Origin of the sequence: Tabrizicola sp., from assembly GCF_041913445.1 — a bacterium.
Taxonomy (GTDB): Bacteria; Pseudomonadota; Alphaproteobacteria; order Rhodobacterales; family Rhodobacteraceae; genus Tabrizicola.
Genome location: NZ_JAYSFG010000021.1, coordinates 1 through 54685 on the forward strand (window position 1 = coordinate 1; position 54685 = coordinate 54685).

56 protein-coding genes and 1 tRNA gene (1 of these 57 cut by a window edge) are annotated in these 54685 nt (G+C 66.6%); 32 read left to right on the top strand and 25 right to left on the bottom strand.

From position 1 onward, the window contains the following. Positions 1 to 155: 155 nt before the first annotated feature. The 3 genes from ACE3Q6_RS18240 to ACE3Q6_RS18250 form a co-directional block, all read right to left on the bottom strand. Positions 156 to 476 (bottom strand): H-NS family nucleoid-associated regulatory protein, encoded by a 321-nt coding sequence (locus ACE3Q6_RS18240; RefSeq protein ID WP_374435577.1) that lies wholly within the window; start codon positions 474 to 476, stop codon positions 156 to 158. A gap of 138 nt (positions 477 to 614) precedes the next feature. After that, entirely contained in the window at positions 615 to 1355 is a 741-nt protein-coding gene (locus ACE3Q6_RS18245) for a DUF5681 domain-containing protein (protein WP_374435579.1), read from the bottom strand. Continuing rightward, positions 1352 to 2671 (bottom strand): site-specific DNA-methyltransferase, encoded by a 1320-nt coding sequence (locus ACE3Q6_RS18250; RefSeq protein WP_374435581.1) that lies wholly within the window; start codon positions 2669 to 2671, stop codon positions 1352 to 1354. Before ACE3Q6_RS18250 ends, ACE3Q6_RS18245 begins: the two co-directional genes overlap by 4 nt. Before the next feature lie 464 nt (positions 2672 to 3135). Between ACE3Q6_RS18250 and ACE3Q6_RS18255 the strand changes: the two genes are divergently transcribed. Genes ACE3Q6_RS18255 through ACE3Q6_RS18265 form a run of 3 tightly spaced genes read left to right on the top strand, consistent with a single transcriptional unit; the run spans position 3136 to position 5581 of the window. Then, on the top strand, positions 3136 to 3453 hold the full coding sequence (locus ACE3Q6_RS18255; RefSeq protein WP_374435583.1) for a DUF3489 domain-containing protein: 318 nt from the start codon (positions 3136 to 3138) through the stop codon (positions 3451 to 3453). Then, positions 3450 to 3923, top strand: coding sequence for a DUF2924 domain-containing protein (locus tag ACE3Q6_RS18260; protein WP_374435584.1), 474 nt, complete (start codon positions 3450 to 3452; stop codon positions 3921 to 3923). The genes ACE3Q6_RS18255 and ACE3Q6_RS18260 overlap by 4 nt, the downstream gene beginning before the upstream one ends. Next, positions 3920 to 5581 (top strand): recombinase family protein, encoded by a 1662-nt coding sequence (locus ACE3Q6_RS18265; RefSeq protein WP_374435587.1) that lies wholly within the window; start codon positions 3920 to 3922, stop codon positions 5579 to 5581. The genes ACE3Q6_RS18260 and ACE3Q6_RS18265 overlap by 4 nt, the downstream gene beginning before the upstream one ends. Before the next feature lie 402 nt (positions 5582 to 5983). On the opposite strand, the gene ACE3Q6_RS18270 is transcribed toward ACE3Q6_RS18265, so the two are convergent. Next, positions 5984 to 6074, bottom strand: a tRNA-Ser gene (locus ACE3Q6_RS18270). Between the two features lie 170 nt (positions 6075 to 6244). Here ACE3Q6_RS18270 and ACE3Q6_RS18275 point away from each other — a divergent pair. Then, positions 6245 to 8677, top strand: a complete 2433-nt coding sequence (locus tag ACE3Q6_RS18275) for an FAD-dependent oxidoreductase (RefSeq protein ID WP_374435589.1) — start codon at positions 6245 to 6247, stop codon at positions 8675 to 8677. 55 nt (positions 8678 to 8732) lie between these two features. Here ACE3Q6_RS18275 and ACE3Q6_RS18280 read toward each other — a convergent pair whose 3' ends face one another. Then, positions 8733 to 9461 (bottom strand): hypothetical protein, encoded by a 729-nt coding sequence (locus tag ACE3Q6_RS18280; RefSeq protein WP_374435591.1) that lies wholly within the window; start codon positions 9459 to 9461, stop codon positions 8733 to 8735. 182 nt (positions 9462 to 9643) lie between these two features. Between ACE3Q6_RS18280 and ACE3Q6_RS18285 the strand changes: the two genes are divergently transcribed. The 5 genes from ACE3Q6_RS18285 to ACE3Q6_RS18305 all read left to right on the top strand — a co-directional run bounded on the left by ACE3Q6_RS18285 (position 9644) and on the right by ACE3Q6_RS18305 (position 12343). Then, positions 9644 to 10303 (top strand): Crp/Fnr family transcriptional regulator, encoded by a 660-nt coding sequence (locus tag ACE3Q6_RS18285; protein ID WP_374435593.1) that lies wholly within the window; start codon positions 9644 to 9646, stop codon positions 10301 to 10303. 63 nt (positions 10304 to 10366) lie between these two features. Beyond that, complete coding sequence (locus ACE3Q6_RS18290) at positions 10367 to 10570, top strand: DUF2892 domain-containing protein (RefSeq protein WP_374435595.1); 204 nt, start codon at positions 10367 to 10369, stop codon at positions 10568 to 10570. Positions 10571 to 10577: 7 nt separating this feature from the next. Next, complete coding sequence (locus ACE3Q6_RS18295; RefSeq protein WP_374435597.1) at positions 10578 to 11012, top strand: YeeE/YedE family protein; 435 nt, start codon at positions 10578 to 10580, stop codon at positions 11010 to 11012. After that, on the top strand, positions 11012 to 11443 hold the full coding sequence (locus ACE3Q6_RS18300; RefSeq protein ID WP_374435599.1) for a DUF6691 family protein: 432 nt from the start codon (positions 11012 to 11014) through the stop codon (positions 11441 to 11443). Before ACE3Q6_RS18295 ends, ACE3Q6_RS18300 begins: the two co-directional genes overlap by 1 nt. 15 nt (positions 11444 to 11458) lie before the next feature. Next, positions 11459 to 12343: an MBL fold metallo-hydrolase gene (locus ACE3Q6_RS18305; RefSeq protein WP_374435602.1), complete on the top strand. Its 885-nt coding sequence runs from the start codon at positions 11459 to 11461 to the stop codon at positions 12341 to 12343. 66 nt (positions 12344 to 12409) lie between these two features. On the opposite strand, the gene ACE3Q6_RS18310 is transcribed toward ACE3Q6_RS18305, so the two are convergent. From ACE3Q6_RS18310 to ACE3Q6_RS18325, 4 genes are all read right to left on the bottom strand, one after another. Continuing rightward, complete coding sequence (locus ACE3Q6_RS18310; RefSeq protein WP_374435604.1) at positions 12410 to 12640, bottom strand: hypothetical protein; 231 nt, start codon at positions 12638 to 12640, stop codon at positions 12410 to 12412. Between the two features lie 217 nt (positions 12641 to 12857). Beyond that, positions 12858 to 13046, bottom strand: a complete 189-nt coding sequence (locus tag ACE3Q6_RS18315; protein ID WP_374435607.1) for a hypothetical protein — start codon at positions 13044 to 13046, stop codon at positions 12858 to 12860. Positions 13047 to 13233: 187 nt separating this feature from the next. Continuing rightward, positions 13234 to 13494, bottom strand: a complete 261-nt coding sequence (locus ACE3Q6_RS18320; protein ID WP_374435609.1) for a hypothetical protein — start codon at positions 13492 to 13494, stop codon at positions 13234 to 13236. A 141-nt stretch (positions 13495 to 13635) separates the two neighbouring features. Continuing rightward, positions 13636 to 14622 (bottom strand): 2-hydroxyacid dehydrogenase, encoded by a 987-nt coding sequence (locus ACE3Q6_RS18325; RefSeq protein WP_374435611.1) that lies wholly within the window; start codon positions 14620 to 14622, stop codon positions 13636 to 13638. Between the two features lie 128 nt (positions 14623 to 14750). On the opposite strand from ACE3Q6_RS18325, the gene ACE3Q6_RS18330 reads away from it, so the two are divergent. The 5 genes from ACE3Q6_RS18330 to ACE3Q6_RS18350 are packed head-to-tail and all read left to right on the top strand — an operon-like array spanning position 14751 to position 19682. Further along, on the top strand, positions 14751 to 15323 hold the full coding sequence (locus ACE3Q6_RS18330; protein WP_374435613.1) for an SH3 domain-containing protein: 573 nt from the start codon (positions 14751 to 14753) through the stop codon (positions 15321 to 15323). After that, positions 15313 to 16203: a cation diffusion facilitator family transporter gene (locus tag ACE3Q6_RS18335; RefSeq protein WP_374435616.1), complete on the top strand. Its 891-nt coding sequence runs from the start codon at positions 15313 to 15315 to the stop codon at positions 16201 to 16203. The genes ACE3Q6_RS18330 and ACE3Q6_RS18335 overlap by 11 nt, the downstream gene beginning before the upstream one ends. 58 nt (positions 16204 to 16261) lie before the next feature. Beyond that, on the top strand, positions 16262 to 16918 hold the full coding sequence (locus ACE3Q6_RS18340) for a TetR/AcrR family transcriptional regulator (RefSeq protein ID WP_374435618.1): 657 nt from the start codon (positions 16262 to 16264) through the stop codon (positions 16916 to 16918). Beyond that, positions 16915 to 18102, top strand: coding sequence for a pyridoxal phosphate-dependent aminotransferase (locus ACE3Q6_RS18345; RefSeq protein WP_374435620.1), 1188 nt, complete (start codon positions 16915 to 16917; stop codon positions 18100 to 18102). Before ACE3Q6_RS18340 ends, ACE3Q6_RS18345 begins: the two co-directional genes overlap by 4 nt. Next, positions 18099 to 19682, top strand: coding sequence for a 5-guanidino-2-oxopentanoate decarboxylase (locus ACE3Q6_RS18350; RefSeq protein ID WP_374435622.1), 1584 nt, complete (start codon positions 18099 to 18101; stop codon positions 19680 to 19682). Before ACE3Q6_RS18345 ends, ACE3Q6_RS18350 begins: the two co-directional genes overlap by 4 nt. On the opposite strand, the gene ACE3Q6_RS18355 is transcribed toward ACE3Q6_RS18350, so the two are convergent. Then, entirely contained in the window at positions 19670 to 20815 is a 1146-nt protein-coding gene (locus tag ACE3Q6_RS18355) for an MFS transporter (protein ID WP_374435625.1), read from the bottom strand. The genes ACE3Q6_RS18350 and ACE3Q6_RS18355 overlap by 13 nt on opposite strands. Positions 20816 to 20974: 159 nt before the next feature. On the opposite strand from ACE3Q6_RS18355, the gene ACE3Q6_RS18360 reads away from it, so the two are divergent. Then, entirely contained in the window at positions 20975 to 21337 is a 363-nt protein-coding gene (locus ACE3Q6_RS18360) for a DUF6404 family protein (RefSeq protein ID WP_374435626.1), read from the top strand. Between the two features lie 103 nt (positions 21338 to 21440). Beyond that, complete coding sequence (locus tag ACE3Q6_RS18365) at positions 21441 to 22046, top strand: 50S ribosomal protein L25/general stress protein Ctc (protein ID WP_374435629.1); 606 nt, start codon at positions 21441 to 21443, stop codon at positions 22044 to 22046. A gap of 360 nt (positions 22047 to 22406) precedes the next feature. Here the strand turns inward: ACE3Q6_RS18365 and ACE3Q6_RS18370 are convergent, their stop codons facing one another. After that, positions 22407 to 23069: an FkbM family methyltransferase gene (locus ACE3Q6_RS18370; RefSeq protein WP_374435631.1), complete on the bottom strand. Its 663-nt coding sequence runs from the start codon at positions 23067 to 23069 to the stop codon at positions 22407 to 22409. A gap of 70 nt (positions 23070 to 23139) precedes the next feature. On the opposite strand from ACE3Q6_RS18370, the gene pth reads away from it, so the two are divergent. Together pth and ACE3Q6_RS18380 are read left to right on the top strand one after the other, a co-directional pair. Beyond that, positions 23140 to 23814: an aminoacyl-tRNA hydrolase gene (gene pth / locus ACE3Q6_RS18375; RefSeq protein ID WP_374435633.1), complete on the top strand. Its 675-nt coding sequence runs from the start codon at positions 23140 to 23142 to the stop codon at positions 23812 to 23814. Beyond that, the gene (locus ACE3Q6_RS18380) at positions 23811 to 24824 is read left to right on the top strand and encodes a DUF2332 domain-containing protein (protein WP_374435635.1); all 1014 of its coding nucleotides are present in this window, start codon (positions 23811 to 23813) and stop codon (positions 24822 to 24824) included. The genes pth and ACE3Q6_RS18380 overlap by 4 nt, the downstream gene beginning before the upstream one ends. Before the next feature lie 152 nt (positions 24825 to 24976). Here the strand turns inward: ACE3Q6_RS18380 and ACE3Q6_RS18385 are convergent, their stop codons facing one another. After that, entirely contained in the window at positions 24977 to 25927 is a 951-nt protein-coding gene (locus tag ACE3Q6_RS18385; RefSeq protein ID WP_374435708.1) for a YcjF family protein, read from the bottom strand. 29 nt (positions 25928 to 25956) lie between these two features. Further along, positions 25957 to 27372: a YcjX family protein gene (locus ACE3Q6_RS18390; protein WP_374435637.1), complete on the bottom strand. Its 1416-nt coding sequence runs from the start codon at positions 27370 to 27372 to the stop codon at positions 25957 to 25959. Between the two features lie 211 nt (positions 27373 to 27583). Here ACE3Q6_RS18390 and truA point away from each other — a divergent pair, with 211 nt between their 5' ends. After that, complete coding sequence (truA, locus tag ACE3Q6_RS18395) at positions 27584 to 28357, top strand: tRNA pseudouridine(38-40) synthase TruA (protein ID WP_374435639.1); 774 nt, start codon at positions 27584 to 27586, stop codon at positions 28355 to 28357. A gap of 108 nt (positions 28358 to 28465) precedes the next feature. On the opposite strand, the gene ACE3Q6_RS18400 is transcribed toward truA, so the two are convergent. Next, positions 28466 to 28864 (bottom strand): response regulator transcription factor, encoded by a 399-nt coding sequence (locus ACE3Q6_RS18400; RefSeq protein ID WP_374435642.1) that lies wholly within the window; start codon positions 28862 to 28864, stop codon positions 28466 to 28468. Positions 28865 to 28933: 69 nt separating this feature from the next. Here ACE3Q6_RS18400 and ACE3Q6_RS18405 point away from each other — a divergent pair, with 69 nt between their 5' ends. Further along, on the top strand, positions 28934 to 29206 hold the full coding sequence (locus ACE3Q6_RS18405; protein ID WP_374435644.1) for a hypothetical protein: 273 nt from the start codon (positions 28934 to 28936) through the stop codon (positions 29204 to 29206). A gap of 162 nt (positions 29207 to 29368) precedes the next feature. On the opposite strand, the gene ACE3Q6_RS18410 is transcribed toward ACE3Q6_RS18405, so the two are convergent. The 4 genes from ACE3Q6_RS18410 to ACE3Q6_RS18425 all read right to left on the bottom strand — a co-directional run bounded on the left by ACE3Q6_RS18410 (position 29369) and on the right by ACE3Q6_RS18425 (position 35995). Then, positions 29369 to 31249, bottom strand: coding sequence for an MFS transporter (locus tag ACE3Q6_RS18410; protein ID WP_374435646.1), 1881 nt, complete (start codon positions 31247 to 31249; stop codon positions 29369 to 29371). A 185-nt stretch (positions 31250 to 31434) separates the two neighbouring features. Beyond that, positions 31435 to 32097: an adenylate kinase gene (locus tag ACE3Q6_RS18415; RefSeq protein WP_374435648.1), complete on the bottom strand. Its 663-nt coding sequence runs from the start codon at positions 32095 to 32097 to the stop codon at positions 31435 to 31437. Position 32098: 1 nt separating this feature from the next. Then, on the bottom strand, positions 32099 to 34057 hold the full coding sequence (acs, locus tag ACE3Q6_RS18420; RefSeq protein ID WP_374435650.1) for an acetate--CoA ligase: 1959 nt from the start codon (positions 34055 to 34057) through the stop codon (positions 32099 to 32101). Between the two features lie 288 nt (positions 34058 to 34345). Next, positions 34346 to 35995 (bottom strand): SulP family inorganic anion transporter, encoded by a 1650-nt coding sequence (locus ACE3Q6_RS18425; RefSeq protein ID WP_374435652.1) that lies wholly within the window; start codon positions 35993 to 35995, stop codon positions 34346 to 34348. Positions 35996 to 36096: 101 nt separating this feature from the next. Between ACE3Q6_RS18425 and ACE3Q6_RS18430 the strand changes: the two genes are divergently transcribed. Further along, positions 36097 to 36579, top strand: coding sequence for a HugZ family protein (locus ACE3Q6_RS18430; RefSeq protein ID WP_374435655.1), 483 nt, complete (start codon positions 36097 to 36099; stop codon positions 36577 to 36579). A 52-nt stretch (positions 36580 to 36631) separates the two neighbouring features. Here the strand turns inward: ACE3Q6_RS18430 and ACE3Q6_RS18435 are convergent, their stop codons facing one another. Together ACE3Q6_RS18435 and ACE3Q6_RS18440 are read right to left on the bottom strand one after the other, a co-directional pair. Continuing rightward, positions 36632 to 38920, bottom strand: coding sequence for a right-handed parallel beta-helix repeat-containing protein (locus tag ACE3Q6_RS18435; RefSeq protein ID WP_374435657.1), 2289 nt, complete (start codon positions 38918 to 38920; stop codon positions 36632 to 36634). Positions 38921 to 39185: 265 nt separating this feature from the next. Beyond that, positions 39186 to 39587 (bottom strand): DUF4864 domain-containing protein, encoded by a 402-nt coding sequence (locus ACE3Q6_RS18440; protein ID WP_374435659.1) that lies wholly within the window; start codon positions 39585 to 39587, stop codon positions 39186 to 39188. A gap of 131 nt (positions 39588 to 39718) precedes the next feature. Here ACE3Q6_RS18440 and ACE3Q6_RS18445 point away from each other — a divergent pair, with 131 nt between their 5' ends. Further along, positions 39719 to 40576, top strand: coding sequence for an alpha/beta hydrolase family protein (locus tag ACE3Q6_RS18445; RefSeq protein WP_374435661.1), 858 nt, complete (start codon positions 39719 to 39721; stop codon positions 40574 to 40576). 75 nt (positions 40577 to 40651) lie between these two features. On the opposite strand, the gene ACE3Q6_RS18450 is transcribed toward ACE3Q6_RS18445, so the two are convergent. Then, the gene (locus ACE3Q6_RS18450) at positions 40652 to 41242 is read right to left on the bottom strand and encodes a hypothetical protein (RefSeq protein ID WP_374435663.1); all 591 of its coding nucleotides are present in this window, start codon (positions 41240 to 41242) and stop codon (positions 40652 to 40654) included. Between the two features lie 48 nt (positions 41243 to 41290). Next, positions 41291 to 42916 carry a lysine--tRNA ligase gene (locus tag ACE3Q6_RS18455; protein WP_374435665.1) on the bottom strand — a complete coding sequence of 542 codons (1626 nt, stop codon included), beginning with the start codon at positions 42914 to 42916 and terminating at the stop codon, positions 41291 to 41293. A 106-nt stretch (positions 42917 to 43022) separates the two neighbouring features. Between ACE3Q6_RS18455 and ACE3Q6_RS18460 the strand changes: the two genes are divergently transcribed. The 4 genes from ACE3Q6_RS18460 to ACE3Q6_RS18475 all read left to right on the top strand — a co-directional run bounded on the left by ACE3Q6_RS18460 (position 43023) and on the right by ACE3Q6_RS18475 (position 47084). Continuing rightward, a complete protein-coding gene (locus ACE3Q6_RS18460) occupies positions 43023 to 43439 on the top strand; it encodes a tellurite resistance TerB family protein (protein WP_374435667.1) in 417 nt (138 codons plus the stop codon). 119 nt (positions 43440 to 43558) lie between these two features. Continuing rightward, positions 43559 to 44485, top strand: a complete 927-nt coding sequence (locus tag ACE3Q6_RS18465) for a hypothetical protein (RefSeq protein WP_374435670.1) — start codon at positions 43559 to 43561, stop codon at positions 44483 to 44485. A 323-nt stretch (positions 44486 to 44808) separates the two neighbouring features. Then, positions 44809 to 46371, top strand: a complete 1563-nt coding sequence (locus ACE3Q6_RS18470; protein WP_374435672.1) for a 2-isopropylmalate synthase — start codon at positions 44809 to 44811, stop codon at positions 46369 to 46371. Between the two features lie 158 nt (positions 46372 to 46529). Then, positions 46530 to 47084 (top strand): DUF305 domain-containing protein, encoded by a 555-nt coding sequence (locus tag ACE3Q6_RS18475; RefSeq protein WP_374435674.1) that lies wholly within the window; start codon positions 46530 to 46532, stop codon positions 47082 to 47084. Here ACE3Q6_RS18475 and ACE3Q6_RS18480 read toward each other — a convergent pair. Beyond that, positions 47081 to 47968 carry a LysR family transcriptional regulator gene (locus ACE3Q6_RS18480; protein WP_374435677.1) on the bottom strand — a complete coding sequence of 296 codons (888 nt, stop codon included), beginning with the start codon at positions 47966 to 47968 and terminating at the stop codon, positions 47081 to 47083. The two genes, ACE3Q6_RS18475 and ACE3Q6_RS18480, sit on opposite strands and share 4 nt — an antisense overlap. Positions 47969 to 48061: 93 nt before the next feature. Here ACE3Q6_RS18480 and ACE3Q6_RS18485 point away from each other — a divergent pair, with 93 nt between their 5' ends. After that, positions 48062 to 48250, top strand: a complete 189-nt coding sequence (locus tag ACE3Q6_RS18485) for a DUF1127 domain-containing protein (protein WP_374435680.1) — start codon at positions 48062 to 48064, stop codon at positions 48248 to 48250. Here the strand turns inward: ACE3Q6_RS18485 and ACE3Q6_RS18490 are convergent. Both ACE3Q6_RS18490 and ACE3Q6_RS18495 read right to left on the bottom strand, forming a co-directional pair. Further along, positions 48247 to 48996 (bottom strand): hypothetical protein, encoded by a 750-nt coding sequence (locus tag ACE3Q6_RS18490; protein WP_374435682.1) that lies wholly within the window; start codon positions 48994 to 48996, stop codon positions 48247 to 48249. The two genes, ACE3Q6_RS18485 and ACE3Q6_RS18490, sit on opposite strands and share 4 nt — an antisense overlap. Continuing rightward, positions 48993 to 49745, bottom strand: coding sequence for an SDR family NAD(P)-dependent oxidoreductase (locus ACE3Q6_RS18495; RefSeq protein WP_374435684.1), 753 nt, complete (start codon positions 49743 to 49745; stop codon positions 48993 to 48995). The genes ACE3Q6_RS18490 and ACE3Q6_RS18495 overlap by 4 nt, the downstream gene beginning before the upstream one ends. A 226-nt stretch (positions 49746 to 49971) precedes the next feature. Here ACE3Q6_RS18495 and ACE3Q6_RS18500 point away from each other — a divergent pair, with 226 nt between their 5' ends. The 5 genes in view from ACE3Q6_RS18500 to rodA are tightly spaced (at most 36 nt apart) and all read left to right on the top strand, a layout consistent with a single transcriptional unit that may run on beyond the window. Then, on the top strand, positions 49972 to 51009 hold the full coding sequence (locus ACE3Q6_RS18500; RefSeq protein ID WP_374435687.1) for a rod shape-determining protein: 1038 nt from the start codon (positions 49972 to 49974) through the stop codon (positions 51007 to 51009). A 36-nt stretch (positions 51010 to 51045) separates the two neighbouring features. Then, entirely contained in the window at positions 51046 to 52047 is a 1002-nt protein-coding gene (gene mreC / locus ACE3Q6_RS18505) for a rod shape-determining protein MreC (protein ID WP_374435689.1), read from the top strand. Next, positions 52040 to 52579 (top strand): rod shape-determining protein MreD, encoded by a 540-nt coding sequence (locus ACE3Q6_RS18510; RefSeq protein WP_374435691.1) that lies wholly within the window; start codon positions 52040 to 52042, stop codon positions 52577 to 52579. The genes mreC and ACE3Q6_RS18510 overlap by 8 nt, the downstream gene beginning before the upstream one ends. Then, entirely contained in the window at positions 52576 to 54522 is a 1947-nt protein-coding gene (gene mrdA, locus ACE3Q6_RS18515; protein WP_374435693.1) for a penicillin-binding protein 2, read from the top strand. Before ACE3Q6_RS18510 ends, mrdA begins: the two co-directional genes overlap by 4 nt. Positions 54523 to 54534: 12 nt before the next feature. After that, positions 54535 to 54685, top strand: the beginning of a protein-coding gene (gene rodA / locus ACE3Q6_RS18520) for a rod shape-determining protein RodA (RefSeq protein WP_374435696.1). Its footprint extends 989 nt past the window's final position; the window shows 151 of its 1140 coding nt (coding positions 1-151); the start codon lies at positions 54535 to 54537; the stop codon falls past the right edge of the window.

Consider the following 54685-nt stretch of genomic DNA (forward strand, 5'->3'; position numbering starts at 1 on the left):
CGGTTTCAGAAGCGCGAGGGTCCGCTTTCCCCGAGTCGCTGCAGTTGCCATGCCTCGCTGCTGTCAGGCGGCTCTCCGCCCATAGCGGCCGTCCGTGACAAGCGCAGAATCGCCATCACCGGCAAAATGCATATGCCGTCACGCCACGGCCGCCGTCAGACCGCCATCGACTCTGGAGCCTTCCCCGCTTCGATCGCCGCGGTGAACCAGCCAGGCTTCCGCCCGCGTCCCGACCAGGTAACGTCCGGGTTTTCCGGATGACGATACTTGGCGCCTCCTGGGCCGGAACTCTTGCGGGTCTTCTTCGCGCCGGTCAGTTCAGCAAGACTGAAGCCTAGCTCCTTCGCGTGGGCCTCGAGGGCAGCCATCGCTTCCGTCTTCTTGCGGTCCGAGAACTCGGCGATGGCCTTGGCCACGTCCTTTTGGAGTGACTTCAATTCGGACAGCGAGAGGTCGTTCAGATTGATGTTGGCCATGTACTGGATCCCTGTTTGATTTTGGCGGACAGTAGCCAGATCGTTTGGGCGACGCAATCAGCAGCGAATGCGATGTCTGACATGGCGAATAATCTTGTTAGTGAGGATCACGTTCAGAGAATTCGACCTCAATGGTCCCTATTCGGTCTCGCCCAACGCTTGTCGAATGATCCTGAGGATCTTCTCAGTTTGCGCGATCTCGGCCTTCAAGAATGCAATCTCGGTGTCCTCCGTCGCGTCCTCCAGCATCTGCTGGTAATCCTCCAATTCCTCCTCGAAGATCTTCCGGCGCTCGATCCACTTTTCCCACTCGGCCAGTTCTTCTCTTGTGGCTGGGCCAACAATCTTGGCCGTTCCCGCCCGGATGTCGATCACGACGTGGTCGGGGTGGGGTAGCGGGGCGGGCGCGTCGATGATGCCCAACCGCTTGCGACGGTCGAGTTCGCGGTCCCATTCGATCTTGTAGTCGATAGCGGTCTTAAGCCACTCGTCATAGGTCGTTCGGTTCGAGGTCTCGACACTGGCGAGAAGCTCGGAGAACAGACGCTGCGACCGGTGCTGCCCTTTCACCGCGTTGACGGCCAGAGACCGCAGCACCGCCCGCGCGATCGGCACGGTCACATTCTTCGTGCCGTCCCGCACCGTGATGGTCCGATAGGCCTCTTCCAGGATGATGGCCTTCATTCGCTCTTCGTTGAGTGCCGGGAGTTTGTTCTTTGTCCCCTTCGGCCGACCGCGGGGATTGCCGGAGACTCCCTTGCGGAATTTGGAATGGTCGGGCGGCTTGGCATACCCAACTTCGTAGCCGGGTCGGGCGACGAGCGACCCTGGACGTGACGGCCCGGGTGCGGCCGGTCCTGGTTTGCGCGGCCCGTTCATTCGGCGGCCTCCAGATCACCCGCGCCGGTCACCACTCCGGCCCGAGGCCAGCCGCAGACCAGCTGTTCCGCCATGTCCTTGGCCATGCGTTCCCAGCGGGCCAGGATCCGGTCGCAGTAGATCACGTCGAGTTCGACCAGCCGTGCCCGACGGCCGGTCTTCTCTGCAGCAATCAGCGTCGAACCCGATCCCCCGAAGCTATCGAGGATGATCTCGCCCCGGCCGGAGACATCCTTGATCGCGTCCGCAATCATCTGCACCGGCTTTACCGTCGGATGGAGCTGCAGCTCATCCATGCGACCGGCCCGGATGGTGTTCACGCCGCGGTAGTTCCAGACGTTGGTGCGGTAGCGGCCGTGCTGGCCGAGCTCGAAGCTGTTCACATGCGGAGCCGTGCCGTTCTTGAAGGCGAAGATCAGTTCATGGCTGGAGCGGTAGAAGGTTCCCATACCGCCATTGTCCTTGGCCCAGACGATCAGGTTCTTCAGCTCGTCGTAGACCGCGTGGCCTGCCTCCAGCATTTCCCGCATGTGGCGCCAGTCCATGCACTGGTAGTGAATGGAGCCGTCAAGGCTGTGATCTGCCATGTTCTGCAGCGCCTTCGTCAGGAACTGGGTGAACTCAGCCTCGGTCATCTCGCCCGAGGCCATGGCAAACTCGCGATGCTTGGTCTTCCCCGAACCGCCGACGTGGCCGTCGATCTTCACGTTGTAGGGCGCATCCGCGAACACCATCCGCGCGAGTTCGCCCTCCATCAGGTCGTCCAGCACCCTGGGATCCAGCGCATCACCGCAGATCAGACGATGGGCACCCAACTGCCAGATGTCGCCGGGATTGACCCGCCGCGGTGCGATGTCGGGAAGGATGTCATCCTCCGGGTTGTTCGGCTCTTCCGGGCTCAGGCCTTCGACGAGGCTGTCGATCTCGGCGACCTCAAACCCGATCACCCCGATGTCGAAGCCTAGGTTCTCGGTGGCGAGGAGGCCCTGCAACTCCTGCGCCAGGATTTCTTCATCCCAGCCAGCGTTCAGGGCGAGCTTGTTGTCGGCGATGACATAGGCCCGTTTTTCGTCTTCGGTCATGTGCTCGATCCGGAGACAGGGTACAGTCGCCATCCCGAGGCTCTTGGCCGCCTCCACCCGACCGTGGCCGGCAAGGATTGTGTTCGCCTGGTCGATGAGCACCGGGTTCGTGAAGCCGAAGGTCCTGATCGACTCCGCAATCTGGCGGAGCTGTTTCTTCGAATGGGTTCGTGCGTTCCGCGCCCAAGGTCGCAAGCTGGTCGGGTCGAGGTGTTCGATGTGGCTGTGCGCCATGATTGTTCTCCAAGAATGGCCGACGCAAGCAGCGGTCGGTTCGGATGGCTATGGGATCGCCCAAAGGCGGTGCTGCTCTGATGTTGCGCCGTGGTCCTGGCGGAGCACGGACTTGGAGAGACGCCAACTCGGTTGTCGCAGGCCTACGACGGCAGCGACGTTCTTGAGCGGTTGGTCTCTGGGCCGGAGTTTGAGAGCCGTGATCCTGGCAAGCTGACGCGGACCTCATCGGTGAACGCGCCAACCGGATCCAGGCGACTCGCCACTGCGGCGACCTCCCGTGCAAAGAATACCATCTGATGTGAAAACAAAGCAAGACCCGCCCCACATGCAGTAGCATTGAGGACTTTGCTGGACTTCGCCCGCGACCAGAGCGTTGCTGTTGTCAACGCCCGGCGCCGTCCGGGCTCGGCTCGGTACCAGGGCGCGACACCCCGTCCGCCCGGTTTAACCGGAGCAGATCCATGACCAGAGCAAAGACCAAGACCCGTCCAGCCACTGAGGACAAGGGACCAGAAAGCGCCGTCGCCGTCCCGACGTCGAAGCCGCCGCGGCAGACCAAGGCAGCTTTGTTGCGCGCAAAGCTCTCCGAACCGGGTGGCGCATCCCTTGCCGCCCTGATCGAAGCGACCGGATGGCAGGCGCATACCCTGCGCGCGGCCCTCAGCGGATTGCGCAAGGAGGGTCTGACCCTGACCCGGCGTCGCGAAGGAGAGGATACGATCTATGCGATCGAGTCTGCTGGTGGGGAGGCATCTCTTTCGATCGAGGGCGTCGCATGACGTCGCTTGCGGATCTCGACAAGATGGATCGAAAGGGTCTGGCCAAGCTCTGGTCGGACCTGATTGGCGGTGATGTCCCGGCCAGCATGAGCCAGCCGATGCAGCGAAGGTTCCTTGCCTTCGAGCTGCAGGCAAAGGTGGAGGGTGGCCTGCCAGCCGCCCTTCGCGCACGGCTTGACCGGATCGCTGCTGGTGAGGCGCGCGCGGCCACGCCAACCCTCCAACCCGGTGCCCGGCTTCTGCGGGAATGGAACGGTACCACCCACGTCGTCGATGTGTTGCCCGATGGTTTCCTGTGGAACGGCAGTCGGCATCGGTCGCTTTCGGCGATCGCGCGCGCCATCACCGGCGCGCGTTGGTCGGGGCCGCGCTTCTTCGGTCTGACCAATGTGGCGGATGAGGGTGGCGGAGGTCCAGCGAAGGGCAAGGCATCCAAGAGCCGTCAATCGCGCCGGAGCCGTGTCGCATGACCCAGAAGCCCGTGATCCGCTGCGCGATCTACACCCGCAAGTCCAGCGACGAAGGTCTCGATCAGGCGTTCAACTCGCTTGATGCGCAGTACGAAGCTTGCGCGGCTTACGTCACAAGCCAACGCCACGAAGGCTGGAAACTTCTTGCCGACCGATACGATGATGGCGGGTTGTCTGGCGGGACCTTGGATCGTCCGGCCTTGCAACGGCTCCTGGCCGAGATCGATGCCGGGCGCGTCGGCATGGTGGTGGTCTACAAGATCGACCGGTTGACGCGATCGCTGGTCGACTTCGGGCGGCTGGTCGAACGCCTCGATGCCAAGGGCTGTTCCTTCGTCTCGGTGACTCAGGCGTTCAACACCGCGAATTCGATGGGACGCCTTACCCTGAATGTCCTTCTGTCCTTTGCCCAGTTCGAACGTGAGGTCACGGCCGAGCGTATCCGGGACAAGATCGCGGCTTCGAAGAAGAAGGGGCTCTGGATGGGCGGATGCCTGCCCCTCGGGTACGACCGCCATTCCGATCCGCAGCGTCGGGAACTGGTGGTCAATCCGTCCGAGGCAACGGTCGTCCAGAGGCTCTTCAGCCTCTACGATGAACTGGGCAACTTGCGACGGGTCGAGGCTGAATCCACGCGGCTGGGTTTGCGACCGAAGTCCGAGACGACACGATCCGGCCAAGTCCGCGGAGGCTCCCCCTTTACCCGCGGGCAGTTGCATTACCTCCTGACCAACCCGGTCTATATCGGGCGCATCCGGCACAAGGATCAGACCTATCCTGGTCAGCATCCCGCGATCATCGAACCTGATCTCTGGCAGCAGGTGCAGACCAGGATGATGGCCGCCGGAGCCCGGCCGCGCGGGCGCAGTATCACCGCGACCGACACCCGCATTCTCACCGGCAAGCTGCGGGACGAGACCGGCGATCTTCTGACGCCAACCCATACCCAGCGGCACGGTCGGCGGTTCGCCTACTACGTCTCGAACCGGTTGATCGCGGGTGGCACAGATCCATCCGGCTGGCGCCTGCCCGCGCCAGCACTCGAGAGCACCTTGTGTCAGATAGTCGTCGGGCATCTGCGCCGGACGGCAGCGGGCCACGGCTTGCTTACCCTGCCCGATGCCCGGGGAGCAAATAGTCTGCAGGACCGCGCGACCGAGTTTGCGGATCGTGTGGCGAGTGACCCCGCCCTCTTTGGCAGCTTGATCGCGTCCGGCACTCTGGCGCCGGGACACCTGCATCTGCGCCTTGACCGGGATGTCATTGCAGCGGGCCTTGAGGTCGCGACGGCAGCTCTGTCTGAGCACGTGCTCGCTTTGACTTGTCCTCTCGCCCTGCGGCGTCGGGGTGTCGAGACAAGGATCATCGCGGGCGAGACCATCCCCGCGCCAGATCAGGTTCTGCAGCGAACCCTCGCCGAAGCGCATGTCTGGGCACGCGCGCTTCGGTCTGGCACCTCGCTCATCGATCTTGCCCGCGCGACGGGACATTCCAAACCCTACATCCGCGCCCGACTTCCGCTGGCCTTCCTCGCGCCCCGTGTCCAGGCGGCAATCCTCGACGGACGCCAGCCCGCCGAGCTTTCCGTCTCGCAAATCATCCGCGAAGATCTCCCGATGGACTGGGCCGAGCAGGCGCGGATCTTTGGCATCGGATGACGCGGCGCCTAGCAAGGATCACCAGCCATATGGCGCGCTCAGCGTGATCCCTGTTCTTCCGACTTCTTTCCCTGGTCAGTCGAATTTTCTTTCCTGATACGCCGGATTAAATTCCGTGTTCCCAGCGAGCAGGGAATTTCCCCGTAACCCACGGAAATTTCGCCTATATTCGGGAGGGCAATCCCTTCGAATGATGCGAAGAATTCGATCTTCCCTGTTCTTTCCCTGTTCTTGCGTCTCGGGCAAACGGAGCCGGGCCGTCCAGGCACGGAGACTACGGGCGAAAAAACAGGGCTGAACAGGTCGTGCTGGCGTCTCCGCGGCGGTCATGCCGCCGTAACCCCCGGAAACAGGGATGAATTCACCGCAAGAACGGAAATAGAAGTAATATCAAGGGGTTGGTGGCGGAGACGAAGGGATTCGAACCCTCGAGACCCTTTAGAGGTCTGCGCCCTTAGCAGGGGCGTGCCTTCGACCACTCGGCCACGTCTCCGCCTGCCCGTTTATCGGTGCGGGACCGCGGGGGCAAGCGGAAAGGTGGCAGCCTTTCCGGCCATGCATCAGAAGGCTTCTGTTCCGCGCAGCCTCCCTCTAACCTGCGGCAAACGGCGCAGGGGGCCTTCGGGCCTCTGACCCGCCTCACGACAGCACGGGATGCCCAACATGACCCTTCCCTCCCAGGCCCAGATCGTCATCATCGGCGGCGGCATCATCGGCTGTTCCACGGCCTACCACCTCGCCCGCGACCACAAGGCCGACGTGATCCTGCTGGAGCAGGGCAAGGTCACCTCTGGCTCCACCTGGCACGCGGCGGGGCTGGTGGGGCAGCTCCGCTCCTCGGCCTCGATCACCAAGGTCCTGAAATACTCGGTCGAGCTCTACAAGGGCCTCGCCGCCGAAACGGGCCTCGACACCGGCTGGAAGATGACCGGCTGCCTGCGCCTTGCCACCACGCCCGACCGCTGGACCGAGTTCAAGCGGCTCGCCACCACCGCCCGCAGTTTCGGGATGGAGATGGAGCTGATCGGGCCGGATGAGGTCAAACGGATGTGGCCACTGATGGAGGTCTCCGACCTGATCGGCGCCTCCTGGCTGCCGACGGACGGGCAGGCCAGCCCCTCGGACATCACCCAGTCGCTGGCCAAGGGCGCGCGGATGCATGGGGCGAAGATCCACGAAGGGGTGAAGGTCACCGGCTTCCGCATGAACGGCCGCCGGATCACCCATGTCGAGACCGACCAGGGCGTGATCGCCTGCGAGAAGGTGGTGAACTGCGGCGGCATGTGGGCCCGGCAGATCGGCGCGATGGCGGGGGTCGCGGTGCCGCTGCACCCCGTGAAGCACCAGTACATCGTGACGGAGAAGATCCCCGGCCTCTCTCCCGACGCGGCCACCCTGCGCGACCCCGACCGCCGCACCTATTTCAAGGAGGAAGTCGGGGGCCTGGTGATGGGCGGCTACGAGCCGAACCCGCAAGGCTGGGTAACCGGCGACATCCCGGAGAACTGGGAGTTCCGGCTTTTCGACGACGACTACGACCACTTCGGCCAGCACCTGGAACAGGCCATCGCCCGTGTCCCGGCCCTAGCCGACGTCGGCGTCAAGCAGATGATCAATGGAGCGGAAAGCTTCACGCCGGACGGGAACTTCATTCTCGGCCCCGCCCCAGACTGCGCCAACATGTACGTGGGCGCGGGCTTCAACGCCTTCGGCATCGCCTCGGGTGGCGGTGCGGGTTGGGTCCTCGCGGATTGGGTGATGAACGGCGAAGCCCCCCTCGACCTCTGGGCTGTCGACATCCGCCGCTTCTCCACCCTCCACCGCGACCGCGACTGGGTGGCCGCACGCACGCTCGAAGCCTACGGCAAGCACTACACCGTCGCCTTCCCGCATGAGGAATACACCTCCGGCCGCCCCCGCATCGTCTCGCCGCTTTACGACCGGCTGAAGGCCGCAGGCGCGGTCTTTGGATCGAAACTCGGCTGGGAACGCCCGAACTGGTTCGCGCCCAAGGGCATGGAACCAAAGGACATCTACTCGATGGGCCGCCAGAACTGGTTCGACGTGGTGGGGCAGGAACACCTCCACGTCCGCGCCCATGCCGGGGTCTTCGACCAGTCCTCCTTCGCCAAGTACGAACTGACCGGCCCCAAGGCCGCCGATGCCCTCGAAGCCATCTGCGCCAACCGCGTCGCGCGGGACGTCGGCCGCCTGACCTACACCCAGCTCCTGAACACCCGCGGCGGGATCGAGTGCGACCTGACCGTCGCGCGGCTTGCCGAGGACCACTTCTACATCGTCACCGGCACTGGCTTCCGCACCCATGACTTCGGCTGGATCGCCGATCACCTGCCCGCCGAGGGCGTGACCTTCCGCGACGTGACCGAAGACTGGGGCACCCTTTCCCTCATGGGTCCGCGCGCACGCGACATCCTCGCGAAAGTCTCCACGGCAGACGTCTCCAACACCGCCCTCCCCTTCGGCTCTGCCCGCGAGATCACCATCGCGGGCACCCCGGTCCGCGCCTTGCGCGTGACCTATGTGGGCGAGCTTGGCTGGGAACTCCACGTGCCCATCGCCGCCCTTGGCACCGTCTACGACGCCATCACGGCGGCCGACCCCCATCTCAAACCCGTGGGCTACCGCGCACTGGAGTCCCTGCGGCTGGAGAAGGGCTACCGCGCCTGGGCCTCGGACATCACGCCGAACGACACGCCGTTCGAGGCAGGCCTGGGCTGGGCGGTCAAGGTGAAATCAGGCATTCCCTTCCTGGGGCGCGAGGCACTGGTCGCCCGCCAGAACCAGCCCCTTCCCAAGCTTTTCGCCGGCTTCGCCGTCGACGATCCCGGGGCGGTCCTCGTCGGGCGCGAAACCATCCTGCGCGACGGACAGCCGGTGGGTTACCTGACCTCGGGCGGGTATGGCTACACGGTGGGGAAAAGCATCGGGTTCGGCTATGTCCGGAACGAACAGGGCGTCAGCGAGGACTGGATTGCGAAAGGGAGCTACAGCCTGATCGTCGCGGGGCAGGAAATCCCGGCCAAAGTGACCCTCCGCCCGCTGGTCGACCCCGATGGCCTGCGGATCAAGGCGTGACGACTGGCCCGACCCGTCCGCCGCCCCGGACGGGCGGCAGTCGGGAGACCGGCGTTCAGACTGCCTTCGCGATGGCTTCAAGTTTCGCGACCAGATCAAGGATCAGCGCGGGATCGATGGCAACGGGGGCTGGCTGCTCCGGATCGGGCATGAACAGGATCACGTCGTCGAAGGCCACCGCCTTTTCCCCCGCCAGCTTGGCGATCGCCCGGTCCTGGTCGCGCGCCAGGAGGTCAAGCTCTCCCCTCGCTACCATCAGCCTGGCCCAGGCCACCTGATAATCGCGAACCGCCGTGGTGCCGGACGCATCGATCTTGCCGGCCGCCCCCCGCGTGATCTCCACGACGGACTGGAGGACCTCCTCCGCGCTTGGCGCCAGCGTGGACCGCGCTCGCAGCAGCGCGGCCTCGGCCTCGGTGTAGGCGGCCTTCACCGCAACCGCGCCCTTGGCTGCCTCCAGCGCCTCCAGCAGGGGCGCAAGGTCCGGGACTTCCGCCGCCGCCAGACCCTCGGCAATGCCGGGCAGCAGGGTTTCGCGCGCATGGGAGAAGGCCGATCCACCGGACGCCCCCATACCCTCCTGCGCGACAAGAAGCCCCAGTTGCAGGTCCGCCCGGATCTCGGCCAGCCCGACCAGAAGGCGCAGCTTTTCAGGGCTGGCGACCTCGCCCTCGACCGGCAGCACCTGCGGCACGGCGGGGGCCAAGGGCCGGAGGGTCTGGGCCGTGGCAGGCGTAAGCGTCAGGACGGCCGCAAGGGTGGCAAGGGCGAGGGCATGTTTCATCGAAGGCTCCAACTGTCTGTGCCCGGGGACGGGCAGCGCTGTCGCAAGGGCGGCCCCCGGGCGGCTTTTGCCCGCCTCCCTTCGGTAGGGAATGTGGCCATTTCGGGGATGGCGTCTGGCAAGATCGTGCAACCCCCGGTTTATGTCCTGTCCACAAATGCATCCATAAGCAGAGTTTCGCCATGACCCATTGGACCGACCGCTTTTCCGGGCTGGCCGCCCTGCCCGAGGATGTCGCCCACGACCTCGAGACCCGAAGCCGGGTCGTCCATCTGCCCGCTGGCACCCGGGTCTTCGCGCCTGGCCAGCGCGCGCAGAACATGCTCCTCCTCCTGTCGGGCAGCGTGCGGGTGCAGCAGGTCTCCGACACCGGGCGCGAGGTCTTCCTCTACCGCGTCCAGGCCGGGGAAAGCTGCGTCCTGACCACGGCCTGCATGCTGGCGGACGAGGACTATTCCGCCGAAGGCATCGCCGAGACCGACATCGCGGCCGTGGCGATCCCGCGCGCCGTGTTCGACGACCTTTCGGGCCGGTCGCCCGTCTTCCGCCGCTTCATCTTCCAGACCTACTCCCGCCGGATCGCCGACCTGTTCGGCCTGATCGACGACATCGTCTTCCAGCGGCTCGACGTCCGGCTGGCCGAGCGCCTTCTGGCGCTGGAACACGACGGGCTCATCGCCGCCACCCACCAGGCGCTTGCGGTCGAACTTGGCACAGCGCGCGAGGTGATCTCGCGCACGCTGGGGGAATTCCAGCGCCGGGGCTGGGTAGAGCTTTCCCGCGGCGAGATCCGCATCACCAGCCGTGCGGGCCTGGAAAGACTCTCCCGCTCTGTGACCTAGTCACCGACAGCCCCGCCCCCCATATGTCATCCTGTCCGTGGACATGCATCACGGAGGTTCGACATGGCCAGAAACGTTGGAACGGTGGATCGCGCAGGCCGCGCCCTGATCGGAATTCTCGCGCTCCTTGGCGCTTTCGTGCTGGGCTGGTTCTCGGGCTGGATGGTCTGGGCAGCGGCGGCGGTTGGTGTCATCATGCTCGGGACAGCCGCGGTCGGCTTCTGCCCGCTCTATCGGCTGGTGGGGATCAACACCTGCAGGATCTGAGGAACAGATGGAAACAGCATTTACCCCCTGGGCTTCACTGGGGGGTGGCGCCCTGATCGGCCTCGCGGCCGTGCTTCTGATGGCCCTGCACGGCCGTATCCTGGGGGCCACCGGCATCCTGGGCGGGTTGTTGCGGTTCAATGACCCGTCCGACTGGGCGCTGCGCGCGGCCATCGTGGCGGGCATGGCCGCCGGGCCGCTTGTCTGGCTTCTCGTCTCGGGCGGGCTTCCGGTCATCGATCTGCCGGTGCCGAACTGGGCCGTCGTCCTGGGCGGGTTGATCGTCGGCCTGGGCGTCAGCTATGGCGGCGGCTGCACTTCGGGGCACGGCGTCTGCGGCATTGCCCGCTTTTCGCGCCGGTCAATGGTGGCCACCCTGACCTTCATGGCCACGGCCATCGCCACTGTCTTCGTCATCCGCCACGTGATGGGGGGCTGGTGATGCGTCTCCTCTCCGCTTTCGTCATCGGCCTGATTTTCGGCCTCGGCATCACGATCTCGGGCATGATTAATCCGGCGAAGGTGTTGAACTTCTTCGATATCGCCGGAACCTGGGACCCAAGCCTTGCCTTCGTCATGGCTGGCGCGCTTGGAGTGGCGATCCCCGGCTATCGCCTGGTCTTTCGCCGCCCTGCCCCGGCGATGGAGCCGCGCTTCCAGCTGCCCGACACCCGCGTCATCGACCGCCGCCTTGTCCTCGGCTCGGCCACCTTTGGCCTGGGCTGGGGCATCGCCGGCTTCTGCCCCGGCGGGGCGCTGCCGGCCCTTGGCACCGGCGATCCCACCGTCTTCCTGTTCCTTGCCGCCCTCATCGGCGGCCTTCTCCTGGCACGCGTGCTTCAGTCAAGATTCCCCGCACGCAAGCCAGCCTGACAAACGGAGGTTCCCATGTCCGTAAAGGTTGACCTGTCAGTAAAGCCCGAAGTGAAGGGCTTCTTCGACCCGGCCACGAACACCATCAGCTACGTGGTGAAGGACCCGGCCTCAGACGCCTGCGCCATCGTCGATTCCGTCATGGACATCGACTATGCCGCCGGGCGGATCACCTATGACCATGCCGACGAGCTGATCGCTTATGTCCGCGACCAGGGCCTGACGCTTGAATGGCTGATCGAGACCCATGTCCACGCCGACCACCTGTCCGCCGCGCCCTATATCCAGCGGCAGCTCGGCGGCAGGATCGGCATCGGGCGCAACATCACCGTCGTGCAGGACACGTTCGGGAAGGTCTTCAACGAGGGGACAGAGTTCCAGCGCGACGGCTCGCAATTCAACCGGCTCTTTGACGACGGTGACACCTACCAGGTCGGCGGGATGACCTGCTTCGCCATGCACACCCCCGGCCACACACCCGCCTGCATGACGCATGTGATGGGCGACGCGGCCTTCGTGGGCGATACGCTCTTCATGCCGGACGGCGGCTCGGCCCGGGCCGACTTCCCCGGGGGCGATGCGGGGCAGCTTTACGACAGCATCCAGAAGGTGCTGGCCCTGCCTGACACGATGCGCCTGTTCATGTGCCACGACTACGGCCCGAACGGGCGCGAGATCCGGTGGGAGACCACGGTCGGCGACGAGAAGGCGCACAACATCCACGTGGGCCAAGGCAAGACGCGCGAGGAGTTCGTCGCGATGCGCACCGCGCGCGACAAGACGCTGGCGATGCCGAAGCTGATCATCCCGTCTCTGCAGGTCAACATGCGCGGCGGCGACCTGCCCCCGCCGGACGAGGACGGCAAGCGTTACCTCAAGGTGCCGATCAACGGGCTCTAGCAGGCAGGGGAAAAAGGAACGGCCTTGGCCGCTTGCGGGGCCAAGGCCGGAAACAACGAACTGAGATCAGCCGGACGTCAGCACCGGAGTGGTCGGGGTCGGCTCGTCATCATCGCCACAGGCGATGGCGCAGAGGATGATGCCGCCGATGATCACCGGGACGATCCAGCCCGAACGCGGGCTTTCGGCGACAACTTCAGGCTGGACTTCTTCCTCGACGACGACGGGACCGCCGGCCGAAACGGCCGAGCCGAAGGCAAGCGTCAACGCGAGGATGCTTGAAGCAAGTTTGGTCATTTCATTTTCCCTGGTTTGGTGGGCCGCTCAAACCTGGCCCGACCAGACAATAACACATTCAATTTTGATTATGAACTATCAGGGAAATTCGCCGTCGATTGTCCTGCCAATTGTGCCTGGGCTGCATCACGGACGCGATCTTGGATCAACGCAAAAGAAAACGGCAGCGCCATTGGCGCTGCCGCTTGATCGACACATCGCTGGGTCGATCAGAAGATCACTCGTCGTCGCCGCCGCAGGCAACGGCGCAGATCAGAACCAGGCCGACCACGACCGGAACGATCCAGCCCGAACGCGGCGAGGAAGCCTCAACCACCGGCTCTTCTTCCACGACGACCGGGCCACCGGCGAAAGCGGCGGACGAGATCATGGTAGCGGCCAGCGCCGACGCGAGAAACTTTTTCATGACATTTCCTTTCTATTATCCGGGCAGCCCGGGGGAACACGGTCGGACGCTATGCATGTCCGTATTGGGACACAACGGATTCGTGACGCGGTGTGATGAATTCATCGGCAGCTTTGGCTTTATTGCAACATTCGGGATTTTCGAAGGCGCATTTGGGGCCGGCCGCCTCTCATTCGACACGAACGACTCAGCCCTTCGGAGGCTCCGGCGGCGGCGGGGGCGGCGGCGGCGTGTCCGGGGTCACCGGGTCGTCATCACCACCGCCGCAGGCCAAGAGGCAAACCAGCACGAGCGCGCCAATCACCGGCAGGATGCCGATCCGGCTGCCGGGCGCCTCGGCGATCAGCTCGTCGTTGCCCTCCTCGACGATGACGGGCCCACCGGCATGGACGGTGGATGCGGACAGGACGGAGATCGCGATCACCAGCCCCTTCAGCGAATTCTTCATGTCACTCTCCTTGACAGCAACGCGATGCCACAAAATTGCCCCATTTCCACTAAAGCGCCCAAAGGCGAAGGGCAATCAAGCAGGCCGCAAGGAAGGGGGTTCTCCACAGAAAACCGCCCGAAATCATCTACAGGTTGTATTCTAGAACATGCCCGGCACAACCTGATCCGGGGGACGGTGTCCATCGGCAAAGGTCTTGATGTTGATGATGACCTTTTCGCCCATCTCGATCCGCCCCTCGATGGTGGCCGATCCCATGTGCGGCAGCAGCACCACGTTGGGCAGTTCCAGAAGCCGCGGATTGATGTCGGTCCCGTGCTCGTAGACGTCCAGCCCGGCCCCCGCCAGCTCTCCCGCCCGCAGCGCACGGGTCAGGGCGTTCTGGTCGATCACCTCTCCGCGCGAGGTGTTCACGACGACGGCCGAGGGCTTCATCAGCTTCAGCCGACGTGCGTTCAGAAGATGGAAGGTCGACGGCGTGTGCGGGCAGTTCACGCTGACAATGTCCATCCGGGCAAGCATCTGGTCCAGGCTCTCCCAGTAGGTCGCCTCGAGCTCGGCCTCGACCTCGGGACGGACGCGCTTGCGGTTGTGGTAATGCACCTGCAGCCCGAAGGCCCGCGCCCGCCGCGCGACGGCCTGCCCGATGCGTCCCATCCCCAGGATACCCAGCCGCCGCCCGCCCAGGCGGCCGCCCAGGTTCGCCATCGGCGACCAGCCCGCCCACTGGCCGGACTGCATCACCTGCAAGCCTTGCGGAATGCGCCGGGTCACGGCCAGCATCAGCGCCATCACCATGTCTGCCGTATCCTCGGTGGTGACCCCCGGCGTGTTCGACACCAGGATCCCCCGCTGCCGCGCCGTCGCCACGTCGATGTGGTCCACGCCCGCACCATAGTTGGCGATCAGCTTCAGCTTCTCGCCGGCCTGGGCCAGAAGCCCCGCATCGATCGAGTCGGTGATCGTAGGCACCAGCACATCCGCGCGCCGCATCGCCTCGGCCAGCTCTTCCCGCGTCATCGCGACGTCCGGGTCGCGCAACTCGACGTCGAACAGCTCCTTCAACCGCGTTTCCACGGCCTCGGGCAGCCGTCGCGTCACGACCACAGTCAGGCGGCTGGCAGGCATGGCACTCTCCCCGACACTTCCAAATCCGGTGTCCTTCGGGCAAGGTGCAGCCAAGCGGGGCGATGCACAAGACCCCGCCGAGGCGGTAACGGCACGGATGCCCGGCAAGGGCTGGGCAAGGCGGCAAGATGAAACGGTGGATCGGGCTACTGGCACTTCTGGGCGCGCTGTGGGGCACGGCGCTTGCGGCACAGGATGCCGAAGATGCGGTCGAGGCGCAGGAGGCGGGCACCGCCAAGACCGACAAGCCGCCCGAAGAGGTCTGCAAGCCCGACGTGGGCTGCGTCACCAACCTTCCCCTGCCCCGCTTCGTGTCGCTCAAGGGTTCCGAGGGCAACGCCCGGCGCGGCCCGGGCCTGACGCACCGCATCGACTGGGTCTTCACCCGCGCCGGGATGCCCCTGAAGATCACCGCCGAATTCGAGAACTGGCGCCGGGTCGAGGATTTCGAGGGTGCGGGCGGCTGGGTGCACTATTCGCTTCTGTCGGGGGTACGGACCGCGCTTGTCACCCTCGACATGGCCGAATTGCATGATGCGCCCGAAGATGGCTCGGCCGTGGTCGCGCAGGCTGAACTGGGGGTGATCGGGCGCATTCTGGAATGCAATCCTGCCTGGTGCCGAGTCTCGCTGGACGGCACACGCGGCTGGATCCGCAAGAGCTCGATCTGGGGCGTGAAGGACGAAGAAGTTGTCGAATGACCCGAAGGATGCAGTCCGGCTGTCGCTGTCAGCAGGGCTCGCGTCAGTCCTTGTCGCCGCCCTGCTTGTCGCCCTGAAGCTTTGGGCGCTGGCCGAAACCGGGGCTCTCTCCATCGCCGCCTCGCTGGCCGATTCCGCCTTGGACCTGATGATGTCGCTCGGCGCCGCCGCCGCGATCATCTATGCCGCCCGCCCGGCGGACGAGGATCACGCCTTCGGCCACACCTCGGCCGAGGACCTGGCCGCGCTTGCGCAATCGACCTTCATCTTCGTCTCATCGGGCGTGATCGGATGGACCGCCATCAGCCGCCTGACGGCCGACACGCCCCACCAGCTTGCCTCCGAAGGACGCGGCCTGATCGTCATGGTCGCCTCGATCCTGATCACGCTCGCGCTGGTCTGGTGGCAGGGCCGCGTCGCCCGCCGGACGGGCAGCAAGGTCGTGGCCGCCGACCGGCTGCACTACCTGGGCGACCTCCTGCCCAGCCTCGGGGCCATCGCCGCGCTCTGGGCGTCAAGCCAATACGGCATCGGCTACATCGACGCCGTCGTCGCCCTCGCCGCTGCCGGGGTGATGGTCTTCGGCGCGCTGCACATCGGCAAGGACGCCTGGGACGCTCTGATGGACCGCGCGGCCGATCCCGCGATCATCGACGGCATCGCCCGCATCGCCGCCGACTGGCCCGGCGTGCGTGGCTTTCATGACCTCAAGACCCGCACCGCCGGCAGTCGCGTCTTCGTCAACCTCCACATCGAGCTGGACGGCGACCAGTCCCTGCGCGAGGCGCATGACATCGGCGCCAGCCTCCGCCGCGCGATCCTGAACGCCTATCCGAACGCCGACGTCATCATCCACAAGGACGTTCACCGCGAGACCTGACCTTGTTGACTTCCCGCGGCCTCCGCATGATTATACGCGCGTATAACAGACGGATGACATGCAACCCCGCCGCCTCTATCGCCGCGAAAGTGAAGAGAGCCGTCGCTCGGCCCTGATCGCCGCGACGCAGGACCTCGTGGCCGAAGGCGGGCCAGAGGCGGCGACCGTGCGGGCCATCGCCGAACGCGCGGGCGTCACGCCGGGCCTGATCCGGCACTACTTCCAGTCCAAGGACGAACTCACCCGCGCCGCCTACCGGGCTCTGATGGACGGGATGACCGCCAAGGGGTCCGACGCCATCGAAGGAGTGGGTGCGGGACCCGAGGAACGCCTTGCCGCCTTCATCGCCGCCTCGCTTCGCCCGCCAGTGCTGGATGCGGGTGCCGTGGTGCTCTGGGCCGGCTACATGCACAAGGTCCGCAGCGACCCCGACCTGATGGCGGTGCACGAAGCCGCCTACCTGGCTTACCGCGACACGCTGCAGCGACTGATCGAAACCCTCCCCCGCACGACCCGACCCGGTCAGACCCGCGGGGAAGCCATCGCCTGCAACGCCCTGATCGACGGGCTCTGGGTCGAAGGCTCGCTCCTTCCCGCCACCTTCGCCCCGGGCGAGATCGTCACCATCGGTCTTACGTCGGTCGGTGCCATCCTTGGCGTCGACCTGATGGCCCATACCGCCATGCTGCCAGATTTCGGAAAGTCCCTGCCATGAGATACGCCTCCGTCACCGACCGCCTCTCCGGCCTTGGCGGTGCCAAATGGGCGCTGCACGCCCGCGCCCGCGCCATGAAGGCGGCGGGCGAACAGATCATCGAATTCACCATCGGCGAACCCGACGTGCCGACGCCGGTGCGCTTCCTCGACGCAGCAAGCGCGGCGATGGCGAAAGGCCGCACCGGCTATTCCAACGGACGGGGCGAGCCAGGTCTCGTCGCGGCGCTCGCCGCCCGCTATACCGCGCGCCGGGGGCGTGAGATCACCCGCGACCAGATCATGTGCCTGCCCGGCACCCAGACCGTGCTCTACGCCATCCTGCGCACCCTGGTCGAAGTCGGCGACGAGGTGCTCTTGGGCGACCCGATGTATGCGACCTACGAAGGCCTGATCGCCCAGACCGGCGCGCGGATGGTGCCCGTGCCGCTGAAGCCCGAAAATGGATTCCGGATGCAGGCCGCCGATGTGGCCCCCCGGATCACCCCGCGCAGCCGGGTCCTGTTCCTGAACTCGCCCCACAACCCGACCGGCGCCGTCCTCAGGCCCGAGGACATCCGCGCCCTTGGCGACCTCGCAAGGGCGCACGACCTCTGGATCCACTGCGACGAAGTCTACGAGGATCTGGTCTTCCCCGGCGTCACCTTCACCTCGCCGCTGAACGACCCCGACCTCGCCGACCGCACCGTGGTCGCTTCCTCGATCTCCAAGTCCCACGCCGCGCCCGGCTTCCGCTCGGGCTGGTGCGTGGGTCCGGCCGAGTTCTGCACGCGGATGCTGCCACTTTCAGAAACCATGCTTTTTGGCTCGCAACCTTTCCTTGCTGACGCCACGCAGCTTGCAGTTTCCGAACCTTCGCCCGTGGCCGCCGGGATGGCCGAACGCTTCTCGCGCCGCGCGGGGATCATCGCGGACACGCTCTCGGGCGTGAACGGCCTTTACGTCCACCGCCCCGAGGCCGGGATGTTCGCCCTGATCGACGTCCGCGCCACCGGCCTTTCGGGCGAGGCCTTTGCCTCCTCGCTCCTCGACCGCCAGAAGGTCGCCGTCATGCCCGGTGAAAGCTTTGGCGAGGGGCTGGCCGGTTGGCTGCGCCTCTCGCTCACACAACCTGACGACCTGGTGGTCGAGGCCACCAACCGCATTGCCGCCCACGCGGCCAGCATACTGGGGAACGCAGCATGACCACTGTCGGCATCCGCCTCGTCGAAGGCCTGATCGCACGCGGCATCGACACCGTCTTCGGCATTCCCGGTGTACACACGGTCGAGCTTTACCGCGGTCTCGCCGCCGCCGGGGACCGCATCCGCCACGTCACGCCCCGCCACGAACAGGGCGCGGGCTTCATGGCCGACGGCTACGCCCGCGTCTCGGGCAAGCCCGCCGCCGCCTTCGTCATCACCGGTCCGGGGCTCACCAACACGATCACCGCGATGGCCCAGGCCCGTGCCGACTCGGTCCCCATGCTCGTCATCTCGGGCCTCGGCCGCAGCGACACCTTGGGCAAGGGACTTGGCCGCCTGCACGAACTCCCCGACCAGGGCGCGATGATCGCCACGCTCTGCCACACCGAAACCGTGACCGACCCCAAGAAACTGGGCGAAGTCCTGGACCGCGCCTTTGCCGCGATGACCGCCGGACGCCCCGGCCCCGCGCATATCCAGATCTCCACCAACATGATGGGCCAGCCCTGCCCCGAACTGCCGCCTCCCGTCGTCTCGGGCAGCGCCGTGCCGCTTCCCTTGGGCCGGCTGCGCAGCCTGGCCGCGACGCTCAACGCGGCCGAGCGGGTCGTGATCCTCGCCGGCGGCGGCACCCGCGGGGCCGAGGAGCCGTTACAGAAACTGGCCGAATCCCTCGACGCCCCGGTGATCCAGACGGTCAACGCCCGCGGCGCAATGTTCGGCCACCGCCTGACCGTCCCCGCCTCGCCCAGCCTGACCTCGGTCCGGAAGTTCATCGCCGACGCCGACCAGATCCTGGCCATCGGGACCGAGCTTGGGCCGACCGATTATGACATGTATGCCAACGGGCGCGTGCCCAACCTGTCGGACATGATCCGCATCGACATCTGCGCCGACCAACTGGCCCGCCACCCCGCGAAGATGCCGATCAAGGCCGACGCGGGCGCGCTGATGGCCGCACTGATGCCGATGACCATCCGCGCCAACCGCGAAGGCGCCGCCCGGGCCGAGGCCGTCCGCCAGGCCGCGCGGGCCGAACTGGCCGCGCTCGACGCCGAGATGCCCGCCCGGCTTGACATGGTCGAGGTGATCCGCGACGCCATGCCGAACTCGATCATCGTCGGCGACAGCACCCAGCCGGTCTATGCCGCGAACCTCTACTACGACCATGACCGCCCGCGCGGCTGGTTCAACGCCGCCACCGGGTATGGCGCGCTGGGATACGCGCCAGGGGCCGCCGTCGGTGCCGCTATCGCCGCCCCCGGCGTGCCCGTGGTCTGCCTGATCGGCGATGGCGGCCTGCAGTTCAGCCCCGGCGAACTCCGCACCGCCGTCGATGAAAAGCTTCCCATCACCTACGTCGTCTGGAACAACGCGGGCTTCGGCGAGATCGCCGATTACATGCGCCAGGCCAAGGTGGAGCCGATCCTGGGCTGCGGGCCCTCACCGCTGGACATGGAGCATTTCGCGATGGCCTGCGACATGGTCTTCGCAAGCGTCCCGCCCGACCCCGACCAGCTGGGTGAGCTGCTGATCACACCGCATGACGGCCCACGCTTCCTGGAGGTTCAGGCCCGCTGACGCTTCAGGATCGGGGCCAGCACGAAGACCATCGCCACCAGGCAGGCCGCCCAGAGGAAGGCGAAGCGCAGCCCGAAGGTCCCCGCGATGACGCCCAGAAGCGGCGGCCCGACGAAGTAGCCCAGGTAGCCCAGAAGCGTCGCCCGCGCGATGGCCCGGGCGCGGGCCTCGTCGGCGCTCATCTGGCCCACCAGCGAAAACGCCGTGGGCGCGAGGACCGAGGCTCCGATGCCCATCACGAAGAACCCAAGGTAAGCCACCCAGGGCGCCCAGGCCTGCGACACGACCAGCGCCCCCGCCGCCGCGATCACCGCGCCCCACCGCAGGATGGTGAAGGGCTCCACTCGCCCCGCCAGCCACTGCCCGCCAAGCCGCGCGAACCCCATCGTCAACGCCAGCATCGCCGGCCCCAGCGCCCCCTGTTCCGGGCTGCCCCCGAGGGTCTTCTCGATATGCAGGGCCGACCAGTACTCCGCCGCGTTCTCCGTCATGAACGCGATCAACACGATCCCGCCCCCGATCACCGGCACCCAGCCCAAGCGGCCCGCCGAGCCATCCTTCGGCTTCCGCAACCCCTCGATCCGCCCGTCCCGCTCCAGCGCCAGGGCCGCGAAACCCAGTCCGACAAGGGACATGGTCCCCATCACCCAGTCCGGCCCCCAGCCTGCGCCCCGCATCACCCCGGTCAAGACCGCGCCCCCCGCATAGCCGAAGGAATAGGCCGCATGGGCCAGGTTCATCAGGTGCAACCCGCGAGAGGTCTCCATCGCCGCGACGCGGGCATTCATCAGCACGTCCGTCAGCCCCGTCGCCGCCCCCGCGCAGGCCATCGCCAGCGGGAACAGCCACCAGACCGAGGCCTGACCCGGTAGCGCGAAGGCCAGCGCCATCAGCGCGACGGACACCGGCAGTGCGACACGCCCCAGCGCCGCCCCGAAGGCCGGGGCCACCAGCATCGCGCTGATCGCGGCCAGCGGAGTGCAGAAGACCAGAAGCCCCAGCTCCCTCTCGTCCACCCCCAACATCGCCTTCAGGTCCGGCATCGCTGCCGCGAAGGTCCCCCACAACAGGCCCATCGCCGCAAAGGCCGCAATCGCGGGCCGGGCGATGGAAAGCGTGTGGAGGGGGATCATCACGGGGCTCCGGGCGCGGGAAGACGACAGCTAGCCCGCCGTGTCCCCCGTATCCAGCCCACCCGCGACCTTGCACCATGCCGAAAGCGACAGGCCTGGGTCAAAATGCTGCCACCTTCAGGACGGACAGCTTCGCCACGACACAACCACAGGTGCATCATGAGTTCCGAATACCGTCAGAAGCTTCAGCGCGCGCTAGGCCTCGCCAACGAGGCGGGTATCTCCGGCAGCTTTCCTCCCTTCCTGCGGAGTCTCAGCACGCTCGGCCTGCCTGTGCGTCCGCTCCATTACATGTCCGTCCCGGGGCTGGTGCTCTTCCTGACCCTTGGTCTCAGCGCCATCATCCTGTGCGCCCACGGGCTGGCCATGTCCGTCGACAGCGCAGCCCGGCCCATCCGCATGCTGCAGAACCTCGGCGTTTCGGGGAGCATTGCCTTCGGCGTGGTGGCAGGCATGCTTACCGCCATCGTCATCCGGTTCCAGGCGCTTAGCGCCGGTCTGCCCGCCTGGCGCGAGCTCTGACGGCGCGGGAACTTCGCGCTTCCCTTCCTGCCGATTCGTCGCTATAGCCCCCCGGTCGCGCCATGCACCCTTGGAGGATGGCGGACTTATATGGAGAGAACCTATGGCACGCGAGATCACCGATCTTCTGGCCGAGGTACGGACGGGGACAGGCAAGGGGGCCGCCCGTCAAGCCCGTCGTGAGGGCTACGTACCTGGCATCATCTACGGCGACGGGGCTGAACCCACGCCGATCAAGGTGAAATACAACTACCTCCTGACCAAGCTGCGGCAGGGCCGTTTCCTGCAGACGCTGTTCAACCTGAAAGTCGAAGGCCAGCCCGACGTGCACGTCGTCTGCCGCGGCGTCCAGCGCGACGTGGTCAAGGACCTGCCGACGCATGTCGACTTCATGCGCATCCACGACGACAGCCGGATCGAGCTGTTCATCCACGTGGAATTCGTGAACCACGAAGCCAGCCCCGGCCTGAAGCGCGGCGGCACGCTGACCGTGGTGCGCCCGGAAGTGGAACTGGAAGTCACCGCGGCGGACATCCCCGATCACATCACGGTCGACCTGACCGGCAAGAAGATCGGCGACGTCATCCACATCAACGACGTTCAGCTGCCGGCCGGCGTGAAGCCGACCATCGCGCGGAACTTCGTGATCGCCAACATCGCGGCCCCGTCGGGCCTCGTGGCAGAAGAGAACGCCGAAGCCGAGGCCTGATCGCCTCGCCTTACGGATCGCGCGGGGGGCCCTTTGGGCCCCCCGTTGCATTTCGCGCGACGCCTCCTCGTTCGACCGCGTCTCCTCGTCGGAGAGCCAGCCGCGACGAGAAGACGAAGTCGCACGAGTAGCCTCTCGCAGCCTCAGTGCCCTGGACGCGCGTCCATCAGGTCCAGAAGCAGCCGATCCCCCCGCGCCCCGACCGCCCTTCGATCGCCATGCCTCACGGATTGCACAGTCGCCGCCGCGAGAAAGACCAGCGTCATCAGCCCAGCATCCCGCACTTCCGCCGCAGGCAGCACTCCCGACCTCCGCGGCCCGCTGGTTTGGGGATGCCAGCGCTCCAGGCGCCCGTGCTGCCTAGCGGCGGAAAACCAGAGTATCCTTCTTCGCGCCCTCGGCCTCGACAAACCCCTGCGCCGCCAGCGCGGCGACGATCCGGGCCACGCCGTCCGCGCCGTAGACCTGCGGGTGCGTCTCGAAGACCACGAGGCGCACTCCGGGCAGGGGCTGGGTCAGCACCTCCAGCTCGCCCCCCTCGATGTCGCAGGAAACCACCGTGGGGGCGAACTTCGCCAGAAGCTTCCCCAACGGCCGCGCCGGTACCCGGATCACCTCGGCATTCTCCGGCCAGCCGTCCGGCCCCCGCAGGGACGAGGCCCAGAAAGCCGGCCGCTGGCCGAACTCCACCTCTCCCTCACCCGCCGCCACGACCGCGCCCTTCAGCACCTTCACACCCGGAAACCCGTTCGCCGCCAGGTTCCGCCGGGCGAGCCTCACCGTCTCCGGCCCCGCCTCGACGCCCAGCACCGCATCCTCTCCCAGGACCCCCGCCGCCAGCGCGCAGATGAACCCCAGCCCCGCGCCCAGGTCCAGCATCCGGTCCCCCGGCCGCAGATGCCGCAGCAGCGCATCCGCTTCGTGGTTCTCATAGCGCCCACTGGACAGGGCCCGCTCCAGGTTACCCTTCAGAGCGGCCTCAGGCACATACAGCGTCAGTCCGCGAAGGGTGAAGGCGCGCATCCCAGTCCCGTTGTTTGTACCTACCACCGCAGCTATATCGCAGCCAGGGCGGCATGCGGGAGAGCAAAGGATGAAACTCTGGGTCGGCCTCGGCAATCCCGGCGCGAAATATGAAGGGAATCGCCACAACATCGGCTTCATGGCGCTGGACCGCATCGCCGCCGACCACGGCTTCACCCCCTGGCGCAAGGCCTTCCAGGGCCTCGTCTCCGAAGGCCGCCTCGGCACCGAAAAGGTCGCCCTCCTGAAGCCCGAGACCTTCATGAACCTCTCCGGCCAGTCCGTCCAGGCCGCCGTCGCCTTCTGGAAACTCCCCCTCACCGACCTGACCGTCTTCCATGACGAACTCGACCTCGCCCCCGGCAAGCTCCGCCTGAAACAGGGCGGCGGCCACGCGGGCCACAACGGCCTGAGGTCCATCCACGGCCACCTCGGCGACACCTACGCCCGCGTCCGCCTCGGCATCGGCCACCCCGGGCACAAGGACGCCGTCGCCGCCTACGTCCTCCACGACTTCGCCAAGGCCGATGCCGAGTGGCTGGAAGACCTCCTCCGCGGCATCTCCGACGGGGCCGAGTCGCTTGCGGCGGGCGACGGTCAGAAATTCATGAACGCCGTCGCCCTCCGCACCGCCCCGCCCCGGTCGTCGACAACGCAGGAAAAGCCCGAAAAACCCGCCCCGGCCCCCAAGGTCGAGGAAGACACCCGCAGCCCGATGCAGAAGCTCCTGGACAAGTTCCGGTGACGATCCGCCAGCTCTTCCGCCAACAGGCCGAAGACTGCGCCGCGATGGGCTCGCCCCTGATGGCCGTCCTGATGTCCGGCCTGGCCGACCGCCTGCAACCCGGCACCCCCGTCGCCGACCACATCCTCAGCCGCACCGGCGACGAGGCCACCCGCGCCCACGCCCTACCCCTCCGCCTCGCCGCAGGCCTCCACGCCCTCACCCTCACCGGCCAGGACCCCGCCCTCGCCACCGCCTATGCCTCCGGCAGCGACCCGACCGATGAAGCCCTCGCCGCCCTCGCCCGCCACTCGGCCTTCCTCATCGACTGGCTCACATCCCCGCCGCAGACAAACGAAGTCCGCCGCTCCGCCCCCCTGATCGCCGCCGCCCACTGGCTGACCCAGCGCTTCGGCCTGCCCCTGGTCCTCTCCGAACTCGGCGCCAGTGCGGGCCTGAACCTCCTCTGGGACCACTACGCCCTCCGGATCGGCGATCAGACCTTCGGCCCCGCCGAGCCCACCCTCACCCTGACTCCCGCCTGGACCGGCCCCCTGCCGCCCCACGCAACACCCACGATCCTCGACCGCCGTGGCGTGGACCTGAACCCCCTCGACCCCATCACCGACCGCCTCCGCCTCCTGGCCTACCTCTGGCCCGACCAGCCCGACCGTATCTCCCGCACCCGCACCGCCCTCGACCTCGCCACCCGCCTCCGCCCCCAAATCGACCGCGCCGATGCCGCCCTCTGGCTGGAAACCCGCCTCGCCAGGCCTACGCCCGAAGCCCTGCACCTGATCTTCCACACCGTCGCCTGGCAGTACTTCCCGTCCGCCACGCAATCCCGCGCCCTGACCGCTATGGAACAAGCCGGCCAAACCACCCCCATCGCCCGCCTCTCGATGGAAGCCGACGGCCAAAGCCCCGGCGCCGCGCTCACCCTGACCCTCTGGCCCGGCGGCGACACCCTCCCCCTCGGCCGCGCCGATTTCCACGGTCGCTGGGTCGACTGGTCCGCGCCACCGCCCTGAGGGAACCCGTCGGAGCAAGGACCCGAACCAAAAGCCCTTTCACCTGGCACCAAATATCCCCGCCGGAGGCACCCCGAGCTCTTTGCGCGTTCTTCACGCGCAAAGAGCGAGACAAAAGGCTCGCGCGCCAGCGCTCCTCTAAAGACCCGCGGTTACCCGCGCGACACCAGACCCGTCAGCGCCCGCGACACCAACCCAGACACGGCAGGCCGCTCCAGCGCGACGAACGGCAAGGGCCGGCACAGCTCCATCGCCGCCACGCCCACCCGCGCGGTCAGCGCCCCATTCACCACCCCCTCGCCGAACCGGCGTGACAGCTTCGAAAGCACCCCACCCCCCGCCACCGAGCCGATCATGTCATCCGTCAGCGCCAGTGCTCCCGCCGCCACCAGCGACCCGAACACCCGGCGGAGGAGCTTCAGGCTCCCGAAACTCCCCGACCGCCCGCCATAGATCTCGGCAATCCGCCGGATCATCCGCAGGTTCGCGACCGCCGCCGTCGCCACATCGGCCAAGGCCAGGGGCACCAGCGCCGTCACCGTCGCCACCTGCCGCGCCGCGCCCTCGATCACCAGCCGCGCCTCGGCATCGAGCGTCGTGAGCAACTCCCGCTCCGCCAGCGACAGCAGGGCATCGGCGTCCATCACCTCGCCCTCGCGTTCCGCCAGCCGCGCCCGGCCCCAGGCCGTATCCCCCCGCGCGCCGTAGAGCGAGACCAGCCCCGCAACCACCCGCCGCGCTTCCTTCAGATTGGCGGCGGACCGCGCCTCCACCGCCCGCGTCCGCAAGCTGTCCAGCCGCGCAAGCCGCAGGAACGCCCCCCATTCGCGCAGCGCGAGCACCACCCCCGCGACCACGGCCACCACCACCAGCGCGAATGCGACCCAGCCCAGCACCACGTTCCGCGCCAGCAGGCCCGTGACGAAATCATACGCCGCCACCGACAGAGCAAAGCTGAACAGTGCCCCGAAGGCCCAAGTCGCAAAGCGCCACACGGCCGAGGGCCGCTTCTGGCTCAACGCCGCCACCGCCTGCATCGCCTGCCCCTCGGGCAATCCGTCCGGCACGGGAGGCGCCAGCGACGGATCGACCGCCTCCTCCATCTCCTCCAGGAACGGCTTCGGCGGGCGGCTCACAGCTGGTCTCCGATCAGGAACTCGACGGCCCGGTCCAGCCGGATATGCGGCGGGCCTTCCCCGGGGCGCAGGTTCAGTCGCGCCGGGGCAAAGGTCATCAGGCTGTAATCCGCGTCGAGCCAGGCCTCCGCCCCCTCCCGCGCGGGCGACAGCAGCCGCGAGGGGTCCGAGGGCAGCGCGCCGGGATACATCAGCGCGGGCTTGCCCGTGGACTGCAGCACGCCCCGCACCGCCGGAACCTCGACCCCGTCCCGTGTGACCACCTCCTCCACCGTTGCCCGCAGGCTGGCCAAGGACATCGCCTCGGTCCGCGCGCCGGAGAAGTCGGCCCGCTGCTTCGCCTCGGCCAGGAGGCTCGCCGTGATCGCCGTCAGCGCCGGGTGCTGCTCATGGTGCAGATGGTCCGCCTTCGTCGCCGCAAACAGGATCCGCTCCACCCGATGCGCCCCGAAGAGGCCTGAAAGCCAGGTGTTCCGCCCCGGCCGGAAACTGGACAAGACCTCCGCCATCACCCGCCGCAAATCCTCCACCGCTCGCGGCCCCTGGTGGATCGCGCCCAGCACGTCGGCCAGCACGACCTGCCTGTCGATCTTCGCGAAATGGTCGCGGAAGAAGGGGCGGACGACCTTCGACTTGTAAGCCTCATACCGCCGCTCCATCTCGCGCCAGAGACTTGACCGGCCCGTCGTCGCGGGCTTCGGCAAGGGCGCGAAGGTCAGGACGGGCGAGCCCGCCAGGTCGCCCGGCAACAGGAAGCGACCGGGGGTCACGTCCACCCGGCCCAGGTCGCGGGCGGCGGTCAGGTAGGCGGTGAACGTCTCGGCCAGCTGGCGGGCCTTGCCCTCGTCCAGCTTCAGCGCGCCGTCCTCGGCCCGAGCGAGGGCAAGGTAGGACGCCGCCTCGGCGCGTTTCTCCAGCCTTGCGAGCGTGCCCTCCGACCAGGCTTCGTAGCTCTGCTCCAGCAGGGAGAGGTCCAGCAGCCACTCGCCCGGATAGTCGACGATGTCGAGGTGCAGCGTGCGCGGCCCGCGCCAGGAGGAGAGGAAGCCGGCGGGCTGGACGCGGAAGGAGAGCCGGAGTTCGGAGATCGCGCGGGTCGAAGCGGGCCAGCGGGGCTGGTCGCCGGTCAGGGCGGCGAGATGCGCCTCGTAGTCGAAGCGGGGGAGCGTCACGTCGGGCTGGGGCTGCAGGTAGACGGCCTGGATGCGGCCCTCGGCTTGCGCCTTCAGTTGCGGCATCCGGCCCCGGTTGAGGAGGTTCGCAACGAGCGCGGTGATGAAGACGGTCTTCCCCGCGCGGGAAAGACCGGTCACGCCGAGGCGGAGGGTGGTGTCGAAGAGGGTCTCGCTGAGGCCCGCGCCCACGCCTTCGATCCCGCGGGTGATCCCGTCGGTCAGTCCGGAGAATGCCACGTCCCGCGTCCCTTTCCTTCGTGCGATCAAGATAGGGCGCGTGGATCGGGAATGGAAGGCGGGTGGTAGGGTGGGCAGGAATGCCCACCCTACGAATGGGTTGTCCACGCAGGACAGGGTCTCCGCCCGTAATGGTTTCAAGCACTTGGCCGTGGGCGTTAGGATTTTGGCAAGGATTGCGCGGCCACCTGCTTCCGAGGTAGCAAGGCCCATGCCCCGCTATGCCCTGCAGATCGAATACGACGGCGGCCCCTTCGCGGGCTGGCAGCGGCAGGCGCATGGGCTGCCCTCGGTGCAAGAGGCGGTCGAGCGCGCCTTGGCCAAGCTGGAACCCGGCCCGCACACCATCGCCGCTGCCGGGCGCACCGATGCGGGCGTTCATGCGACGGCGCAGGTGGCGCACGCGGACCTGGCGAAGGACTGGGACCCGTTCAAGCTCGCCTCGGCGCTGAACGCGCATCTGCGGCCCGACCCCGTGGCGATCCTGGCCGCCGCGAAAGTCCCCGACGACTTCCACGCCCGCTTCTCGGCCACCGGCAGGCGCTACACCTTCCGGCTGGTGGCCCGCCGTGCGCCGGTGACGCATGACCGGGGGCTCGTCTGGCAAGTGCTGAACCGGCTGGACCTCGACGCCATGCGGGCAGGCGCCGCCGAACTCATCGGCCTGCACGACTTCACCACCTTCCGCTCCACCCTCTGCCAGGCGAAAAGCCCGGTGAAGACGCTGGACCGGATCGAGATCACCGAACACCCCTACCCCGGCGGCACCGAATACCGCTTCGACCTCGCCGCGCGCAGCTTCCTGCACAACCAGGTCCGGTCGATCGTCGGCACGCTAGAGCGCGTCGGGGCCAGAGCCTGGACACCCCAGGACGTCCGCGCCGCGCTGGAGGCGAGGGACCGCGCCGCCTGCGGCCCTGTCTGCCCGCCGCAGGGGCTTTACCTGGTGGGCGTCACCTACCCGGACGATCCCTTCGCACAGTGACAGTCCTCCGGAGTTTTCGAAAACTCCGGGACGGAGCCTTCAAAGGCTCCGGTCCGATTTCTTCCAAGAAATCGGAGCAAGACCGGGCGCCGAAGATGAGGCCCTCCCTCACCCCGCCAGCAACCGCCGCACCTCGTCGCGGAGGTCCTTCAGCTCGAAGGGCTTCGAGATGAACCCGTCTGCACCCAGTTCCATCCCCTTCCGCCGCTCGATCACCGAACCGCGCGCCGTCATCATCAGCACCTTGACCCCGGCCAGCGCCGGATCGGTGCGGATGTGCCCGCAGATCTCGTAACCCGACACCTCGGGCAGCATCACGTCCAGAAGCACCAGGTCCGGCAGCGTATCGCGGATCCTGGGCAGCGCCTCGGCCCCCGAGGCCACCCGGTCATGCGCATAGCCTTCGCGGATGATCAGGAATTCCAGCGCGGTGGCGATGTTGTCCTCGTCCTCGACGACCAGGACACGCGGCGCGCGCAGGGGGGTGCCGGCTTGCACCAGCGTCACGGCCGGCGCTCCTGGGGGGTTGTGCGGGATGCGGGGATCGGGGAGTGTGACGCAATGGGAGGACGACGCGTGACCGAGCTTATCCAATCGCAACTGATGGACCCGTTCCGCATCGGCCTGATCGTGGCCCTGGTGTACACGATGTTCCGCACCCGCGCGGCGACCGGCACGGCCATTCCCCTGGCCCTGGGCGTGGTCTTCGTCGCGGTGATCCTGCCCACCACCAACCCGCCGCGGGCCGGCACCGTCACGGATGCCGTGCTGGCGGGGCTCGTCTCGAACCTGATCATACTTGGCATCGTCCTGGCCCTTGCAATGATCGTCCGGCGTCTGCGCGGCTAGGGGCGGAACCCCGCGCCGCACCCGTTCAAATTCCATCGGCGGAAAAAACGGCGGGCACGGGGATCCGGCCCGCCAGTCTGCGCCCAGAAGAACCCCGCCCGGGCTCGTCAGGAAGCAGAGGTGTCCGGGCCGAGGCACCTGCCCCGGCCCGGACCTTGACCCTTAGCGCGACGCGTCGTCGGCGAAGATGTCCTTCTTGTGGGTCCCGCCCGGCACGAAGAGCGCGCCGATCACCACGGTCATCAGGGCGATGATGATCGGGTACCACAGACCACCGTAGACCGACCCGGTCTGCGCCGAGATCGCGAAGGCGGTCGCGGGCATCAGGCCACCGAACCAGCCGTTGCCGATGTGGTAGGGCAGCGACAGGCCGGAGTAGCGGATGCGGGTCGGGAAGAGCTCGACCAGCATGGCCGCGATCGGACCATAGACCATCGTCACCAGCAGGATCAGGTAGGTCAGGATGGCGATGATCGTCAGCTTCTGCGCGGTGAAGATGTCGACGAAGTTCTGCGCCACCGCGATGGTGGTGTTGTCCTTCGCCACCAGCGGATAGCCCGCCGCCGCGATGGCATCGTTCACTGCCTTGGTGAAGGCCGCCGGAACGCCCTTCTCGGCATCAAGCGCCGCCTGGGCCGCGTCGATGGCCGCCTGGTCGGTGCCGGCCTTGGCGGTTTCCAGCGCCGCGGTCAGCTCGGCCACCTTGGCGGTGTTTTCCGAACCGACGTAGGACGGGATCTCCGTGTCGCCGATCTTGACGGTGGCGATGCTGCCAGCCGGAGCTTCGACGGTCTCGTAGTTCACCGAAGCGCGCGACAGGAGCGCCTTGGTGATGTCGCAGGAGTTGGTGAACTTCGCCGTACCGACCGGGTTGAACTGGAACGAGCAGTCAGCCGGGTCTGCGGTCACCGTCACCGGAACCTGGTGCGCGGCGTGCAGCATCGGGTTGGCGGTCGCGGTCAGCAGCGGGAACACGAACTTGTAGGTCAGCGCCGCGATGAGGCAGCCCGCCAGGATGATCGGCTTGCGACCGATGCGGTCCGAGAGCGACCCGAAGAACAGGAAGCCCGCCGTGCCAAGGATCAGCGACCAGGCCACGAAGACGTTGGCGCTGAACGCGTCGACCTTGATCACGTTCTGCAGGAAGAACAGCGCGTAGAACTGGCCCGAGTACCAGACCACGGCCTGACCGGCGACAAGGCCGAACAGCGCGATCAGGGCGATCTTGCCGTTCTTCCAGGTGCCGAAAGCCTCGCGCAGCGGTGCCTTCGAAGCCGCACCCTCTTCCTTCATCTTCTTGAAGGCCGGGGATTCGTTCATCTGCAGGCGGATGTAGAGCGAGATCAGCAGAAGGAAGATCGAGCCGAGGAACGGGATCCGCCAGCCCCAGGCGTTGAACGCCTTCATCATCTGCGGGGTGCCGTCGGCGTTCATCATCGCCACGCCGGCCGCGTCAAGGACGGGCTGGTCGGGGTAGTTGCCGTTCACATAGCCCTGCACCATCAGGATCACGATGAGCGAGAGCAGAAGGCCCAGCGTCGCCGTGGTCTGGATGAAGGCGGTGAAGTAGCCGCGCTGGTTGGCCGGGGCGTGTTCGGCCACATAGACCGCCGCACCGCCGTACTCGCCGCCGAGTGCGAGGCCCTGCAGCATCCGCAAGGCGATCAGGATGATCGGCGCGGCGACGCCCCAGGAATAGTAGTTGGGCAGCAGACCCACGATGAAGGTCGAGAAGCCCATGATCAGGATGGTCATCAGGAACGTGTACTTGCGGCCGATGAGGTCGCCCAGCATCCCGAAGACCAGCGCGCCGAACGGGCGCACGATGAAGCCCGCGGCGAAGGCGAGCAGCGCAAAGACGTTCCGGGTCGCTTCCGGGAACGGCGTGAAGAACTGCGCGCCGATGATCGCGGCGAGCGAGCCGTAAAGGTAGAAGTCGTACCACTCGAAGATCGTCCCGGCCGAGGAGGCGAGAATGACCTTCTTCTCCTCCCGGGTCATGGGACGCGAGCGGTCGCGCACGTCCGTGGTTACTGTCGTCATTGGTTCCTCCTAGTTGCCCCGTCGGGGGCGTTCCCCATGAGTTTCGGCCTCTTGCCCGCCCGTGAGACGGGCCGGGCCTTCTCTCCCCGGTTTTTGGCCGGGGCCTCATCCGGAAGGCCAGGCGTGCCTGCCCCTCCCCCTCTCCGTCCGCCCCCGGTCTCCTCAGCCCCGGGACGGTCCAGATCTCATGCCGCGACGCGCCCGACGATCTCGGCCAGCCTGGCGCGGATGCCGTCGATGGAACCCATCGCCGGAACCCGCTCCAGCACTGACAGCCGGTCGTAATGTGCGATCAGCGGCGCCGTCTGGGCGTGGTAGGCGGTCAGCCTCTCGCGCACCGTTTCGGCATTGTCGTCGGCGCGGCGCTTGAAGGCCGTGCCGCCACACTTGTCGCAGGTCCCCGCCTTTGCGGGCTGCTTGAACTCGTCATGATAGCCTTCGCCGCAGCCGGCGCAGGTGTAGCGGCCCGAGACGCGGGCGACCATCGCCTCGTCGTCGACCTCCAGGCTGATGGCGGCGGTGACCTTCTGCCCGGCGTCAGCCAGCAGGCCATCCAGCGCCGCCGCCTGCCCCGCCGTGCGTGGGAAGCCGTCCAGGATGATGCCCCGTGCCACGTCCGGCTGGGCCATCCGGTCCTTCAGGATCGCCAGCACGATCTCGTCGCTGACGAGCTGCCCGGCCTCCATCACTGCCTTGGCGCGCTTGCCCGCCTCGGTCCCTGCCGCGACGGCGGCGCGCAGCAGGTCTCCGGTGGACAGCTGGACAAGGCCGAAGTCCTCTTCCAGCATCCGCGCCTGCGTGCCCTTGCCCGCACCGGGGGGGCCGAGAAGGATCAGGACAGGACCCATTTCAACCCCGGTTCATGCGGTTGGCGATCAGGTCGTCGACGACCGACGGATCGGCCAGCGTCGAGGTATCGCCCAGCGAGCCGAAGTCGTTCTCGGCGATCTTGCGCAGGATGCGGCGCATGATCTTGCCCGAGCGGGTCTTCGGCAGGCCCGGCGCCCACTGGATCAGGTCGGGCTTGGCAATCGGCCCGATCTCGTTGCGGACCCAGGCTTCCAGCTTCTTGCGCAGGTCCTCGGAGGGTTCGATCCCCTTCATCAGGGTGACATAGGCATAGATGCCCTGCCCCTTGATGTCGTGCGGGTAGCCGACGACGGCCGCCTCGGCCACGGCCTCATGCGCCACGAGCGCGCTTTCGACCTCCGCCGTGCCCATCCGGTGGCCCGAGACGTTGATCACGTCATCGACGCGGCCGGTGATCCAGTAGTAGCCGTCCGCATCGCGGCGGCAGCCGTCGCCGGTGAAGTAGTACCCCTTGTACTGGCTGAAATAGGCTTCCTCGAACCGCTGGTGGTCGCCCCAGAGCGTCCGCATCTGCCCCGGCCAGCTGTCGGCGAAGCAGAGGACCCCCTCGGTCTCCACCGCCTCCTGCACCGCGCCCGAGGCGGCATCCAGCACCACCGGCTTGACCCCGAAGAAGGGCTTCGTCGCCGAACCCGGCTTGGTCGGAATCGCGCCCGGGATCGGCGTCAGCATGTGCCCGCCGGTCTCGGTCTGCCAGAAGGTGTCGACGATCGGCAGCTTCCCCTTGCCGACATGGGTGTTGTACCAGGCCCAGGCCTCGGGGTTGATCGGCTCGCCCACGGAACCCAGCAGCTTCAGCGACGACAGGTCGTGCTTTTCCACCCACTCCGTCCCCAGACCCATCAGGCTGCGGATCGCCGTCGGCGCGGTGTAGAACTGGTTGACCTTGTGCTTGGCACAGACCTCCCAGAAGCGGCCCGCATCCGGATAGGTCGGCACGCCTTCGAACATCAGAGTCGTGGCGCCATTGGAAAGCGGCCCGTAGACGATGTAGCTGTGCCCCGTGACCCAGCCCACGTCCGCCGTGCACCAGAAGACGTCCCCGTCATGGTAGTCGAAGGTGATCTGCTGCGTCATCGAGGCATAGACGAGATACCCCCCCGTCGTATGCACCACGCCCTTGGGCTTCCCGGTCGAGCCCGAGGTGTAAAGGATGAACATCGGGTCTTCCGCGCCCACCTCGATGTAGGGGCAATAGGGCTTGGCCTCGGCCATCTCGGCGGTCAGGTCGAAATCGCGCCCATCCACCCACGAGGTCTGGTCCCCGGTCCGCTTGACGACCAGCACCTTCACCTCGTCCGAACAGTGCAGAAGCGCCTTGTCGGTGTTGTCCTTCAGCCCCGTCTTCTTCCCCGCCCGCGGCGCCCAGTCGGCGGTGATGACCACCTTGGCGTCGCTGTCGTTGATCCGGTTCGCCAGCGCGTCCGGCGAGAAGCCGCCAAAGACGATGGAATGGATCGCCCCGATCCGCGTGCAGGCCAGCATCGCATAGGCCGCCTCGGGGATCATCGGCATGTAGAGGACCACCCGGTCGCCCTTTGTGACGCCATGCGCCTTCAGGACGTTGGCCAGACGGCAGGTCTGCTCCAGCAGTTCGCGGTAGGTGATGTGCTTCGACGGAGTCTTCGGATCATCCGGCTCCCAGATGATCGCAGTCTGGTCGGCGCGCGTCAGCATGTGGCGGTCGACGCAGTTGGCGCTGACGTTCAGGGTGCCGTCCTCGAACCACTTGATCGACACGTTGCCCGGCTGGAACGAGGTGTTCTTCACGCGCGTGTAGGGCTTGATCCAGTCGATCCGCTGCCCTTCCGCCCCCCAGAACGCCTCCGGGTCCTGGACCGAGGCCGCATAACGCGCCTCATACGCCTTCGCATCGACATGGGCCTTCGCCACGAAGTCATTGGACGGCGGATAGATGGACTTGGCGGCTTCGGTCATTTGTCTCTCCTCCCGAGAGGGGTGTGGGCCGACACCCCGGAACAGCCTGCGAGGGGCCACGAACCCCCTGCGCGTTCACACCTTATCACTTCGTAAATATTTTCGTAACCCCATACTTTTCATGAATAATTCTGTAAATTCCTTGACTGGAAAATCGTCAATCTTGAAAATGTGTGAAAATTGTGGCGGCCAAGTGCTTGCTTTCACTCGCCCGTTACCGCTCACGGCGACGTGAGGCTGCTGCCCAACCCAGCACAATGGCCGGAACTGCCGGGCCAAGGCCGGAGTTCAGCGTGATTCGCTTCCCGGTTGCGGATCCAGCGCGGCATCGACTGCCGTGAGATCGGGCAGGAAGCGCACCTCGGGCTCGCTCAGACCTTGCGCTTCAAGCTGGCGGCGCAGGGCAGGCTTCAGCCCGACAAGGTAAAGCCGCCCACCCCGCCGCCCCGCCCGCGCGGCCAGGCTGTGGATGCCGCGCGCGCCGGAACTGTCGATCAGCGGCACGCCCGACATCTCCAGGACCAGCGCCCGGGGTGCCTCGGCGATCCGGTCCAGGACGCCGCCCAACTGCGCGGCCGCGCCGAAGAAATACGGGCCTTCCAGGTGATAGACCACGCGGTCGCTCCGTGGCTCCTCGGGCCGATCTTCGCGCGGGCGCATCCCCGCGGCCTCGGACATCCGCTTGATGAAGACAAGGCCCGCAAGCGCGAAGCCGACCACGATCCCCTCGGTCAGGTCGCGGAAGACGACGAGGAGGAAGGTCGCCAGGACCACCAGCGCATCCCCGCGGCTGGACCGGAGCAGCCCCGCGAACTCGTGCCGCTCGGCCATGCCCCAGGCGACCACAGCCAGAAGCCCCGCCAGCGCGGCCAGCGGGATGTAGGCGGCCAAAGGCGCGGCAATGACCAGGAAGACCAGCAGGAACAGCGCGTGCAGCATCCCCGAGACCGGCCCCCGGCTGCCCGCCCGCACGTTGGTGGCCGTCCGCGCGATGGTCCCCGTCACGCAGAACCCGCCGAAAAGGCCCGAGCCGATGTTCGCCACCCCCTGCGCCACCAGCTCGGCGTTGGACCGGTGCCGCGCGCCCGACATGCCGTCGGCCACGACGGCGGACAGAAGCGACTCGATGGCGCCCAGCAGCGCGAAGCTTGCCGCCCAGGGCAGCGCCGCGCGCCACAAGGCCAGGTCCGGCAGCGCCGGCACCGGCAGCATCTGCGGCAGCTCGCCGAAGCGCGAGCCGATGGTCGCCACCGGCAGGCCCAGCGCCGCGACCAGTGCCGAGGCCATAGCCACCGCGATCAGCATCCCGGGCCAATGCGGCCGGACCCGGCGTAGCCCCAGGATCACCGCCGCCGTCAGTGCCGCCACCCCGACCGCCGCCCAGGTGACCGTGCCGCGCGCGGACCACAGGGCCTCGACCTTCGCGATGATCTCTCCCGGCTCGCCCCCGGGCAAGGTAAGCCCGAACATCTCGCGCAGCTGGCTTGCTAAGATGATGACCGCAATCCCGGCAGTGAAGCCCACGGTCACGGGATAGGGGATGTAGCGGATATAGGTCCCAAGCCGCAAAAGGCCTGCAGCGATCAGGATCAGGCCGGAAAGGATGGTCGCAAGGATCAGTCCCTGAAGACCGATGGCCGTCACGCAGGCCGCGACCAGCACGATGAAGGCTCCTGCCGGCCCGCCGATCTGGTAGCGCGATCCACCAAGGAGGCTCACGAGGAAGCCGCCCACGATGGCGGTGAAAAGCCCCCGCTCCGGCCCCACGCCGCTTGCAATGGCGATGGCCATGGACAGAGGCAGCGCCACGATGGCCACGGTCAGCCCGGCCAGCGCATCGGCGCGAAGCTTGGCCAGCCCATAGCCCTCGCGCCAGACGGTCATCAGCTTCGGCAGGAACTCGGACGGGCCATTGTGGCCCCGTGCGGTGTCGGTCATGATGCGTCCATGCCGGGATCCGCCAGTAATCGCTGGCACCCAAGGCCCGGCTGCGTCCAGAAGATTCCTCTGCCCCCCGACTGTCAACAGCCCGCTTTGCCATGACCTCCCGCCCCGATCCTGTCCAGCCGGCCAACGACGACGCCCGCGCGCTTGTCCGCCAGCTTCTGTCCCTGGGCCATGCCGCCCTTGCCTGGGAGGACCCCGACACCGGCACACCCGGCATCAGCCGCATCGCCTTCGCCCGCGACCCCGAGGCGGGGATGCTGACGCTGGTCTCGGGCCTTGCGCCGCATTTCCGTGCGCTGCGCGACCGGCCCGATTGCGCGCTCATGCTGGGCGAGGTCGGGGACAAGGGCGACCCGCTGACCCACCCCCGGCTGATGATCCGCGCGCGCGCCAGCTTCGTCGCCCCGGACGATCCCGCCCGCCCCGGCCTCCGCGCCCGCTGGCTTAAGCGGAACCCCAAGGCCACGATCTACATCGACCTGCCCGACTTCGCCTTCGTCCGCCTGACACCCGTCTCGGCGCTGCTGAACGGCGGCTTTGCCCGCGCCTTTCACGTCCCGCCCGAGGACCTTTGAACGGAAAAGGGCGGCCCCGAAGGACCGCCCATCCGCAGAAGACTCGCGAAGCTCAGGCCGGCACGTCCATCCGCATCGTGACCAGCGCCTTCCCGCGGACCGCTTCGCCCCACCGGATCTGCGCCTCGTTGGCCCCCGCCCCGGTGCCCGGGACCGAATAGGGGAAGACATAGCGCGGAGAGTTGGAGCTGTTGGTGATGACCCCCTCCGGCATCACCGCCTCGACCAGCCGGATCCGCCCGCCAAAGGGCACGAAGCCCCCCGCGCTGACGTTCCACGTCTCGGCCGCGGTGTTCTGCGTATGGCTCACCTGGACCGGGTTGATGATCCACTGCGTGACGTTGTTGAAGCTGTTCCCCTCGACCCGCACGTTGCGCGACCGCGTGAAGTCCAGCGTGGCGAAACTCGTGTCCACCATGTCCACCCGGTCCACGATCGCGCTGATGCTGCGGAAGCTGTTCGACAGGATCGAGAAGCCCGACAGGAAATGTCCCGGCCCGTAAGGCTTGACGACGATCCACCGGAAGGCCGAGGAGGTGTCGGACGAGATGAACACGTTGCCCACGATGTTCAACCCGCCGAACGAGAACTCGCCATTCTCCTGCGGCTCGCTGTCGTGCTCGTTGCCCCATTCGATGAAGCAGTTGTCGATGTAGTTGCCCGTCACCACGGTCGAGACGTTGGTCTGCGTGAACACCAGCCCCGCGCGCCGCAGGCCCGCCGCGGTGTTGTCGCCCTGGAAGAAGTGGTTGGCGTGGATCAGGTGGCCCGTGCCATGCACGATCGCGAAATGCGCAAAGCGCACGATGCGGTTGTTGCGCAGCTTCACGTCGTTGGCGTTGATGTTCAGACAGATCGTCGTGCGGTCCACCGCTGGGACGCTCTGTTCGTTCGACAGGAACTGGCACATGTCGACGAACATGCCCTGGCACCCCTCCCCCGGCGAGGTGATCGCCCGGTCCGCCGGCCGGTTGAAGGTGCAGGACAGGAAGCGCTGCGTGTTCCCCGTCATCGGCAGCATCACCGCCGACCCGGTGCCGTTGTTGTTGAACTCGATGTCCTCGATCTCGAACCGCGACATCAGGCTGAAGCCCGACAGGTCCAGCATGTACTTGAACCGCCGGAAGGTGTAGGTCCGCGTCCCCGCCGCAGCGAACAGGGGCTGGCTCAGGGTCAGGGTCCCCGCACTCACGTTCTTGCCCGAGACATAGACTTCGCGCCCCACGCCCGTTCCGATCACCAGCGAGCCCACGGGGATGTTCGCCACGTTCGCCACGTTCGTCAGCGTCAGGTTGTTCGCCGTGGAATAAGTGGCGACCGAGGTGAACTGCTCGGTCGTCCAGGCCGGCCCCGGGACCGCCACAAGCGATCCGTTGCGGATCCCCCGGCGGCCGGTGAAGCTCGTCAACCCCGACAGGGTCGCGACGTCGATGGGCGAGGTGATCTCGACCCGGCGGCCGGACAGGTCCAGCGTCACGTAGTCGGTGAAGAAGAACAGCGCCTGCAGCGCGCGGCGGAAGCCCTCGAGCTCGGACCCGAAGGCCTGGCCATAGGTGTTGAGGTCGTAGTTCCGCGTCAGCACCAGGCGGCGGTTCGCCGGCATCGACACCGTGCCCTCGAACCGGATGCGGCTGTTGATCGTCACGTCCTGGGTCAGGCGGAACACGCCCGAGGGCACCAGGATCTCGCGACCCTGCGCATCGGCATCGGCCGCGAGGAACGCCGGCGCGTCATTGGTCGTCCCGTTGCCCAGCGCGCCGTAGTCGCGGACGTCGACCCAGTCCATCAGCTTGCGGATGAAGATGTTGGTCACGTCCTCGACCACGATGTCGTCGATCCGCACAACGCCGCCATTGGCCCCGGTCAGGTCCAGTCCCACATGGGCATAGACCGACTGCAGCGACCAGGCCATGTCCACCCCGGTCCGGCTGGCCGGAGAGATGATCGCGCTGACCGTCACCACCTGGCCATAGCTCGTCAGGGTGACGGCCGGCCCCGTCTGCGGCAGGCCCGCGACGTTCTGCCCGTTCACATCCCCCGCCCAGGCCGCGATCCGCACGGTCGGCAGGTTCCCCGCCACCGCCTTCACCCGCGCCGTCACGCGCAGGTAAAGCCCCGGTTGGATCGGCGTCTGCGCGAAACTGCGCAGCCTCTGCGTCGCCTCGATCTTCTGCAACTCCAGGCAGCCGCCGAAGTCCTGGTCATTCGTCACCAGCGCCGCGTTCGGCTGACCCTGGTAGGACCCCGAACCCGGCGTCCCGTCCTCGCGCGACCAGAGGTTGAGGCCTGCCGAAAACGGCGGCGGCATCAGGACCAGCCCGTCAGTGATAGCCTTGTTCATCTTCGATTTCCCTCGCCTCGCTTCGCGCCACTGCCACGGGCGATGCGTCGGGCGTCCCCCGACAAACCGCGCCGTCATGGGGCAAAGGGGGTAGCAAGGAAGGCTTAACCGCGGCTCATGGCTCCGCACGGCCCGGGCGTCCGGCGCGCAACAGCCGCACGACGCCAAAGATCCTGGAACTGACCCGGAAACCCGCGTCCCCTCTCCCCCCCGGGGGAGAGGGTCAGGGTGAGGGGGAAACCCCGCCAACCCGCAGGCGGAACCGTCAGGCACCCACGTCCGGCGCGGGAAGGATCTGGACCGCGTTGATCTGCCAGCCCTCGGCGGTCTCGACCATCATGTAATCGAGGTACCACCCCGCCCCCGCCTGGTCGGTGATCCGCACGCGCTGCCAAAGGTTCCCGGCCACCTCGCGCAGGTCCATCATCTGCACGTCGGCCGGACGGTAGACCATCGGATAGCCGTTCTTGACCATCGCCCCGAAGTTCTCGGGCGTGCCGAACATGCCCTTGATCGTCGGGCTGGCGAAGGTGAAGGCCCGGGCGAAATCATCGTCCAGGAAGGCATCGATCTGGCTTCGGATCGTCTCCTGGATCGGCGCCTCCTGGGCGGCCGCTGGCAGGGCCAGGCAGGCGGCAAGCAAAGCGGCGTAAAGACCGTTGCGCATGGGCAAGGCTCCCTTGTCGGACGTCCCCTTGCGTTGCGAGCTAGACCGCCCGTCCAGAAGTCAACTGTCGCTTGACAGAACCCCCTCCGCCCGCGCCACTCTGGCCGCACCGCAACCGAAGGACCCGACCCATGCGCGCTGCCCTCGCCCTTGCCGCCTTCCTCGCCACCCCTGCCCTTGCAGCAGAAGAGACGGTGACCATCGACACCCCTCTCGGCCCTGTCATCGGCACGCTGGAAACGCCCGAGGGCGACCCCGCCCCCGTGGTCCTGATGTTCCACGGGTTCACCGGGTCACGCGACGAGCTTCCCGTCGCCAACACCGACGAAGGCGTCTTCTCCCGCACCGCACGGATGCTGGCCGAACAGGGCATCGCGTCCCTCCGCATCGACTTCCGCGGCTCGGGCGAAAGCCCCGGCGCCTTTGCCGATACCACCTTCGAAGGCCAGGTCGCCGACGGCCTCGCCGCGCTCGACTGGCTGGAAGCGAACCCCGCCGTCGACGGCCAGCGCCTCGCCGTCCTGGGGTGGAGTCAGGGCGGCCTTGTCGCCACCGCCGTCGCCGGGCGTTCAGACAAGCCCGACGCGCTCGTCCTCTGGGCTGCCGTCGCGAACCCCGAGGAAAGCTTCGGCGGCATCGTCGGGGCCGAGACCTTGGCAAAGGGGCTGGAAGCGGGCGACGCCGCCCTGCCCGTGACGCTGCCCTGGGGCGCCGTGGTCGAGTTGAAACGCGGCTTCTTCGAGGGCGTCACCACCTTCGACCCGCCGGCCGAGCTCGCCTCCTACGCGGGCCCCCTCTTCATCGCCCACGGCACCAAGGACACCACCGTCCTGCCCAGTGCCGTCGACACCTTCCTCGCCGCGCATGAGGGCGAAGAGGCCAGTTGGACCGCCGAAATGGACCACGTCTTCAACGCCTTCACCGGGCCGGAAACGCTGGACCAGATGGTGGGCGAAACCGTCGGCTTCCTGAAACCCAAGCTTCAGTAGCCCCTCCGACTGCACGCCATTCTCCTCGCAGGTCCCCCCGCGAGGAGAAACGAATGGCGCAGGACGCGCTGCCGCTCAGACCGAGGGGCGGTAAAGCGTTGCCGTGAAATCCCCGGATACCGCGCTTGCCTTGATGTCCATCCACCCCGCCGCGCGGAACGCCGCCCGCACTGCCGCATCGCTCACGGTCGCGCCCTTCCCCTTGCCGTGCACGCACCAGACCCGCAGCCCGGACGCCCGCCCGGCAGTCAAGGCCGCTTCCAGGTCCGCAGGCCCAGTCAGCACCGCCACGACCACCGCCGCATCCTCCGGCCCCCCGACCGTGCAGCCTGCCAGGGCCCCAGCCAACGCCTCCGGCGCCGGCCCCCCGATCACCCAGGCCCGCGCCGTCTCCGAAACCCCAAGCTTCGCCGCCAGCGACGGCACCGGTTTCTCCAGCGCCTTGACCCAGGCCCTCGCTTCCTTCGCGCCCAGCGTCAGGACCAGCGGCTCCCCATCCGACCGCAGGCACAGGTCCTCCCCCTCCACGCGCCAGCCCATCAGCCCGGCCCGAGGCAGCTTCGCCCGCACCTCACCCCGCAGGATGATCCCGTCGCTCTCCAGATAGGCCCTCACCGCGCCGGACTGCCCGCGCCAGACCGCATGCCCCTCCGCCTCGCGCCCCATGCCACCCTCCGCGCCCAACCGCGCGGAGGATAGCACCGGACAAGGCCGTCAGGCCACCAGCTCGCCCTTCAAGGCTCGCTCCATCAGCGCCACCGTCTCCTCGACGCCGTACAGCGCGATGAACCCGCCGAACCGAGGCCCGTCCGACGCCCCCAGCAGCACCTCATACAGCGCCTTGAACCAGTCGCGCAGCGGCTCGAACCCATGCTCCTTGCCGACCGCAAAGACCATCGATTGCAGGCCTTCGTCGGAAAGCAGTTCTGCTCTGTTTTCAACCTGAAGGACATTCGTTGGATCGGTGACTTGGGCAAGCTTCTTCAACCGGCCCACCAGATCCTCCATCGCCGCCCGCTCCTTCGCGTCCGGCAGACGGAACACCCGGGTCGGAGCAATCTTGTCCGCGAAGTACCGCACCGCGAACCCCGCCGCCGCATCGAGGTCCGGGTTCTTCTCCGGGCTCGCCTCCGGAGCGTACCGCCGGATGAACTTCCAAAGCCCCGCCGCATCCTTCGCCGCCGCCACCGACGCCAGGTTCAACAGCATCCCGAAGCTGACCACCATGTCCGACGACGGCGGCTGCCCCCGGTGGATGTGCCACACCGGATTGTTCACCTTCTGCTCCAGCGTCTGCTCCGGGAACGCCCGCAGCTGCTGGTGATACTCGTCCACCGCCCGCGGGATCACGTCGAAATGCATCCGCTTCGCCGTCTTGGGCTTCTGGTACATGAAGTACGACAGGCTCTCCGTCGCCGCATAGCTCAGCCATTCATCGATGGTCAGCCCGTTCCCCTTCGACTTACTGATCTTCTGCCCCTGGTCATCCAGGAACAGCTCGTACGTCATGTGGTTCGGCTTCCGCCCCCCCAGCACCTCGCAGATCCCGTCGTAGATCGGAGTGTTCGTGGAGTGGTCCTTCCCGTACATCTCGAAGTCCACATCCAGCGCCGCCCAGCGCGCGCCGAAGTCCGGCTTCCACTGCAGCTTCACATGCCCGCCCGTGACCGGCAGCGTCCACTCCCGGCCATCCTCATCATCGAAGGTGATCGTCGCGTCCTTCGCATTGACCTCCTTCATCGGCACATAAAGCACCCGCCCCGTCTCCGGATGGATCGGCAGGAAGCAGGAATAGGTCTGCTGCCGCTCCTCCCGCAAAGACGCCAGCATGATCGCCATGATCCGGTCATACCGCTCCGCGCACAGCCGCAGCGTATCGTCGAACCGCCCGCTCTTGTAGAACTCCGTGGCCGAGATGAACTCATACTCGAACCCGAAAGTGTCCAGGAACCGCCGCAGCATCGCGTTGTTGTGGTGGCCGAAACTCTCGAACTCCCCATACGGATCGGGAACCGAGGTCAACGGCTTCTGCATATGCTGCCTCAGCATCTCCTGCTGCGGCACGTTCTCCGGCACCTTCCGCATCCCGTCCACGTCGTCCGAGAAACAGATCAGCCGCGTCGGAATGTCGCTGATGATCTCGAACGCCCGCCGGATCATCGTCGTCCGCGCCACTTCCCCGAAGGTCCCGATATGCGGCAACCCCGACGGCCCATAGCCCGTCTCGAACAACACATATCCCTTCTTCGGCGGCGCCTTCTCGTACCGTTTCAGGACCGCGCGGGCCTCTTCAAAGGGCCAGGCCTTCGAATTCATCGCCGCATCGCGCAGGGAAGTCATGTCATCTCTCCTGAAACGCCGGGCCTCTCCCGGCCCGCCGTCCTCTATTGCCCCCCCACGCCTGCGTCAATAATCTGCCAGCCAAACCCGTGCCAGGAGCCGCCAGATGCCCGAATCCGCCATGTCACCCCAGGACGCGCTTGTGGCCGTCATGGTCGCCTGCTCCGCCTCGGACCAGAACATGCGCACGGCCGAGCTGGTGGCGATCACCCGCATGGTCAACCACATGCCCGCCTTCGCCACCTACGACCCCGACCGCATCCGCCGCGTCAGCCGCGTGGTCTTCGACCTGTTCGAAGAGGAAGACGGCCTCGACGCCCTCTTCGGCCTGATCCGCGAGGCCCTGCCCGAACGCCTCTACGAGACCGCCTATGCGCTCGCCTGCGACGTGGTTACTGCGGACGGTCGCCACTCCCAGGTCGAGCTCCGCATGCTGGAAGAGGTCCGCGAGGAGCTGAAGATCGACCGGTTGCACGCCGCCGCCATCGAGTGGGGCGCGCGGGTGCGGCATATGGGGGTGTGAGGGGGCGTTTCTGCCATTGAAGAGTAAAGGCTTTAATCATGGGAATTGTGAAAGTCGACGTTTTCGACACAGTTTATGGACCAAAGCCAATTCGCCATCGCTTCGGAACGGAAAGAAGAGTGACGGTTGCCGACATTGTACGCGCAACAATCACTGTCGGGCGCGCAAATCGACTTGACCTGGTGCACTTTGGGATTTGGTCCAGAATTGAAATTCTTTGGAGATTCTTTTTGCTCCGAGCGAACATCAAGCGTGCGCACGTTGGCGGAACGCAAAGGTACGTTCCTAGCCAAGCGTTCAACGCACTAGATCCCTCCGAGAAGGGTGCTGTGACCTATTTTTTGGCCGGCGCCGCCGCCAAATTGGTGTCTGAGCGATTTGGAATCGAGTGGCTTCTCCACCATGATGTCTATAGCGAACCCATCACCCCTTATGGCACTCCGGGCTTGAACGTTTCACCAACCAATGGCATTCAAAGAAAGCCAGACTTTATTGGTGTAAGGTCTGATAAGCGTGTTGGAATTTTCGAGTCCAAAGGCCGAACTAGGACTATTGATCGAAAAGCCCAGGAGGAAGCGAAGTATCAGACCACAGTTGTTAAGTCCGTAAATGGTCATGCGCCAACATGGCGGATAGCTACTCTACTTGAGTTAAATGCCAACGGAGTAAGGACGCAGGTAATTGACCCTCCAGAAGTTGCAGACGATTCATTAGAAGTAGATTTTGAATTTAGGCGAGCTATCTTGGAGTATTACTGTGTCTTTCTGAGTCTATTTGATTCTGACATAGCAATGTCGAAAAGAGTAAGTGAAGACGGCTATTTGAAAACTTACTTACCTGAACTTGATATACAGCTTGGTATTGGAGAACGCATGTATGCGGCGTTGCGAGCACTTCGCGATACCGACAAAGCGCCAACCTTCGAACATATCCTATCCACACTCCGGGAGGCCAAGCCAAGGAGGGCCGTTACATTCCCTGGGCTGACCTCAATCGGGAGCGATGGGCTTTCCATTAAACTCGGAAGAATTTGGGACTTAGAGTAATCTCAAATCATTTAACAAACCCTTACCGTCCACACCCATTCCCCAGCAAAATCAACTCCTTACCCCCATCTGTCCACCGTGGACACCACACCGGAGTCCCTTGCGGCCCCCGCCCCACAGAAACCCCCTTCCCTTCCCCGATTTCCCCCGTATAGTCGCCCCCCATGACCAGGGGCCGACATATCCACTCCCTCGGGGCCGTCTCGCGGCCTCTCCTGCCCCGTGGTCTCCTCCTTCTTAGCCGCCTCTGAGCGTGCCCCCGGGCGCGACCGCTCAGAGGTGACCAGCGCCCCCCCCCGGCAAGCTAGGAAAAGGACCCCACCATGACCCAGGATAAAGTCGTCATCTTCGACACCACCCTCCGCGACGGCGAGCAGAGCCCCGGCGCGACCATGACCCATGAAGAGAAGCTGGAGATCGCCTCCCTCCTCGACGAGATGGGCGTCGACATCATCGAGGCCGGCTTCCCCATCGCCTCCGAAGGCGACTTCGCCGCCGTGACCGAGATCGCGAAGCGGTCGAAGAACTCCACCATCTGCGGCCTCGCCCGCGCGAACTTCAAGGACATCGACCGCTGCTGGGAGGCCGTGAAGCACGCCCCCAGCCCGAGGATCCACACCTTCATCGGCACCTCCCCCCTCCACCGCGCGATCCCGAATCTGGACATGGACCAGATGGCCGACCGGATCCACGAGACGGTGACCCACGCCCGCAACCTCTGCGACAACGTCCAGTGGTCCCCGATGGACGCGACGAGGACCGAGCCCGACTACCTCTGCCGCGTCGTGGAAATCGCGATCAAGGCCGGGGCGACGACGATCAACATCCCCGACACCGTCGGCTACACCTACCCGATGGAGAGCGCCAAGATCATCAGGATGCTCCTCGAACGCGTCCCCGGAGCCGACCAGATCATCTTCGCCACCCACTGCCACAATGACCTCGGCATGGCGACCGCCAACGCCCTCGCCGCCGTCGAAGCCGGGGCAAGACAGATCGAATGCACGATCAACGGCCTGGGTGAGAGGGCCGGGAACACGGCTCTCGAAGAGGTCGTGATGGCCATGCGGGTCCGTAACGACATCCTGCCGTTCCAGACGGGCATCGACACGACGAAAATCATGAACCTGAGCCGCCGCGTCTCCCAGGTCTCGGGCTTCCCGGTCCAGTTCAACAAGGCCATCGTCGGCAAGAACGCTTTCCTGCACGAATCCGGCATCCACCAGGACGGGGTCCTGAAGAACGTCCAGACCTTCGAGATCATGCGGCCGGAAGACATCGGCCTGACCCAGAAGAACATCGCGATGGGCAAGCACTCCGGGCGGGCCGCGCTGCGCGCCAAGCTGAAGGAGCTGGGCTTCGACCTCGCCGACAACCAGCTGAACGACGTCTTCGTCCGGTTCAAGGCGCTCGCCGACCGGAAGAAGGAAGTCTACGACGACGACCTGATTGCCCTCGTCAGCGATGAGCAGACCAACGATGCCTACGAATACCTTCAGTTGAAGAAGCTGCGGGTCGTCTGCGGGACCGAGGGGCCGCAAGAGGCGGACATGATCCTGACCATCGACGGGAAGGACCACCACATCGATGCGACCGGGGACGGGCCGGTCGATGCGGCGTTCAACTGCGTGAAGATGCTCTTCCCCCACAAGGCGCGGCTTGAGGTCTACCAGGTCCATGCGGTCACCGAGGGGACGGACGCGCAGGCCACGGTCAGCGTCCGGCTGCAGGAGGACGGGCGGATCGTGACCGGGTCCTCGGCGGATACCGATACGATCGTGGCCTCGACCCGGGCCTATATCAACGCCCTCAATCGCCTCATCGTCCGCCGCCAGAAGACGGCCCCGGGCGAGGATGTGAAGACCGTCTCTTACCACGGCGAGTGAAAACGGCCCGAAGTGTCCACGGTGGACATTTCGGGCAACCCCTTGACCCGAAACGACAATCCCGTGGACGTTAACCTTCTGGAAAGGTCCGCCCACTCCCCATCTGGAACATCAACCGCCCCGCACGGTTTTTCCCTTGCAGCAAAGGGAGAGGACCGATGCAGCACGGGGAAAAGATGCACATGGGCTGGGGCCGGTTCGCCGGGATGATCCTGCTGTCCACGGCCGTGATGTTCGTGCTGATGTACCAGCTCGTCTATTCCGCCGACCACGTCTTCTTCAGCCTGAACCGCCTTGTCGCCTCACTGGTTATGGCTTGCGTGATGACGCTGATCATGCTGGGCTTCATGTGGTCGATGTACCGCGGCCAGGGCGTGAAGATCGCCGTTCTGGTGCTTGCCCTGGTCATCGGCCTCGGGCTTCTTCTGACCAACCGCAGCCAGGCGCTGGTCAGCGACGTCACCTTCATGCAGGCGATGATCCCGCACCATTCCATCGCGGTGAACAACGCCAGCAAGGCCGCCCTCAGCGACCCACGTGTACGCGATCTGGCCGACAAAATCATCGAATCCCAGGTCCGCGAGATCGCGGAGATGGAGCTTCTGATCGACGACATCCGCCAGAACGGGGAACGGGGCGAGGCGAGCCTTCCCCCACGGCCCGCAATCCTGACGCCAGAGATGGTCGAGGAAGCCCGCCGGGTCCTGAACTAGGCGGCCTTCAGATAGTCCACGAAGGCCTGCAGCGGCGGCGACTGGTTCCGGCGGCTGGGGTAGTAGAGGTAGCAGCCCGGAAAGGGCGGCGTCCAATCCTCCAACAGGCGCACCAGGCGGCCTGCCGCGACATGATCCAGCACCTCGCTTTCGAAGAAATAACCGATCCCCACCCCCGCGAGGCAGGCCGCCATCCTGAGGCGCAGGTCCGAGCCGACGAGCCGCCCGGTGACCGGCACCCGGAACTCGACCCCGTCCTTGTCCAGTTCCCAGCGATAGGGCGTCCCGGTTGAGGGCGCGAGGTTCACCAGGCATTCGTGCGCCTCAAGGTCACGGGGATGCAGAGGGGGCGTTCGGCCCTCCAGGTAGGAGGGCGCCGCGGCCACCGCCATCCGCAGGGGGCCGCCGAAGGGCACGGCGATCATATCGCCTTCCAGCCGCTCGGCCAGGCGGATGCCGGCGTCGTAGCCCTGGGCCACGATGTCGACCAGCGCATCGCTCGCCTCGACCTGCACGGTCACGCGGGGATGCTGGGCCAGGAAGCCCGGCAATAGCTGGGCAAGCTGCGGAATGGCCACCCGCACCACGTTCAGCCGCAGGGGCCCGGAGACTTCGCCCGCCGCCGCAAAGGCCATGTCGACGACGCCGTCGAGGTCGTCCAGCACCGGCAGAAGCCGTTCCGCCAGCGCCTGCCCCGCCGGGCTGGGGGCCACGGACCTCGTCGTCCGGTTCAGAAGGCGCTGGCCCAGCCGATCCTCCAGCGCGCGGATGGTCTGCGACAGGGCCGAGGGCGACAGGCCCAGATGCACCGCCGCGCGGGTAAAACTCCCGTGCCGCACAACGGCGGCAAAGGCTCGCAGTTCCGCATAGTCGCTGCCGCGCATTACTAAGCCTTGCTGAAAAGCCCATTCGGATACTGTCGGATTATCACAGAAAGCCCGGCATGGCACAACGGGGCCTCAGCAAAGGAGGCTGTCATGTGGAAACAGTTGAAACATTGGTGGCAGGCCGAGGGCGATCTGGCGCAGATGCAGGGGCTGAGCGACCGGCTTCTTGCCGACATGGGGCTGGAGCGGGAGGGGCTGCGTCAGCGCGTTCTGGGGCGCGAGCCAAAGCCGACCGCCCAAGGCCTGCCCCGGCCTTCGGCGCATCTTGCCCGCAGCTAAAGCGGTCCGAACCTGGCGCTGATGGCGGCAGCGTGCGCGTTCAGGGCGGGCACCTTCTTCCAGTCCGCCAGCAGATCCGCCCAGCGCAAGGCCACGAAGGTAACGGCGTCTCCCCTCACCGCCAGGGAAAAGTCGGCAATCTCTGCCTCGTGCCTGGCGATGGCCTCCGGCGAGAGCGCCTTGCCGTTCGCCCATGCTGCCGGGGCTGCGTGCAGGTAGACCAGAACGGCACCGAGGCCCCGTTTGACCGACTGCGTGCGCAGGGCATAGGCGTGCTTCACCAGCTGGACCGCGTCGAGGCAGCGATAGCTTTGACGACCCGTCGCCAGGGCCTGCCGCATCGCCGTGTAGCGCGCCATCCCTGCGCCCCAGTCCCGGCTGTCGAACGCCTCCGAGAAGCTGTTCGCCTTGCCGGGGCGAAACGGCTCGTACCGTTTGCTTTCCACCCCCACCAGGGTGGTCGCGGTGGTGATCACGGCATCCAGCCAGGGGTGACGCCCGCCTGTCCAGGGAAACCGCAGCTCGGCCTCGATCTCGACCGACTGGGGCAGACCCATCGGTACGCCGGGCAAGGGCAGCAGCGACCGCGGCCGGTCGAGGAACCAGCCGAAGGCGTTCGCCACCAGCGCGGCCGAGGATTCGGGGCTGTCAAACTTGCCCGAGGCCAGTTCGTTGCCGGGGGACCGGCGCAGGGCGGCCAGGACGAGTTCGTCAGGAACGCCGGGAAGGAAGAGGGGATCGCTCATCCCTTCATGTCTTGCAGCACATTGCCGCCGTCCACAACCAGCATCGCCCCGGTGACATAGCTCGCCGCGTCCGAGGACAGGAACAGGGCGCAGGCGGCGACCTCATCCGGTGTGCCAGACCGGCCCAAGGGCGTGGCGAGGCCGGCCCGCGCCTCTTCCGGCGTCTGGCTTTCGGTGGCGATCCAGCCGGGCAGGACGGCGTTGCAGGTGATGCCCTGCGCGCCGTACTCCAGCGCGATGGACCGGGTGAGGCCCGCGACGGCGGCCTTGGCGGTGGAATAGCCCGCGACGCCGGGGAAGGTGACCATCGGACCGGTGACCGATGCGATGTTGACGATCCGGCCGAAGCCGCGCGCCGCCATGCCGGGCAGCACCGCGCGGCAGCAGTGGAAGGTGGTGTTCAGGTTCAGCGCCAGGTGGTGCGCCCAGGCGGCGTCGTCGATCTCGGCCAGCCGCCCGTCCTCGACCGCCTTGCCGGTCTGCACCATGCCTGCGTTGTTCACCAGGATCTCCACCGGGCCCAGCCGGTCCTCGACGCGGGCGACAAGGCGGGCGACCTGGGCGGGGTCGGTGAGGTCGGCGATCTCGGCCATGCAGCCGAGCTCGGCCGCACGCTGATGGATCCGCGCCGAGGTGGCGGTGATGGCGACACGCGCGCCAGAGGCCAGCAGCGCGCGGGCCGTGGCAAAGCCGATTCCCCCCGGCGACCCCGCGCCCGTCACCAGTGCAACGCGTCCCGAACCTGTCATGGTCTGATCCTGTTTCCGGTGCAGACAGGGTGGCATATCGGAAAAGTGCAAGGAAGCGCGAAATCAAGTCGCCCAAGCCTCCCAAAAGGCCTGATTTCTGCAAGCACGCGGAAGTGCGCGGATTGCCCCCCGGCGGGGCTTTCGCTTGTGCGTCCCATGCCCCTATAAGAAGGCGCCCCGTCGGAGACCCCGAGTCGGGGCGTCTGTTATTTCTGAAGGACCACCCATGGCTGTCTTCCCAAGCCTGTTTTCGTCGGACATGGCGATCGACCTCGGGACCGCGAACACGCTGGTCTACATCCGCGGAAAGGGCATCGTGCTGAACGAGCCCTCGGTGGTGGCCTATCACAACAAGGACGGCAAGAAACAGGTCCTCGCCGTGGGTGAGGATGCCAAGCTGATGCTGGGCCGGACGCCGGGCACCATCGAGGCGATCCGACCGATGCGCGACGGGGTCATTGCCGACTTCGAGGCGGCGGAAGAGATGATCAAGCATTTCATCCGCAAGGTGCACAAGCGGTCCACGATCTCGAAACCCAAGATCATCGTCTGCGTGCCGCATGGCGCGACTCCGGTCGAAAAGCGGGCGATCCGGCAGTCGGTGCTGTCGGCCGGTGCCAAGCGCGCGGGCCTGATCGCCGAGCCCATCGCGGCGGCCATCGGGGCCGGGATGCCAATCACCGAACCGACCGGCAACATGGTCGTCGACATCGGCGGCGGGACCACCGAGGTCGCGGTCCTGTCCCTGGGCGACATCGTCTATGCCCGGTCCGTCCGCGTCGGCGGGGACCGGATGGACGAAGCCATCGTCTCCTACCTCCGACGTCACCAGAACCTGCTGATCGGGGAATCGACGGCCGAGCGGATCAAGACCTCCATCGGCACGGCGCGGATGCCCGACGACGGGCGGGGGTCCTCGATGACCATCCGGGGCCGTGACTTGCTGAACGGGGTGCCGAAGGAGACGGAGATCAACCAGGCCCAGGTCGCGGAAGCCCTGGCCGAACCCGTGCAGCAGATCTGCGACGCGGTGATGCAGGCGCTGGAAGCCACTCCGCCCGACCTCGCCGCCGACATCGTCGACCGCGGCGTCATGCTGACCGGGGGCGGGGCGCTTCTGGGCGAGCTGGACCTTTCCTTGCGCGAACAGACCGGGCTTTCGATCAGCGTGGCCAACGAGTCACTGAATTGTGTTGCCCTTGGGACCGGGAAGGCGCTGGAATACGAGAAGCAGCTTCGGCATGTGATCGACTACGATACCTGATCCGACCCGCATCCGGCGGCGAAGGAAGTCTGAACCGTGGCCAAGAACCGCACCGCCCCCGAGGACTACTCGCGCCCGCTGCGCAGGCTGCTGGTCTGGATCGCTGTGCTGCTTCTGCTGGTGATCTTCCTGGTCTGGCGCATCGACAGCCCCCGGGTGGAACGCTTCCGCGCGGCGCTGATCGACGCGGTGGTGCCGAGCTTTGACTGGGCGATGGCGCCCGTGACGATGGTCGCGGGGATGATCGACGATTTCCAAAGCTATACCCGCATCTACGAGCAGAACCAGGAGCTGAAGCGCGAGCTTCAGCAGATGAAGGCCTGGAAAGAGGCCGCGCTCCAGCTGGAACAGAAGAACGCGCGGCTTCTGGACCTGAACAACGTCCGCCTTGACCCGAAGCTGACCCATGTGACCGGCGTCGTCATGGCGGACAGCGGCAGCCCCTTCCGGCAGTCCGTCCTCCTGAACGTCGGCGCGCGCGACGGCATCCGCGACGGCTGGGCGACGATGGACGGGATCGGCCTGGTGGGCCGCATCTCGGGCGTGGGCGAACGCACCGCGCGCGTGATCCTGGTCACCGATTCCAACAGCCGGATCCCGGTGACGATCCAACCCTCGGGTCAGAAGGCGCTGCTCAGCGGCGACAACTCGCCCCTGCCGCCCTTGGAGTTCATCGAGGACACCGACGAGGTGCGCCCCGGGGACCGCGTGGTGACCTCGGGCGACGGCACGGTCTTCCCGGCGGGGCTTCTGGTGGGCCAGGTGGCCCTTGGCACCGACAAGCGGCTGCGCGTGGTTCTGGCCGCGGATTACCAGCGGCTGGAGTTCCTGCGCGTCCTGCGCAGCCACGAGCTGGAGCCGATCACCGATCCCGGCAGCCTGGTCGCCCCGCCCGCCACCCAGCCGCAGCCCGACACTTCGGCCGGGGCCGCCGAAGCCGCCGCCGGGGCGCCCCCGGTCCCGACCGAAGGCGGCGATGTCGAAGCTGCCGGGTCCGGCGCCGCCGAGGGCCCCGCCCCGGAGGCCGCCGATGGTTGAGTTCTGGCGTCAGGAACAGTGGATCTTCCGCGGGCTCTTCCTGGCCATCGCGCTTGTCCTTCTGTTCATCCGGCTTCTGCCCCTGGGCAACGCGCCCGGCGCGCTTCCCGGCCCCGACCTTCTGGTCTGCGTCATCATGGCCTGGATCGTGCGGCGGCCGGATTTCCTGCCGATGCCGCTGATCCTGGTCATCATCCTGGCCGAGGACCTGATCCTCTTGCGGCCCCCGGGGCTCTGGACCGCCATCGTGATCATCGCCACCGAATTCCTGCGCGGGCGCATCGCGCTCACACGAGAGTTAAGTTTCGTGGTGGAATGGCTGCTTGTCTCGGGCGTCATGCTGGGCATGATGCTGGTCTATCGCCTGGTCCTCGGGGTCGCCTTCGTGCCGCAGGCCCCTTTCGGCTTTGCCATCGTGCAGGTCCTGTGGTCCATCGCGGTCTATCCGGTGGTCGTGGGCCTGTCGCGCCTGGCCCTTGACCTGCGCAAGCCCGCCACCGGCGAGGTCGACAATTTCGGGAGACGGCTGTGAGACGCACCGCCCGCGACACCGAGGAGAGCAACCGCACGCTCAACCGCCGCACGCTGATGCTGGGCGGGGCGATGTCGGCGATGGTCGCCGTGCTTGGCGTCCGCATGCGCTATCTCCAGGTCGACCAGGCCGATGAGTTCAAGCTTCTGGCCGAAGAAAACCGGATCAACATCCGCCTCATCCCGCCCGTCCGGGGCCTGATCCAGGACCGCAACGGCAAGATCATCGCCGGGAACGAGCAGAACTACCGCGTCGTCATCACTCGGGAAGCCGCCGGCGATGTCGAACTGGTGCTGCGCCGGCTGGCCAGCATCATCCCGATGACCGCCGAAGAATTGCAGCAGACCATCGAAGAGGTGAACTCGCTCTCGGCCTTCGTTCCCGTCACGGTGGCCGAGCGCCTGTCATGGGACGACTTTTCCAAGGTCGCGGTGAACGCCCCGGCGCTGCCCGGCGTGGTGCCCGAGGTCGGCCAGTCCCGCCGCTATCCGCTCGATTACGACTTCGCCCATGTCGTGGGCTATGTCGGCCCCGTCAGCGACAAGGACCTGGCCGAACTCGAGACGCCCGACCCGCTTCTGAAGATCCCCAAGTTCCAGATCGGCAAGATCGGCGTCGAGAAATGGATGGAGGACACCCTGCGTGGCCAGGCGGGGACCAAGCGGATCGAGGTCAACTCGGCCGGCCGCGTCATGCGCGAGCTGGAGCGTCAGGATGGCGACCCCGGCACCGACATCCGCCTGACCATCGACGCCGACCTGCAGAACTTCGCCCAGGTCCGTCTTGGCACCGAAAGCGCGGCCGTCGTGGTGATGGACGTGACGAACGGCGACATCCTCTGCATCGCCTCGGCCCCGTCGTTCGATCCGAACCTCTTCGTCCGGGGAATCAGCCACACCGACTACAAGGCCCTGACCGAGAACGACCACCGGCCGCTTGCCAACAAGACCGTCTCGGGTGCCTATCCGCCCGGGTCGACCTTCAAGATGGTCACCGCCCTTGCCGCGCTCGAGGCCGGGGTTACCACGCCCGACACCAAGGTCTACTGCCCCGGCCACATTGAATTCGGCGGCCGGCGCTTCCACTGCTGGAAGCGGTCGGGCCACGGCACGGTGCGGCTGGAGCAGAGCCTGTCGGAAAGCTGCGACGTCTACTATTACGACATCGCCCAGAAGGTCGGCATCGACAAGATCGCCGAGATGGGCCGCAAGCTTGGCCTTGGCCAGCGCTTCGACATCCCGATGTCGGCGATCACCGAGGGCATCATGCCCGACAAGCAATGGAAGCTGGAGCGCCACAAGCAGGACTGGCGGATCGGCGACACGATCAACGCCTCGATCGGTCAGGGCTATGTCCTGACCTCTCCGCTGCAGCTTGCGGTGATGACCGCCCGCATCGCAAGCGGACGGGCCGTCGCGCCGCGCCTTGTCCGGATGATCCGCGACCAGGAGCTTCCCACGGCCGAGGCACCGCCGCTGGACATCCCGCCCGAATACCTCGCGGCCGTGCGCAAGGGCATGTACGAGGTGGTGAACGGCGATCACGGCACGGCGAAATCCAGCCGGATCGTCGATCCGACCATGGCTTTCGCGGGCAAGACCGGCACCAGCCAGGTCCGCAACATCACCGCGGCAGAACGGGCGGCAGGGGTGATCGCGAACGAGGACCTGCCCTGGAACCGGCGCGACCACGCGCTGTTCGTGGGCTATGCGCCCTATGAGGCGCCGCGCTATGCCATCTCGGTGGTGGTTGAGCATGGCGGCGGCGGCTCCACGGCGGCCGCGCCCATCGCCCGCGACGTGATCCTGCGCGCGCTTTCGGGCGGCCTGCCGCCCCTCGAGGCCTATCCTTCCAGCCAGCGCGGCCGCATCGAGACCATGCTGAAGGAGCTGCCGCTGCGCGACCCCGTCACCGGGCAGCCGCCCGTGAAGACCGAAACCTGAAGGGCGCGGGCGATGAGTTTCCTTGAATACCGCGTCAAGTTCGCGCCCACCGGGATCCGCAAGATCCTCTACATGAACTGGCCGCTCGTCGTGCTGATCATCGCGGTGGCCTCGGTCGGCTTCCTGATGCTCTACTCCATCGCGGGCGGGAACCTCGAGACCT

Bases quoted from the DNA above. Each gene is read 5' to 3' on its own strand.
- ACE3Q6_RS18385 (WP_374435708.1), bottom strand. From the start codon at position 25,927: ATGGAGGAGGCGGTCGATCCGTCGCTGGCGCCTCCCGTGCCGGACGGA.
- ACE3Q6_RS18470 (WP_374435672.1), top strand. From the start codon at position 44,809: ATGACCCAGGATAAAGTCGTCATCTTCGACACCACCCTCCGCGACGGC.
- ACE3Q6_RS18355 (WP_374435625.1), bottom strand. From the start codon at position 20,815: ATGATCCCCCTCCACACGCTTTCCATCGCCCGGCCCGCGATTGCGGCC.
- ACE3Q6_RS18320 (WP_374435609.1), bottom strand. From the start codon at position 13,494: ATGAAGAATTCGCTGAAGGGGCTGGTGATCGCGATCTCCGTCCTGTCC.
- truA (WP_374435639.1), top strand. From the start codon at position 27,584: ATGCCCCGCTATGCCCTGCAGATCGAATACGACGGCGGCCCCTTCGCG.
- ACE3Q6_RS18365 (WP_374435629.1), top strand. From the start codon at position 21,441: ATGGCACGCGAGATCACCGATCTTCTGGCCGAGGTACGGACGGGGACA.
- ACE3Q6_RS18460 (WP_374435667.1), top strand. From the start codon at position 43,023: ATGCCCGAATCCGCCATGTCACCCCAGGACGCGCTTGTGGCCGTCATG.
- ACE3Q6_RS18325 (WP_374435611.1), bottom strand. From the start codon at position 14,622: ATGCCTGCCAGCCGCCTGACTGTGGTCGTGACGCGACGGCTGCCCGAG.
- ACE3Q6_RS18260 (WP_374435584.1), top strand. From the start codon at position 3,450: ATGACGTCGCTTGCGGATCTCGACAAGATGGATCGAAAGGGTCTGGCC.
- ACE3Q6_RS18285 (WP_374435593.1), top strand. From the start codon at position 9,644: ATGACCCATTGGACCGACCGCTTTTCCGGGCTGGCCGCCCTGCCCGAG.
- ACE3Q6_RS18305 (WP_374435602.1), top strand. From the start codon at position 11,459: ATGTCCGTAAAGGTTGACCTGTCAGTAAAGCCCGAAGTGAAGGGCTTC.
- ACE3Q6_RS18445 (WP_374435661.1), top strand. From the start codon at position 39,719: ATGCGCGCTGCCCTCGCCCTTGCCGCCTTCCTCGCCACCCCTGCCCTT.
- ACE3Q6_RS18430 (WP_374435655.1), top strand. From the start codon at position 36,097: ATGACCTCCCGCCCCGATCCTGTCCAGCCGGCCAACGACGACGCCCGC.
- ACE3Q6_RS18250 (WP_374435581.1), bottom strand. From the start codon at position 2,671: ATGGCGCACAGCCACATCGAACACCTCGACCCGACCAGCTTGCGACCT.
- ACE3Q6_RS18345 (WP_374435620.1), top strand. From the start codon at position 16,915: ATGAGATACGCCTCCGTCACCGACCGCCTCTCCGGCCTTGGCGGTGCC.
- ACE3Q6_RS18350 (WP_374435622.1), top strand. From the start codon at position 18,099: ATGACCACTGTCGGCATCCGCCTCGTCGAAGGCCTGATCGCACGCGGC.
- ACE3Q6_RS18300 (WP_374435599.1), top strand. From the start codon at position 11,012: ATGCGTCTCCTCTCCGCTTTCGTCATCGGCCTGATTTTCGGCCTCGGC.
- ACE3Q6_RS18255 (WP_374435583.1), top strand. From the start codon at position 3,136: ATGACCAGAGCAAAGACCAAGACCCGTCCAGCCACTGAGGACAAGGGA.
- ACE3Q6_RS18435 (WP_374435657.1), bottom strand. From the start codon at position 38,920: ATGAACAAGGCTATCACTGACGGGCTGGTCCTGATGCCGCCGCCGTTT.
- ACE3Q6_RS18295 (WP_374435597.1), top strand. From the start codon at position 10,578: ATGGAAACAGCATTTACCCCCTGGGCTTCACTGGGGGGTGGCGCCCTG.
- ACE3Q6_RS18240 (WP_374435577.1), bottom strand. From the start codon at position 476: ATGGCCAACATCAATCTGAACGACCTCTCGCTGTCCGAATTGAAGTCA.
- ACE3Q6_RS18370 (WP_374435631.1), bottom strand. From the start codon at position 23,069: ATGCGCGCCTTCACCCTTCGCGGACTGACGCTGTATGTGCCTGAGGCC.
- ACE3Q6_RS18265 (WP_374435587.1), top strand. From the start codon at position 3,920: ATGACCCAGAAGCCCGTGATCCGCTGCGCGATCTACACCCGCAAGTCC.
- ACE3Q6_RS18330 (WP_374435613.1), top strand. From the start codon at position 14,751: ATGAAACGGTGGATCGGGCTACTGGCACTTCTGGGCGCGCTGTGGGGC.
- ACE3Q6_RS18280 (WP_374435591.1), bottom strand. From the start codon at position 9,461: ATGAAACATGCCCTCGCCCTTGCCACCCTTGCGGCCGTCCTGACGCTT.
- pth (WP_374435633.1), top strand. From the start codon at position 23,140: ATGAAACTCTGGGTCGGCCTCGGCAATCCCGGCGCGAAATATGAAGGG.
- ACE3Q6_RS18440 (WP_374435659.1), bottom strand. From the start codon at position 39,587: ATGCGCAACGGTCTTTACGCCGCTTTGCTTGCCGCCTGCCTGGCCCTG.
- ACE3Q6_RS18315 (WP_374435607.1), bottom strand. From the start codon at position 13,046: ATGAAAAAGTTTCTCGCGTCGGCGCTGGCCGCTACCATGATCTCGTCC.
- ACE3Q6_RS18425 (WP_374435652.1), bottom strand. From the start codon at position 35,995: ATGACCGACACCGCACGGGGCCACAATGGCCCGTCCGAGTTCCTGCCG.
- ACE3Q6_RS18475 (WP_374435674.1), top strand. From the start codon at position 46,530: ATGCAGCACGGGGAAAAGATGCACATGGGCTGGGGCCGGTTCGCCGGG.
- acs (WP_374435650.1), bottom strand. From the start codon at position 34,057: ATGACCGAAGCCGCCAAGTCCATCTATCCGCCGTCCAATGACTTCGTG.
- ACE3Q6_RS18275 (WP_374435589.1), top strand. From the start codon at position 6,245: ATGACCCTTCCCTCCCAGGCCCAGATCGTCATCATCGGCGGCGGCATC.
- ACE3Q6_RS18410 (WP_374435646.1), bottom strand. From the start codon at position 31,249: ATGACGACAGTAACCACGGACGTGCGCGACCGCTCGCGTCCCATGACC.
- ACE3Q6_RS18415 (WP_374435648.1), bottom strand. From the start codon at position 32,097: ATGGGTCCTGTCCTGATCCTTCTCGGCCCCCCCGGTGCGGGCAAGGGC.
- ACE3Q6_RS18360 (WP_374435626.1), top strand. From the start codon at position 20,975: ATGAGTTCCGAATACCGTCAGAAGCTTCAGCGCGCGCTAGGCCTCGCC.
- ACE3Q6_RS18480 (WP_374435677.1), bottom strand. From the start codon at position 47,968: ATGCGCGGCAGCGACTATGCGGAACTGCGAGCCTTTGCCGCCGTTGTG.
- ACE3Q6_RS18340 (WP_374435618.1), top strand. From the start codon at position 16,262: ATGCAACCCCGCCGCCTCTATCGCCGCGAAAGTGAAGAGAGCCGTCGC.
- ACE3Q6_RS18485 (WP_374435680.1), top strand. From the start codon at position 48,062: ATGTGGAAACAGTTGAAACATTGGTGGCAGGCCGAGGGCGATCTGGCG.
- ACE3Q6_RS18495 (WP_374435684.1), bottom strand. From the start codon at position 49,745: ATGACAGGTTCGGGACGCGTTGCACTGGTGACGGGCGCGGGGTCGCCG.
- ACE3Q6_RS18490 (WP_374435682.1), bottom strand. From the start codon at position 48,996: ATGAGCGATCCCCTCTTCCTTCCCGGCGTTCCTGACGAACTCGTCCTG.
- ACE3Q6_RS18455 (WP_374435665.1), bottom strand. From the start codon at position 42,916: ATGACTTCCCTGCGCGATGCGGCGATGAATTCGAAGGCCTGGCCCTTT.
- ACE3Q6_RS18245 (WP_374435579.1), bottom strand. From the start codon at position 1,355: ATGAACGGGCCGCGCAAACCAGGACCGGCCGCACCCGGGCCGTCACGT.
- ACE3Q6_RS18290 (WP_374435595.1), top strand. From the start codon at position 10,367: ATGGCCAGAAACGTTGGAACGGTGGATCGCGCAGGCCGCGCCCTGATC.
- ACE3Q6_RS18310 (WP_374435604.1), bottom strand. From the start codon at position 12,640: ATGACCAAACTTGCTTCAAGCATCCTCGCGTTGACGCTTGCCTTCGGC.
- ACE3Q6_RS18500 (WP_374435687.1), top strand. From the start codon at position 49,972: ATGGCTGTCTTCCCAAGCCTGTTTTCGTCGGACATGGCGATCGACCTC.
- ACE3Q6_RS18510 (WP_374435691.1), top strand. From the start codon at position 52,040: ATGGTTGAGTTCTGGCGTCAGGAACAGTGGATCTTCCGCGGGCTCTTC.
- ACE3Q6_RS18450 (WP_374435663.1), bottom strand. From the start codon at position 41,242: ATGGGGCGCGAGGCGGAGGGGCATGCGGTCTGGCGCGGGCAGTCCGGC.